We start from the raw sequence: 40,878 nt of genomic DNA on the forward strand, positions 1-40,878 counted from the left end.
GACGAACCAGCGGACGAACCAGCGATAGACCGTGCGCCAGGGCAGGAAGCTGTCGGGCAGCAGGCGCCAGGTGCAGCCCGCCCGCAGCACGTAGAAGATGGCGTTGGCGATCTCTCGCAGCGGCCAGGCACGCCGCCGTCCTCGTCCAGGTGCGGCAGGCAGCAGCGGCTCCAGGATCCGCAATTCGTCGTCCGTCAGGTCACTCGCATAGCGCAGGCCCGTGCGGCTATGCTGCCGCCGGGTGGCCGGGGTCCACATCTCGTCGTTCGTCCAAGGTGTCGCAACCCGGTCGAATCACGGCGCGGCCCGGCCATCCAGCCCCACAGGCTCATATCGAAGGCGTTTCGAGACAGACTCTCAGGCCAGGACGCGTGACTGAACTTCCATTCGCTGCTGCATCAAAGCGCGTCCATAAGCGTAAAGCTCGTAATCAGGGCGCAGGAGATCCATCAACTCGGACTTCTGCGTTGCCGTGAGGCCGGCTTCCTCGGGGTCATACCGTCGCGTGATATTCATCCGAGCGACGAAGGCCGGACCAGTAAGACCGTAATGACGGAACAGGTATCCGACAAAATCATCGAGGCAATCCACGATGCCAACGTGCATACGGTCCAGGCGTGCTTTCGCTTGGGCAAGAAGATGCGCAAAAGAAACTCGCGAAGGTTGGTCATCAGCATTGAGGCCTAGTAGCCAGAGGTGACTGTGCGGCTGTGCAAGACCGAACCGTGAGAAAGCCCAATCACCGAATGTGGTCTCCGCTGCCAGCCGCATCGCCGGGCCAACCTCCACACCGGCCGCGACCGCGTCGCGCCCGAAGCGATAAGCGCTGAACAATCGTTCAAACGGGTCCCGAAGAACTGTCACTCGATCGAAGGCAAGGAATCGTCGATCCTCAAGGCAATAAGCATGGAAGTGGCCTGCAATTAAATCTATATTCGCAATGTCGTCATCATTGACGGCATCAAACTGTGCCTGTGTGGCAACCACTTTGGCGCACGGCCAGCCAATCCTTAAAGCTTGTGTGAATGACGTGCCGGCGGTTTTTGGAATATGGACGAACGCAAGCTTTCGCCTGCCGCCTGCACCGGGCGGCCCGTCGGCCGTACCAGAGGCCTCCGGCATGGAGGCGCCCAGAGATGGAGCATCCCCTTTATCTCTATCTCCGTCCCACGCGCGCTGCACCCCCCGTGTGTGCGCGCTGGAGATGGGATCAGGCCGCAGATCGCGCATCTGCCTCAATCCGGCGCAGCATCAGATCGCGCGCGTAGCTGTAAAGCGCAAAGTCTGGCTGTAGCACTTCACGCAACGCCGCCTCTTGCGCCCGCGTTAGGCCGACCTCCTCCAGAGAGTAAGCCTTCGACACCATGTGTCGCCCTATTTGAGGCATGGCCTCGATCCCGTGACGTCGTAGAACATGCCAGAGATAGTCCTGGATATGGTCCACGGTGCCGACGAGCATATTCTCCAGGCACCTCTTGGCCCTATCGAAGAGTTCACGAAGCGGCATCCGTTCTGCAGCGTCGGTGTGATCCCGCCCGAGAATGTATATCTGCGCGTGCCGGTCGCTCCAGCCTAGCCTCGAAAATGCATATTCACCGAAGCTGACCTTTGCGATGTACTGCATCGCTGGGCTCCAGTCGTGGGTGTCGACCCCTTGTTCGCTCCAAGTCCGCGCAAAACGGTAAGAGCTAAAAAATCGTTCAAATGGGTCTCGTAGAAGAGTAGCTCTGGTGAAAGGCGCGAATATCTCAGCATCAAGCTGATAGGGAAAAAAATGACCGGCAATCAAATCAAGATCATGAACCTCCGATGGCGCGAGATGGTCGATCTCAGCCGCAGCGCCAATCACTCTGCTATTTGACCAAAATTCCTTTAGTGCTATCGTGAACGATGTCCCCGCGGTCTTCGGAATATGAACGAACGCGAGTTTTCGGTTGGCACCGACCCGTATCGACGCGTCTGGTTTTGTCACTTCTATCATTCTGGATCGGCCACTGCTGTCATTTTTCTCAATTTGGTTATATGGCTGCGTGATTGCTGGCGGTTTTGAGGCGGTAAGCCTGTACGCCAGCCTCGACGCACGTTACCGCCTGCTCGGGCAATTTATGTCGGCAGTCAACCAAAACGGCAACCCGTTCGCTATCCTCGCCCCCGGCCGCTCTACAGACTGCGGCTCCAAGCGCAGGCTGCGTGCCCTTGTCGTCCCCGAGTCGCCGTGGGACAAGACCGTCGACGCGGGGAATTCGCTCAGCGATTTCTCCGCGCACCCGGCAATTCCAACTTCGGACGGCCCTGGCTATGACCGCTAACGCCGACAACGAAACTGCCGATGTGCCCAGTCTTCGCCAACTCGAGGCGCGGTTAGCGCACATTGAGACACAGATTTCGCAACTGCAGCACGCCCACACCATCTACCTCGGCGATCATGAGGCGCTCACGCGGATCCATACCGGCCATCGGATCTACGTGGATACCCGCGACGTCGGCATCTGCTCGCACCTGATGCTGGAGGGGCGCTGGGAACCCTGGATCGAGGCCGGGCTCGCCTCCGTCGTGAAGCCGGGCATGCGCTTCTGCGACATCGGCGCGAACTTCGGCTACTACACGCTGCTCGGCGCGCACTGGGTCGGCCCGGAGGGCAGGGTCTATGCCTTCGAGGCGAATCCCGAGATCCTGCGCAAGCTGCGGAAATCGGTGGCGGTGAACGGCTTCGACGACCGCGTCACGCTGTTCGGGAACGCAGTCTATTCCGACCACCGCACCCTCGAGTTCCGCTACACCTTCGAATTCTCCGGCGGCGGATCGGTTTCCGGCGGCGGCGGCGGACCGTGGACGGTGCACCGGGTGAAGGTCGAGGCCGCGCCGCTCGACTCCCTGCTCGCCGACGTCTCCCATGTTGACGTCATGAAGATCGACGTCGAGGGGGCGGAACCGCACGTGTTCCGCGGTGCGCGAAAGCTCATGGCGCGCTCGCGCGCGCTTTCCCTCGTCGTCGAGTTCCATGCGGCGAGCGTCGCGGCGGTGATGGATCCGCGCGACTATCTCCAGGGGTTCGTCGCCGACGGCTTCTCCCTCGCGCTGATCGAGCCCGCGGGCGTCACCCGGGCGCTCGGCGTGGAGGAATGCCTGGCGACCCTGAACGGCCGGCTCGGCTACCTGCTCCTGACCCGGACCGGCTGAACGGGGCCGCCTTCCCGCGCGTGCGGCACGGGGGCGGCCCCGCGCCGCGAAGGGGCCTCCGCCGCCGCCCGCGGCGTCGGCCCCCTCAGCCGCCGCTCAGGCGTGCGCCTGGCGCGACGACCCGTGCTCGATCCAGAGCACGGCCACCGCCGCCAGCACCGTCAGGACGCCGAGGATGACATGGCTCCACATCGCTGCGGCCTGGCCGGCGAAGCCGAGAACCCAGGGCGCGATCACGGCCCAGGCGCCCAGCACCAGGTTCGCCCAGCCGCCGGCGCCGGCGTAGCCCGCCAGGGCGCCCGCACCGGCCAGGGCGACGAGCAGGCCGGTCACCCAGGCGCTCCAGGCCGGGGCCGGCGCGGCCGAGAAGCCGACGAGCCACGGCATCAGGAACAGCAGCACCCCGAGGACGAGCTGGCCGCCGGCAAGGATCTGCTTCCAGTCATCAGGATGGGTCATCGGACTGTCTCCTCTCGGGGCCCCGGGTCTCACGACCCGCATCCGGCGGGACCACGGCCCCGGGCGATCCCGCCGGGGCGCGCCCCCCCGGCGCGCCGCCACGCCGGACCTTCAGGCGGCGACCGCGACCGGGATGCGCCGCATCCGCTGCTCGGCCTGTGGCGACTTCGGCGCCGTCACGGTCAGGACGCCGTTGCGGAACTCGGCCCGGACCTGGTCCTCCTGGATCTCCCGGCCGAGGGGGATGCGGCGCTCGAAGCGGCCGTAGAACCGCTCGGTGAAGCGGCGATCCCTGTCCGCCGTCTCGCTCCGCTTCTCGCCGCGGACGATGAGGTCCCCGTCCTCGAGCAGGACCTCGACGTCCTTCTCGTCCACGCCGGGAAGCTCGAAGGTCGCGCGGATCTCCTTGTCGGTCTCCACCACCTCCGCCGTCGGCCAGCCGGCGCCGGAGCGGAAGCCGAGGAACGGAGACCCGAAGTCGCGGAAGGCCTCGTCGAACAACCGGTCCACCTCCTGCCGGAGCGAGGCGAACAGGCTGCCCGGATCGTCACGGAAGAGCGAGGGGACGCGCGAGCGCCCGCCGGCCCAGGGGGCGATGTCGCGCATGCTCATGGCGGTCATGCTGCATCTCCTCCTTCGGTCTGTCGCACTGTCCCGGGCGCCGGAGCTGGCCGCCCGGCGTGTCCCCGCCCGGGGCCGCGAGGAGATGCAGTGGCCCGCCCGTCAGGGGCCGGTGGCGCGGTCGCGACCGCGCCGCCTGGCAAGCCGGTCGCCCCTGCCGCCGACGGCACCGGCCGGGCGGCGGGGTCCCGGCATCGCCGCTCCCCTGGCCACTCCATGCTCCGCCGAGCGACATGGGGGCAAGGAACGCGGGGCGCCGCAGCCGGCGCCGGGCGCCGAGGCCCGAGCGGGCGCTCGGCGCCAGCGACGTGGTGGCGCGGCGCGTCGTTTCAAGAGGTCCCCGGCCCCGCACGGGCCGGAGCGCCGCCGGCGCCCCCGCGCCCTGGCCTCAGCGGAAGTCCTGCGGTCGCGTCAGCTCGTCGGCGCGCGGGGTGTGCGCGATGCCGCGCCGCATGGCCCAGACGTTGCGGAACAGCAGCAGCGGGACGATCGGATGGTCCTCCATCACGAAGCGCATCGCCTCCTGCAGCGTCTGCTCGCGCTTCTCGGCGTCCATCTCGCGCATCGCGGCGAGCAGCCGCGCGTCGAATTCCGGGTTCGAATACCGTCCGCGGTTGACGGCGCCGAGGCCGCGCGCCCGGTCGAAGGTGGCGAGGGTGGAGCGGAGCGGGCCCGAGGTCTCGCCGGTCGAGCTGCCCCAGGAGGCGTACCAGACCGAGAATTCCTGCCGGCCGGCGCGGCCGATGAAGCTGGTGAAGGGCATCGCCTCGACCTGCGTGCGCACGCCGATCCGGGTCCACATCTGCCCGACCGCCTGGCTGGTCTTGGCGTCGTTCGGGTAGCGGTCGTTCGGCGTGTGCAGGGCGAGGCGGAAGCCGTTGGGATAGCCGGCCTCGGCGAGCAGCCGCCGCGCCGCGTCCGGGTCGGGCCGCGGCGGCGCGAGGTCGGGCACGTGGCCGAACACGCCCCGGCCGACGAACTGCATGCTGGCGCTGGCGCTGCCCTCCATCACCCGCTCGACGATCGCCTGGCGGTCTATGGCGAGCGAGAGCGCTTCGCGCACCCGGCGGTCCTTGAACGGGTTGCGCGGGAGCGGCCGGCCCTCGTGGTCGGTGACGAAGGGGGTCGGGCCGTCGCGGCTGTGGTCGAAGACGAGGAAGGCGTTGCGCAGGCTCTCGACCTCGGAGAGCGCGACCCGCGGATCGCGCCGGAGGCGCGCGATGTCCGAGGTCGGCACCTGCTCGATCGCGTCGAGATCGCCGGCGAGCAGGGCCGCGGTGCGCGCCGCGTCGTTGGTCACCATGCGGTAGTCCACGCGCTGCCAGCGCGGCTTGTCGCCCCAGTAGGAGTCGTTGCGCGCCATCAGGATGCGGTCGCCGGGGCGGTGCTCCACGAGGCGGTAGGGCCCGGTGCCGACCGCCGCGCGGCCGGCGTTGAAGTCCTCGGTGGTCGCGCCTTCGTGGGTGCGGCGGTTGAGCACGACGATGCGCGCCAGGTCCACGAGCAGGTTGGGGTAGGGGCCGCTGGTGCGGATGCGCACGGTGAGCGGGTCCACCACCTCCACCGCCTGGATCGCGCGCGTGTAGGTGGTGAAGGAGCCAGGGCTGTTCACGATGGTCGGCAGCCGGGCGATGGTGAAGGCGATGTCCTCGGCGGTGAACTCGGCGCCGTTGTGGAAGCGCACGCCGGGGCGCAGGCGGAACTCCCACACCTCCGGGGCGGGGAGGCTCCAGCTCAGCAGCAGCCCGGGATGCACGCGCGCCTGCGCGTCGCTCTCCAGCATCCGGTCGAAGAGGGTGGCGGCGACCGCGTTGTTCGGGCCGACGTTGTAGAAGTGCGGATCGAGCGAGCCGATCACCGAGGCCGAGCCGACCGCGAGATCCTGCGCCCGCGCCGGTGCCGCCGGCGCCGCCCACAGGGCGGCCACCAGCGCCATGGCCGCCGCCGCATGCCTCGTGTCGAGCATTCTCGGTCCTCCCCGTCTTCGCGCCGGCACCGCGCCGCGGCGCCGTGCCGCCGCGGGGCGGACCTCCGGCCGTCGCGCACTCGGACGGCGCGTTGGATCGGCCGTGGCCGACACCCTACTCTGCACGGCCGGCGGCGTCCGGTCCATCGGCGCGAGGGAGACAAACGCTTTGCCGCTCCGATCGCCGCTGTACCGCGAAAGATCGCCGCGGCCCGCCTGGGGGATGGCGCCGGGACCGGAGGGCCGGGCAGCCATCCGCAATCGCCGCGCCCGGCGCCATCATTCCCGCTTGTTGGGCGGCCGCCGGGCCCGCACCATGTCAGGCCCGTCGCAACCGGAGCGGAGAGGACGACCGATGCGCATCGGCGTGCCGAAGGAGATCAAGGTGCATGAGTACCGCGTGGGCCTGGTGCCCGCCTCGGTGCGCGAGCTGGTGGCACACGGGCATGAGGTGCTGGTCGAGACCGGCGCCGGCGCCGCGATCGGCTTCTCCGACGACGCCTACCGCGCGGCCGGCGCGACGCTCCTCGCCGACGCCGCGGAGGTGTTCGCGCAGGCCGAGCTGATCGTGAAGGTGAAGGAGCCGCAGCCGCAGGAGTGGGCGCGGCTGCGCCCGGGACAAGTGCTGTTCGCATACCTCCACCTCGCCCCCGATCCCGAACAGGCCAAGGGCCTGATGGCGAGCGGCTGCACCGCGATCGCCTACGAGACGGTGACCGACGCCCAGGGCGGCCTGCCGCTGCTCGCGCCGATGAGCGAGGTGGCGGGCCGGATGGCGGTGCAGGTCGGCGCCCGCTGCCTGGAGAAGGAGGCGGGCGGGGCTGGCATCCTGCTCTCCGGCGTGCCGGGCGTGCCGGGGGCGCGCGTCACCATCATCGGCGGCGGCGTGGTCGGCTCCAACGCCGCCCGCATCGCGCACGGGATGCGCGCGCACGTGACCGTGCTCGACAAGTCGGCGCGGGTCCTGAACGCGCTCGATGCGGAGTTCAACGGCGCCGTGGACACGCTGTTCGCCACCTACGATTCGATCGAGGCGACGGTCGTCGAGTCCGACCTCGTGATCGGCGCCGTTCTGGTGCCGGGCGCGGCGGCGCCGAAGCTGGTGCGGCGGGAGACGGTGCGGCGGATGCGGCCGGGCAGCGTGGTGGTGGACGTCGCCATCGACCAGGGCGGCTGCTTCGAGACCTCGCGCCCGACGACGCATGCCGACCCGACCTATGTCGTGGACGGCGTCGTGCACTACTGCGTGACCAACATGCCCGGGGCGGTGGCGCGCACCAGCGCGGTGGCGCTCAACAACGCGACGCTGCCCTTCACGCTGCAGCTCGCCGACAAGGGCTGGAAGCGGGCCTGCGCGGAGAACCCCCACCTCGCGGCGGGGGTGAACGTGCATGCCGGGCGGGTGACGCATCCGGCGGTGGCCGAGGCGCTGGGGCTGGAGCTGTGGCCGCTGTCGCAGGTGCTGGCGGCCGCATGATCGTATGCTGGCATACGGGTCTTGCGCGGCCGGGGCGATGCGCGGCATCATGGCTCGCGCCGCGGTTGCCCGCATCGGTCGGGCGGCCCGGATCACCCGGAGCGCGTGCGATGAGCCTGGCCCGCCTTCTTCCCGTTGCGGCCGGAGCCCTGGTCGCGGCGGCGGCGATGCTGCCGCCGCCGGCCGAGGCAACGCCCCCGTGCGGACGCGGCTGGCGCAAGGGGGAGTGGTGCGGCGGCCCGCCCGTCGTGGTCGCGCCGGCACCGGTGGTGGTGGCGCCCCGGCCGGTGCTCGTGGCCCCGCCGCCGCCGGTGGTCGTGGCCCCGCCGCCGGTCTACGCGGCGCCGCCGCCGCCGGTGGTCGTCGCCGCCCCGCCGCCGGTCTATGCGGTGCCTGCGCCGGCGGTGGCGCCGCGCCCGAGCATCGGGCTGCACGTGGACATTCCGCTGCGCTGACCCGGCGGGCCGCGGGGCGGGGTCCGCGGGAGGCGCCCGCCGAGAGGAACGGCGGGCGAGGCGATGCGATCGGTGGCCGACGGATGCGCGGCACGGCAGGGCCGGACCGCCGGGGCGGGTGCGGTTCCGTCCTTCCCTTCGCGTCCCGCTTGACCGAGAGTCGCCTCCGGGGCGGGATCGCCCAAGGGAGGGGGCCATGGCGGTGCGGGCGCTCGGCTATGTCGGGCTCAGGGCGCGCGACCTCGAGACGTGGGCGCAGTTCGGCACGCGCCTGCTCGGCCTGCAGCTCACGGAGCGCACGCGCGGCGGGCTCGCCTTCCGCATGGACGACCGGCGCCAGCGCCTGGTGGTGGCGGAGGCCGAGGCGGACGGGCTCGGCGTCCTCGGCTTCGAACTGGCCGACGCTGCCGCGCTGGAGGCGATGGCGGCGCGGCTTGAGGCGGCCGGCGTGCGCGTGCGCGCCGGCGAACGGGCGCTGGCGGACGAGCGGCGCGTCGCGGCGCTGATCCGCCTCGAGGATCCGCTCGGCAACCGCCTCGAACTGTTCCACGGCGCCGAGACCACCGACGCGCCCTTCGTGCCGGGCCGCGCCATCTCCGGCTTCCGCACCGGACCGCTCGGCATGGGGCATGCGGTGCTCGAGGTGCCCGCGCTCGCGCACGTGCTGCCCTTCTACCGCGACCTGCTCGGCTTCCGCGTCAGCGACTGGGTGGAGCATCCGTTCCGCGCCTACTTCCTGCACGTCAATGCGCGCCACCACAGCCTGGCGCTGATCGAGACCGGCCGGGCCGGCCTGCACCACCTCATGGTCGAGCTGTTCCACCTCGACGACGTGGGCCAGGGCTACGACCTGGCGCTCGCGGAGCCGGGGCGCGTCGCCACCACCCTCGGCCGGCACACCAACGACTTCATGACGAGCTTCTATGCCCGCGCGCCCGGCGGCTACCTGTTCGAATACGGCTGGGGCGGGCGGAGCATCGATCCCGCGACCTGGACGCCGGCGCGGATGGAGGACGGGCCGAGCCTCTGGGGGCACGAGCGGCACTGGGGCCCGGAGGCGATGCGCGCGCAGGCGCGGGAGCTGCGGCTGCGCGCCGGCGCGAAGGGACTGCGGGCGCCGGTGCAGGTGGTGGAGGGCAACTACGCGCCGGCGCGCGGCGAATGCCCCTGGTGGGACCGGCTGGCGCGCGGCGGCTGAGCTTCCCGCCGCCGCGCGCGGCGCCTCAGCCGCCCGCCGCCGGCCGCGGCAGGTAGATCTCCCCGCCCTGCGCCCGGAAGCCCTCCGCCATCTGCGCCATGCCCTGCTCGGCCGCGGCGCGGATCTCCTGCGTGATCTTCATCGAGCAGAATTTCGGCCCGCACATCGAGCAGAAATGGGCGAGCTTCGCGCCCTCCGCCGGCAGCGTTGCGTCGTGGAACCGCTCCGCCGTCTCGGGGTCGAGCGAGAGGTTGAACTGGTCGCGCCAGCGGAACTCGAAGCGGGCGCGCGAGAGCGCGTCGTCGCGCAGCCGCGCCGCCGGGTGGCCCTTGGCGAGGTCGGCGGCGTGCGCCGCGATCTTGTAGGCGATCACGCCCGCCTTCACGTCGTCGCGGTCGGGCAGGCCGAGATGCTCCTTCGGCGTGACGTAGCAGAGCATCGCCGTGCCGAACCAGCCGATCATCGCCGCGCCGATCGCCGAGGTGATGTGGTCGTAGCCCGGCGCGATGTCGGTGGTGAGCGGCCCCAGCGTGTAGAACGGCGCCTCGCCGCAGGCGGCGAGCTGCTTGTCCATGTTCTCCTTGATCTTGTGCATCGGCACGTGGCCGGGGCCCTCGATCATCACCTGCACGTCGTGCTCCCAGGCGATCCGCGTCAGCTCGCCCAGCGTCTCCAGCTCCGCGAACTGCGCCGCGTCGTTGGCGTCGGCGATGCTGCCCGGCCTGAGCCCGTCGCCGAGCGAGAAGGCGGCGTCGTAGGCCCGCATGATCTCGCAGATCTCGCGGAAGTGGGTGTAGAGGAAGTTCTCCTTGTGGTGCGCCAGGCACCACTTGGCCATGATCGAGCCGCCGCGCGAGACGATGCCGGTCACGCGCTTGGCGGTCAGGGGGATGTAGGCGAGGCGCACGCCGGCGTGGATGGTGAAGTAGTCCACCCCCTGCTCGGCCTGCTCGATCAGCGTGTCGCGGAACACCTCCCAGGTGAGCTCCTCGGCCTTGCCGCCCACCTTCTCCAGCGCCTGGTAGATCGGCACGGTGCCGATCGGGACCGGGGAGTTGCGGATGATCCACTCCCGCGTGGTGTGGATGTTGCGCCCCGTCGAGAGGTCCATCACCGTGTCGGCGCCCCAGCGGATGGCCCAGACCATCTTCTCCACTTCCTCGGCGACGGAGGAGGCGACGGCGGAGTTGCCGATGTTGGCGTTGACCTTCACCAGGAAATTGCGGCCGATGATCATCGGCTCGCTCTCCGGGTGGTTGATGTTGGCGGGGATGATGGCTCGCCCGCGCGCCACCTCGTCGCGCACGAACTCGGGCGTCACATGGTCGGGAATGGCGGCGCCGAAGCTCTCGCCGTCGCGGATCAGGCCGGCCTCGCGCGCCGCCTCGCGCCCGAGGTTCTCGCGGATGGCGACGTACTCCATCTCCGGCGTGACGATGCCGCGCCGCGCGTAGGCGAGCTGCGTCACCGCATTGCCGGGCCTGGCGCGGCGCACCGGGCGGCCGGCGCGGTCGAAGGCCGGCACGCGGCGCGCCTGCCCCGGCTTCAGCCCGTCGTCCTCGGGGCGCGGTGCGCGGCCCTCGTAGAGCTCGGTGTCGCCGCGCGCCTCGATCCAGGCGCGGCGCAGCTCCGGAAGGCCGCGGCGGATGTCCACCCGCGCCGCGGGATCGGTATAGGGGCCGGAGGTGTCGTAGACCCGGAGCGGCGGCTCGCCGGCGGCCGGGGAGAGCGCGATCTCCCGCATCGCCACGCGGATGTCGGGATGAAGCCGCCCCGGCACGTGGATCTTGCGCGAGGCCGGCAGCGGGCCGGTGGTGACCTGCGGCAGGTCGGCGGGCAGAGCGTCTGGCAAGACTGGACCTCCTTCCTCGGGAGATCCGGGCCTGCGAGCGGCAGGCGGACGGGCATCGGCGGCGCCCGCATGTTCCTGTCCCTACGCCGGTACGACCCGGATCAGGTTCGAAGGGTCACCGCGCCTCAGCGGTCTCTCAGCCCCTCGCTGGGGCTCCCCTTGGAACGATGCGACTGTGCGGCGGCCCGCCGGGGGCTGTCAACGCAGACGCGACTCGATCGCGTCCCAGATCGCCCGCTCCAGGTGCACCCCGTCGAAGCGGGCGATCTCCTGCAGCCCGGTCGGGCTGGTGACGTTGATCTCCGTCAGGTAGCCGCCGATCACGTCGATGCCGACGAAGATCAGCCCGCGCTTGCGGAGCTCGGGCCCGATCGCGGCGCAGATCTCGCGCTCGCGGTCGGTCAGCGTGGTCTTCTCCGGCCGGCCGCCGACATGCATGTTGGAGCGCGTCTCGTCCGGCGCCGGGACGCGGTTGATGGCGCCGAGCGGCTCGCCGTCCACCAGGATGATGCGCTTGTCGCCCTGACGCACCGCGGGGACGTAGCGCTGCACCACCAGCGGCTCGCGGTAGAGCTGGGTGAACAGCTCGAGCAGCGCGTTGAGGTTCATGTCGTCCGGCCTGACGTGGAACACGCCGGCGCCGCCGTTGCCGAACAGCGGCTTGAGGATGATGTCGCCGTGCTGCTCGCGGAAGCGCATGATCCGCCGGCGGTCGGCGGTGACCAGGGTCGGCGGCATCAGCTCCGGGAAGTGGGTGACGAACAGCTTCTCCGGCGCGTTGCGCACGGCGGCGGGGTCGTTCACCACCAGCGTCCTGGGGTGGATGTGCTCGAGAATGTGGGTGGTGGTGATGTAGGCCATGTCGAAGGGCGGGTCCTGGCGCAGCAGCACCACGTCCATGGTGCTGAGATCGAGCTCCTCCTCCGGCCCGAAGGTCCAGTGGCGGCCCTTCTCGCGCCGCACCTCCACCGGATGCGCGTGCGCCGTGACGCGGCCGCCGGCGAGGGCGAGGTCGCGCGGCAGGTAGTGCCACAGCGCGTGGCCGCGCGCCTGCGCCTCGAGCATCAGGACGAAGGTGCTGTCGGCGTCGATGTTGATGTTCTCGATCGGGTCCATCTGGACCGCGACGCGCAGCGCGCGTCCCTGCCGTGCGGCCATGCTGCTCGTTCCTCCCCTGTGCGCCGCCGCGCCAGGCGCGGGCGGCGGATGGGCTCCGCTCCGTCATGCCCGCAGCCGCGGTGGAACGCCAGGGGGCTTGCCGCCGGGACAGCGCACAACCGGGAGTTGTTTTTAGTTAACGCAACGCAAATACCGCTTGCGCAGAACGTCTCGCCAGCGGAGATTATTGAGGAAAGATGAACGCCGCGCCGGCCGGCAAGGCTCCCGCGGCATACCGGCGAACCGAAGCGAGACCCTGCCGCGATGCCTGTCCCGATTCCGCCCGAGCCTGGTCTCCGAGGCCCGGCATCCGTCCGCGACGGCGCAGGCGGGCCCGTGGTGGTGCGCGCGGCTTGCCCCCGCCGCATCGGCGGCTCCGGTGCGGGAACGGGCCACGGTCCTCGCAGCGTGCGGACGCCCGGCCTGCCGCGTGGCGCCTGTCCGCGGCCGGACCGGATCTCCCGGCGGCATGCAACGCCGCGATCGCGAAGGGCCAGGACCGGCCCCGGGAGCCGGCCGTCCTCCGCCTCCCGCCCTCGCGCGCTGCGCGCGTGAGGCCGCGAGGGCGGAGGGCACGACGGAAGCCGCGCCGAGGAGGCCGATTCGCCTCCCCGACGCGGCGGCGGGGCCCCCGCGGCATGCAATGCCGCCGCCACCGCGGCGCGGGCCAAAACGGCCCAGGGGCGTCCCCGCCGCGATCCGGCCGCAGGACCGGCGGCCTGTTCCGGCCGAGCCGCCGCGAAGCATGACCGCCCGTCGCGCCGCAGGCACGCCCGGCCGGGGCCGGAGCCGCTCGCCGGCCTGCCGCCTCGCACGAGGCCGGGCGGCAGGCGCCGATGCGGCCGGCACGACAACGGTTCCGCCCGTCGGATCCGGGGCGACGCCCACGCGCGCGGCCGGCCCGGCGCAGGGCGGGACCGGCCGTTCGGCGGGACGGCCCATCGCGACCGGTCGCCGCCTCGCACCCATGCGGCGCCGTCGGGGCATTGGCGCCAGGCTCCGGCTGCGGCATACCTCCTCCGTGCAGTCCAGGGCCAAGCGCCGCCGATCCGTCGCCTCTGCCCGCTGGCGCGCCGTGGTCGTCGCAGCCGCTCTCGCGGGGCTCGCGGCACCGTCCGGCGCGCCGCTCGGCACGGAGCCGCCCGCCTGCCCGCGCGTGCCGGTGCCACCGCTCGCCCTGCCGAAGCTGCGCGCCGCGCTCGCCGCGCCGGGCACGGGCAGGGGCCCCCTCTCCGTCGGCACCTCCGCCGCGCCGCTCACCATCGTCGCCCTTGGTTCCTCCTCCACGTCCGGGGCCGGCGCGAGCACGCCGGACGCCGCCTATCCGGCGCGGCTGGAGGCGATCCTGCGGGCCGCGCGCCCGGACCTGGCGATCCGCGTCGTCAACCGCGGCCGTGGCGGCGAGCAGGCCGAGCAGATGGTCGCGCGGCTCGAATCCGACGTCCTGTCCGAGCGCCCCGCCCTGGTGATCTGGCAGGTCGGCGCGAACAGCGCGCTGCGCCGCGCCGATCCGGACCGCTTCCGGGCGGTCGTCGCCGCCGGCATCGCCCGGCTGCGCGAGGCCGGGGTCGAAGTGGTGCTGATGGACAACCAGCGCGCCCCGCGGATCGCGGCGGCGCCGGATCATGCCCGCTTCGACGCGGCGCTCGCCGGCCTCGCCGGCGCGATCCCGGGCGTGGCGCTGTTCTCGCGAGGGCGGCTGATGGACGCCTGGGCGGCGGCCGGGACGCCAGCCGGCGCCATGCTGATCGCGGACGGCCTGCACCACAACGACCGCGGCTATGCCTGCCTCGCCGCCGCCCTGGCCGAGGCGCTTCTCGGCAGCGGGGAGACGCCGGCACCATCGTCGCTTCCCGCCGCGCTGCCCGGCGACGGCCGGCTCGCCGCCGCGCCGCGCTGAGCGGCCCGCGCGCCGCACGCCGGGGCGCCGGCCTCGGTCCCTGCCGGCGTGGTCGCTGGGCCGTCTGCGCCCGGCCGTGCCCGCCCTGGCGGCTCCCGCCTGTTGCGTGCGGAGCCGTCGCACGCTCGCGGCTGTTTCCAGCCGTCCGCGATCTGCTCTAAGGTCGCGCCGCGAATCGGAACCTAGCGCACGCGGACCGGCCGGCGGCGGGCACTGCACCGCCTCCCGGGCGAGGCGGCCGCCGGGACGAGGAAGGAGCGCCGCGATGCTGGACTGCCTCCCGGCCGCCGAGGTCGGGATGGAGACATCGGCCTTGCCCCTGCACACCGCGCGTCCCGCGACGCTGGAGGCGCTGTGCGCCACGCTCGGCCCGGCCCAGGCGGCGTGGCTCGACGCCACCGGCTTCGCCGCGCGGAGCGGCCAGCTCGCCCTGCTGCCGGGCGAGGCGGGGCGGCCGCTGGCCGGGGCGGTGCTGGGCCTCGGCACGGACGATCCGGCTTCGCCATGGCCCTTCGGCGCGCTGCCCTTCGCCTTGCCGGAGGGCAGCCTCTGGCGCCTCGCCGCCGGCGACCATGATGCGGCCAGCGCAGTGCTCGGCTGGGGCCTCGGCGCCTACCGCTACCGCCGGTTCCGGCGCGGCGGGCGGGAAGGGGCGGAGGACGCGCCTCCGGACCGTGCCCCGGCCCGGCTGCTCGCCCCGCCCGGAACCGAATCGGCGGTCGCCACCGCGGCGGCCGCCTGGCGCGTGCGCGACCTGATCAACGCTCCGCCCAACCATCACGGCCCCGCCGAGCTGGCCGAGGCCGTGCGCGCCCTGGCCGGGGAGCACCCGGGCGCCGCCTGCCGCATCGTCGAGGGGGCGGCCCTGGCCGAGGGCTTCCCGCTGGTCGCCGCCGTCGGCGCCGGCAGCGCGCGTCCGCCCCGCGTCGCGATCCTGGAGTGGCAGGGCAGCGCGGACGGGCCGCTGATCGCGCTCTGCGGCAAGGGCGTGTGTTTCGACAGCGGCGGGCTCGACCTCAAGCCGTCCGCCGCGATGCTGCGGATGAAGAAGGACATGGCGGGTGCCGCGGTGCTGATCGGCGTCGCCGACCTCGTCATGCGCGCGCGGCTGCCCGTGCGCCTGCTGCTGCTGGTCGGGGCCGTGGAGAACGCCGTCTCCGGCACCGCCATGCGGCCCCTCGACGTGGTGCGCAGCCGCAAGGGCCTGACGGTGGAGATCGGCAACACCGACGCCGAGGGCCGCCTGGTGCTGGCCGACCTGCTCGCCCTGGCCGGGGAGCGCGGGGCGGAGGTGGTGCTCGACTGCGCCACCCTGACCGGTGCGGCGCGCGTGGCGCTCGGCCCCGACCTGCCGGCCCTGTTCTGCAACGACGAGGTGCTGGCCGAGACGCTGCTCGCGGCCGGGCGGGCGACACACGATCCGCTCTGGCGCTTGCCATTGTATTCAGGATACAAATCCTGGCTGGACAGCAAGGTCGCCGACCTGTCCAATGTCAGCGCGAAACCGATGGCCGGAGCGATCACGGCTGCGCTGTTCCTGCAAAGGTTCGTTCCGCCGCGGGCGCGCTGGGCCCATATAGACCTGTACGGCTGGAACGATACGGCCCGGCCGGGGCGGCCCGAGGGAGGCGAAGCGCAGGCGATGCGGGCGCTGCATGCGGCGATCGCCGCCCTCGCGGAACGCCAGGGCTTACCGGATCGGTAACGAAGTTGGGATGGAGAGGGAACTTTTTCGCCGCGGCGGCTCTGAGGAGGCGCGAGGGCTCGAACCGGCCACGGACGCCGGGACCACGTCCGCTGCGGCGCCGCCGGCACCCGGGTCGCCGCGAGGCGGCACGAAAAGGGAGCGGGGCGGCGAATGGACCAGGAAGGATCGCAGGACATGGCCGCACAGACCAATCCCGACCAGCTCCTCGGCATTCTGAGGGACACGATCGTCGCGCTGGTCCGGCGCGACGGGCCGGACCTCTCGGCCCGCCAGCTCGGCGTGTTCCTGACCGTCTATCTGACGGACGGGCCCCATACGGTGCGCGGGCTGGCGGCCGAGCTCAACGTGTCGAAGCCGGCGATCACCCGGGCGCTGGACCGCCTGGGCGAGCTCGACCTCGCGCGCCGCAAGGTGGACCCGATGGACCGGCGCAGCGTGCTCGTCCAGCGCACGCTCAAGGGCAGCGCCTTCCTGCGCGACCTGCGGCAGATCATGGCGGATGCGGAGGCGGCGACGCGCGGCCTCACGATCTCCGAGCCGGCGAACGCGGAGACCGCGCCGGGCGCCGCCGGCGGGACGACGCGCCGCGCCGGCTGAGGCGGCCGCGCCGGGTCCCTGGACCGCCGGCGCCGATCCGGCTCAGTAGCCGGCGGCGAGGTCCACCAGGTTGAGCAGCGGGCGCCCCGCCCGCGCGCGGTGGATGTTCTCGACCACCTGCGGCGCGGCGCTGCGCGGGATCGTGATGCTCGCCGCATGGGGGGTGATGAACACCCGCGGGTGCGACCAGTAGGGATGGTCCGGCGGCAGCGGCTCGGGCTCGAACACGTCGAGCGCCGCTCCGGCGATGTGACCCTCGTCCAGCGCCCGCAGCAGGTCGGCGTCCACCACATGGCCGCCGCGCGCCCCGTTGATCACATAGGCTCCGCGCGGCAGGGCGCGCAGCAGATCGGCGTTGATAAGGCCGCGCGTCGCCGGCGTGAGCGGCAGCAGGCAGACCAGGATGGCGGTGCGCGGCAGCATCGCCGCGAGGCCGTCCGCGCCGTGCCGGCACTCGATTCCCGCGATCGCCTTCGGCCGCCGCGACCACCCCGTCACCGGGAAGCCGAGGCCGGAGAGCGCCCGCGCCGCCGCCGTCCCGAGCGCGCCGAGGCCGAGGATGCCGATCCGCCGCGCGGCGGCGTCGGGCGCCGGCAGCTCGCGCCAGATCCGCGCCGCCTGCTGCGCCCGGTACTCCGGGTCCTGGCGGTGGAAGCGCAGCACGTTGAGCAGCACCCACTCGGTCATGCCCTGGGTCAGCCGCGCGTCCACCAGCCGCGCCACCGGCACGCCGGGCGGCGGGCCGGGCGGGCGCAGCAGGTGGTCCACCCCGGCACCCATCGAGACGATCAGCTTCAGGTTCGGATAGCGCCGGAGCTCCGCCATGTCGTGCTCGGTCCAGACGACCGCAGCCTCGATCCCGGCCGGATCCCCGACATCGGGGAAGCAGCGGATCTCGAGCGAGGGATCGAGGGCGCGCAGCGCCTCGGCCCACTCGCTCATCGCCTCCGCCCGGGTCGCGAGCAGCACGGCGTTGCCCATGCGGTCAGTCTCCCTCGAATTCGGCCTCGACGCGGCGGAGGAAGGCGCGCCAGTCGTCGCGGCGCGTCGCCGCCAGCTCGCGCCCGTCCGGCAGCCTGGCGTAGAAGGACAGCACGCCCTTCGCCCACAGCAGGTCGAAGTTGCGCTCCGAGGCGAGGACGTAGGCGACGGTGCGCTCGAACACGCCGTCCACGATCCGCGGGTGCACGCGGGCGAGCCACCACCAGGCGCCGACCGCCAGCACCGCGGCGCCGAGGTAGAAGTGCACCAGCGCCGTCGCGCCGAAGGAGCCGGCCAGGATCGCCGCCGCCGGCCAGACGTTCTCGCCCTGGCGATAGACCGGCGAGCCCGGGCTGTTCATCTTGCGGATGTGCACGCCGATCTTCACCCGCTCGGCGTCGAGCAGGCGGCGCAGGCGCTCGAGGTCGGCGCTCGGTGCCGGGGCCGCGTGTTCGGCGGTCATGTCCGCACCGCCTCCGGCTCGGCGGCGGCGAGGTCGAAAGCCGCCGCCATCAGCGCCCGGGTGTAGGGCGCGCGCGGCGCGGCGAGGACCTGCTCGGCCTCGCCTTCCTCGACCACCCGCCCGTCCTTGAGCACGACGATGCGGTGCGCCATCGCCCGCACCACGCGCAGGTCGTGGCTGATGAAGAGGTAGGCGAGGCGGTGGCGCTGCTGCAGCGTGCGCAGGAGCTCCACCACCTGCGCCTGCACCGAGACGTCGAGCGCGCTGGTCGGCTCGTCCAGCACGACGAGGCGCGGCTTGAGGACGAGGGCGCGGGCGATGGCGATGCGCTGGCGCTGCCCGCCCGAGAACTCGTGCGGGTAGCGCTCGGCCATCGCCGGATCGAGCCCCACCTCCTCGATCGCCGCTGCGACCGCGCGGCCGCGCTCGGCGCGGGAGAGGCCGGGCTCGTGCACGGCGAGGCCCTCGCCGACGATCTCGCCCACCGTCATGCGCGGCGAGAGCGAGCCGTAGGGATCCTGGAAGACGATCTGCATGCGCCGCCGCAGCGGGCGCAGGCGCTTGCGGTCGAGGTCGTGGATCGGCCGGCCCTCGAAGCGGATCGTGCCCTCGCTCCGCTCGAGCCGCAGCAGGGCGAGGCCGAGCGTGGTCTTGCCGCTGCCCGATTCGCCGACCAGGCCGAGCGTCTCGCCCTCGCGGATCGCGAGCGAGACGCCGTCCACCGCCTTCACGTGGCCGACGGTGCGACGCAGCACGCCGCGGCGGATCGGGAAGTGCACCCTGACCTGCTCCGCCTCCATCACGACCGGGGCGTCCGGCGCCACCGGCGCCGGGCGGCCGCGCGGCTCGGTGGCGAGCAGCGCGCGCGTGTAGTCGTGGCGCGGGGCCGCGAACACCGTCGCCACCGGGCCCTGCTCCACGGCGCGGCCGTCCTTCATCACCACCATCCGGTCGGCGTGGCGGCGCACGATCGCGAGGTCGTGGGTGATCAGCAGGAGTGCCATGCCGAGGCGGCGCCGGAGATCGGCGAGCAGCTCCAGGATCTGCGCCTGGATCGTGACGTCGAGCGCGGTGGTCGGCTCGTCGGCGATCAGCAGCTTGGGGTCGTTGGCCAGCGCGGCGGCGATCATCACCCGCTGCCGCTGCCCGCCCGAGAGCTGGTGCGGATAGGCGGCAAGCCGCTCCTCGGCGTTGGCGAAGCCGGCGCGGCGCAGCAGGTGGACGACGCGCTCGCGCAGCGCCGCGCCGCGCATCCCGGGCTGGTGCAGGACCACCGCCTCGGCCACCTGGCGGCCGACCGTGTGCAGCGGGTTGAGCGAGGTCATCGGCTCCTGGAACACCATGCCGGCGACCCCGCCGCGCAGGCGCTGCAGCTCGTGCTCCGGCGCGCGCAGCACCTCGGTGCCGTCGAGGACGATGCGCCCCGCGGGATTGCTGCCGCCGGGCGGCAGCAGCCGCAGGCAGGAGAGCGCGGTGACGCTCTTGCCCGAGCCCGACTCGCCGACCAGGGCGACGGTCTCGCCGGGCTCGACCGTGAAGGAGACGCCCTCGACCACGGTGCGGCCGCGGAAGGCGACGGCGAGGTCCTCGACGGCGAGCAGCGGCATCGCTCAGCGGGTCCCGGCGCCGGTCGGCGTGGCGCCGCCGCCGTGGGCGTGGTTGGGCGTGGCGGTGTCCGGGTTCGGCACCCGCCCGGTGAGCGGCGCCGCCGTCTGCGCCCCGCCCGGCAGCTTGCGCGGGTCGAACGCGTCGCGCACCGCCTCGCCGATGAAGGTGAGCAGGCTCAGCATGGCGCCCAGCACGACGAAGGCGGTGAAGGCGAGCCAGGGCGCCTGCAGGTTGTTCTTGCCCTGGTTCACCAGCTCGCCGAGCGAGGGCGAGCCGGGGGGCAGGCCGAAGCCGAGGAAGTCGAGCGAGGTGAGGACGACGACCGAGCCCGAGAGGATGAAGGGCAGGAAGGTCAGCGTCGCCACCATCGCATTGGGCAGGATGTGGCGGAACATAACGCGGGCGTCGGAGACGCCGAGCGCGCGCGCGGCGCGCACGTAGTCGAAGTTGCGCCCGCGCAGGAACTCCGCGCGCACCACGCCGGTCAGCCCCATCCAGGAGAACAGCAGCAGGAAGCCGAGCAGCACCCAGAAGCCCGGCGTGATGACGCTGGCGAGGATGATGAGCAGGTAGAGCTCCGGCATGCCGCGCCAGATCTCGATGAAGCGCTGGAACAGGAGGTCGGTCAGGCCGCCGTAGTAGCCCTGCACCGCGCCGGCGGCGATGCCGATGAGCGAGGAGAAGATGGTGAGGGTGAAGCCGAACAGCACCGAGATGCGGAAGCCGTAGATCACGCGCGCCAGCACGTCGCGCGCCTGGTCGTCGGTGCCGAGCCAGTTGCGCGCCGAGGGCGGCGAGGGCGCGGGGCGGCCGAGGTCGCGCACGATGGTGTTGTAGGCGTAGGGGATCAGCGGCCAGACCGCCCAGCCGCCGGCGGCGCGGAACTCCTCGACGAAGCCGCGGTCGTGCCAGTCCGCCGCGGTCGGCAGGCCGTCCGGCAGGAGGTCGCTTTCGGCGTAGTCCACGAGGACCGGGACGTACCAGCGCCCCTCGAGCCGCGCGAGGAGGGGACGGTCGTTGGCGATGAACTCGGCGAACAGGGTCACGGCGAACAGCGTCGCGAAGATCCAGAGCGAGAGGTAGCCGCGCCGGTTGGCGCGGAAATTCTCGAGCCGCCGCCGGGTGAGGGGCGAGAGCGCCATCAGCGCCGCGCCTCGAAGTCGATGCGCGGGTCCACCAGCGTGTAGGTGAAGTCGCCGACGATCTGCATCAGGAGCCCGAGCAGGGTGAAGACGTAGAGCGTGCCGAACATCACCGGGTAGTCGCGCCGGATCGCCGATTCGAAGCCGAGCAGGCCGAGGCCGTCGAGCGAGAAGACGATCTCGATCAGCAGCGCCCCGGTGAACAGGATGCCGATGAAGGCCGAGGGGAAGCCGGCGATGATCAGCAGCATCGCGTTGCGGAACACGTGGCCGTAGAGCACGCGCCGCTCGCTCGCGCCCTTGGCGCGCGCCGTCACCACGTACTGCTTCGAGATCTCGTCGAGGAAGGAGTTCTTGGTCAGCATCGTCAGCCCGGCGAAGCCGCCGATCACCAGCGACAGGGTGGGCAGCGCCATGTGCCAGGCGTAGTCGAGCGCCCGCTGCCAGAACGGCCAGGCCTCGGAGCCCGGCGTCGTCAGGCCGCGCAGCGGGAACCACTGCAGGAAGGTGCCGCCCGCGAACAGCACCACGAGCAGGATGGCGAACAGGAACGCGGGGATCGCGTAGCCGATCAGCACGATGCCGGAGGTCGCGACGTCGAACCGGCTGCCGTCGCGCACCGCCTTGCGGATCCCCAGGGGGATCGAGACCAGGTAGATGATCAGCGTGGACCACAGGCCGAGGCTGACCGAGACCGGCATCTTCTCGAGGATCAGCTCGGTCACCGGGCGGTCGCGGAACAGCGAGCGGCCGAGGTCGAAGCGGAGATAGCCGCCGAGCATCTCGAGGAAGCGCACATGCGCCGGCTTGTCGAAGCCGAAGGCGCGCTCGATCTCGGCGACGATCGCGGGGTCGAGGCCGCGCGCGCCCCGGTAGGTGCCGACCGGGCCGCCGCCCGCCCCCGCGCCGCGCGCGCCCTCGCCGGGCGGCGGCGGCGCGGTGCGGATCTCGCCGCCCCCCTCGCCGGTGATGCGGCCGAGCGTCTGGCCCTGGCCGCGCAGCTCGGCCAGCATCTGCTCGACCGGCCCGCCGGGGGCGAACTGCACGACGGCGAAGTTGATCAGGATGATGCCGAACAGCGTCGGCACCACGAGCAGCAGCCGGCGGAGGAGGTAGGCGCCCAAGGCCGCGTCCGCGCTAGTTCCGGTCCGGGCCCGCGCGCCGGCCTTCCTCGATCGCGCGCTCGCGCCCGCGCTCGATCCACCAGGAATCGAGCGCGAGATCGTAGCGCGGGCCGCGCGCCGGGCGCCCGAACTTGTCCCAGTAGGCGATGCGGAAGCTCTGGATGTGCCATTGCGGCACCACGTAGTCGTGCCAGAGCAGCACGCGGTCGAGCGCGCGGGTGCGCGCGATCAGCTCGGCGCGGTCGGGGGCCGCGATCACCATCTCCACCAGCTCGTCGATCACCGGATCGCAGATGCCGGCGACGTTCTGGCTGCCCGGCTCCTGCGCCTTGGCGCAGGTGAAGTAGTCGCGCTGCTCGTTGCCGGGGGAGAGGCCCTGGGGGATCACGTCCACCGTCATGTCGTAGTCGAAGTTCTCGATCCGCTTCTGGTACTGCGCCGGATCCACGGTGCGCACCTGCACCGCCATGCCGAGCCGCTCCAGCGCGTCCTTGTAGGGCAGGGCGACGCGCTCGAAGGAGGGCGAGGAGAGCAGGATCTCGAACTCGAAGGGCTGCCCCTGGGCGTTGACCAGGCGCCGCTCACGCACCGTCCAGCCGGCCTCGCGCATCAGGCCGAGCGCACGCCGCAGCCCCGCCCGGTTGTTGCCGGAGCCGTCGGTGACCGGCAGGCGGTATTCCTCGGTGAACAGCCTGTCGGGGACGCGGCCGCGGAAGCGCTCCAGGATCTCGCGCTCGCGCCCCTCGGGCAGGCCGCGCGAGGCGAGCTCGGAGTTGGAGAAGTAGGAGGCGGTGCGGGTGTAGGCGCCGTAGAACAGGTTGGCGTTCATCCACTCGAAGTCGAACACCTCGATCAGCGCGCGGCGCACGCGGGCGTCCTGGAACAGCGGGCGGCGCAGGTTGACCACGAAGGCCTGCATCCCGGTCGGGATCTCGTGGCGGATCTCCTCCTTCTTCACCAGGCCGCGCCGCACCGCCGGGAAGTCGTAGGCGGTGGCCCAGTCCTTGGCGACGTTCTCGGTGCGGAAGTCGATCTGCCCGGCCTTGAAGGCCTCGAGCGCGACCGTGTTGTCGCGGAAGTACTCGTAGCGGATGCGGTCGAAGTTGGCGGTGCCGCGCATGGTGTTGAGGTCGCGCGCCCAGTAGTCCTCGACGCGGCGATAGACGACGGTGCGCCCGGGCTCGAAGCGCTCGATGCGGTAGGGGCCGGAGCCGAGCGGGACCTCGAGCGAGGGGCGGGCGAAGTCGCGCCCCTCCCACCAGTGCTTCGGCAGCACGTACATCTGGCCGATGATCTGCGGCAGCTCGCGGTTTTCCGCCGTGCGCAGGCGATAGACCACGCGGCGCTCCCCGTCCGCCCTCACCTCCGCCACGTCGGCCCAGTAGGCGCGGTAGAAGGGGCGGCCGTGCCGGCGCAGCGTCTCGAAGGTGAAGACCACGTCCGCGGCGGTGATGGGGCGGCCGTCGTGCCAGCGCGCGCCCTCGCGCAGCTCGTAGGCGATGGTCAGGCGGTCGGCGGAGAGCTCGATGGTCTCGGCGAGGTGGCCGTAGTCGGTGGCCGCCTCGTCGGCGCTCGTGCGGGTCAGGCGGTCGTAGAGGTTGGTCAGGCCGACCGCGGCGGTGCCGCGCAGGATGAAGGGGTTGAAGCTGTCGAAGCTGCCGAGCGCGGTGAGCGCGATCTCGCCCCCCTTGGGCGCGTCCGGGTTGACCCAGGGCCAGTGCGGGAAGTCGCGCGGCAGGGCGGGCTCGCCGAGCAGGGAGAGGGCGTGGGTGCGGATCGTCCCGCCGCTGCCGCCCGTGCCGGCGCCCGCCTGGGCCCGGGCGGCAGCGGCGGGAGCGAGGGCGGCGAGGGCGCCGAGGGCGAGCAGGTCGCGGCGGAACATGCCGCGAAGGTATGGTGTCCTTCCCCGCCTGCGGCAATGGCGGCCGCGCCGTCGCCCCGGCAGGCCACCCCGGCGGCCCTCGCCGCACCGGCGGCGCAACGGGCGCCCGCCCGCCGGGCGGAGGCGACGCTAGCCGGCGAGCAGGCCGATCGCCTCCGCGAGCAGCGCGGGATCGCCCACCGCGAGCACCCGCCCGTCCGAGTCGAGGGTCAGCGGCCGGCCGTCCCAGTCCGTCACCCGCCCGCCGGCGCCCTCGACCACCGGCACCAGCGCCGCCCAGTCCCAGGGCCGCATCGTGCTCTCCGCCACCACGTCCACGAGGCCGAGGGCGAGCAGGCCATAGGCGTAGCAGTCGCCGCCCCAGGTCACGCGCCGCGCCGCGGCGCGCAGGCGCTCGAAGCCCGGCCGGTCCTGGGGGCGGAACATGTCGGGCGAGGTGCAGGAGAGCTCGGCCTCGGCGAGCCGCGCGCAGGGCCGGCAGCCGACCGTGCCGCCGAGCGGCGAGCGGAACCGCGTCCGCGCGCCCGCCACGCCGAGCCAGCGCTCGCCGGCGGCCGGCTGGTCAATCAGCCCGAGCACCGGCCCCCCCCGATGCAGCAGCGCGACCAGGCAGCCGAACAGCGGCCGCCCGGTGACGAAGGCGCGGGTGCCGTCGATCGGGTCCACCACCCACACCCATTCGGCGTCGGCGCGCTCGGCGCCGTATTCCTCGCCGATCACGCCGTGCGCCGGGAAGCGTTCGGCGAGCAGGGCGCGGATCGCGCGCTCCGCGGCGCGGTCGGCTTCGGTGACGGGAGAGGCGTCGCCCTTCGCCTCGACCAGCAGGGCGGAGCGGAACAGGGGGCGGATCACCGCCCCCGCGAGATCGGCGGCGGCCTCCGCGGCGGCGACGAATTCGGGCGGCACGGCGGCGCTGGCCGGCATCGCGCCCCCTCCGCCCCTCGCCCGCCCGCAGCCCCGCGCCCGGCGCTCAGGGCGCCGGCGCGTTGGGCGAGATCGAGCGCAGATAGGCGATCAGGTCGGCCCGCTGCTGCGCGTTGGGGATGCCGGCGAAGGCCATGCGGTTGCCCGGCGCATAGGCGCGCGGATTGGCGAGCCAGGCGTTCAGGTCCTCGTAGGTCCAGGGGCCCTGCTTGCCCTTGAGCGCGGGGGAGTAGTTGAACCCCGCGGCGTGGCCGTGCGGCGCGCCGACGATGCCGTAGAGATTGGGCCCGACGCCGTTGCGGCCGCCCTCGTTGAAGGTGTGGCAGGAGGCGCAGAGGCGGCGCGCGATCTGCTCGCCGTTCTGCGCGTTCGCGCTGGCGAGCAGCGGCGTGATCGGCTCGACCTGCGGCGCGGCCGCGGCGGGGGCCTGGGCGGCCTGCGTGGCGGCGGGCTGCCCGATGCGGATCGCGCTCTCGTGCGGCACGGTCGGCTGCACCACCAGCCGGCCGACGAAGCCCGCCACGCCGAAGACGACCCCCGCCGTCAGGATGGCGGCGAGGACCTTGTTGACCTCCATGCTGTCCATGCGCGGACCGAACCCTCTCCCCTGCGCCGCCCGGCGGGCGCCGATGCCGTCGCGGCGGCCCGCCGGGCGCGACGTTTGCGCCGCGGGGCCGCCTCGCCTAAAAGCGGCGCGGACCATAGTGCCCCCGCCCCGCTCCATCAACCCGTCGCCGTTCCGGCCGCAGCAACACCCCGATCCTCCGCCGCATCGCCCGTGAACCCGATAGTCGTCATCCCCGCCCGCATGGCTGCGACCCGGCTGCCGGGCAAGCCGCTCGCCGACATCCACGGCCGGCCGATGATCGTGCACGTGCTTGAGCGCGCGCGCGCGGCGGCGATCGGCCCGGTCGCCGTCGCCTGCGCCGAGCCCGGGATCGCCGCGGCGGTGCGCGCCGCGGGCGGCACCGCGGTGGTGGTGGCGGAGGACCTGCCCTCGGGCACCGACCGGGTGCACCGGGCGCTGGCCGCGCTCGACCCCGCCGGCGCGCACGACGTGGTGGTGAACCTGCAGGGCGACTTCCCGACCCTCGCGCCGGAGGCGCTGCGCTCCGTCCTCGCCCCGCTCGCCGACCCGGCGGTGGACATCGCCACCCTGGTCTGTCCGATCGCCGACGCCGCCGAGGCGGCGACCGAGTCCTTCGTCAAGTGCGCCTGCGCCTTCGCGGGCGAGGCGCAGGTCGCGCCGGCGCTCTACTTCTCGCGCCTGCCGATCCCCTGGGGCGAGGGGCCGCGCTGGCACCACATCGGCATCTACGCCTTCCGCCGCGCCGCGCTGGACCGCTTCGTGGCGCTGCCGCCGAGCCCGCTCGAGCGGCGCGAGCGGCTCGAGCAGCTCCGCGCGCTGGAGGCCGGGATGCGCATCGCCGTCGCGCGCATCGCGCACGGGCCGTTCGGCGTGGACACGCCGGAGGACCTGGAACGCGCGCGCCGCCTCCTCCGTCCGCGGGAAGGAGCGCCATGAGCACGACCGAGGGCCGCCGCGTCATCGCCTTCCAGGGCCTGCCCGGCGCCTATTCCGACCTTGCCTGCCGCGCCGCCTATCCCGGCTGGACCACTCTGCCATGCCCGAGCTTCGAGGCGGCGATGGCGGCGGTGCGCGAGGGCCGCGCCGAGCTCGCCATGCTGCCCTGCGAGAACTCGCTCGCCGGCCGGGTGCCGGACATCCACCGCCTGCTGCCCGATTCGGGACTCTACGTGGTGGGCGAGCATTTCGAGCGGGTCGAGCACTGCCTGCTCGCCCCCCGGGGCGCGACGCTCGCCACCATCCGCCGCGTGCACAGCCATCCGGTGGCGCTCGGCCAGGTGCTGAAGCTGATCGAGGAGTTGCGGCTCGAACCGGTGATCGAGGCCGACACCGCCGGGGCGGCGGCGCTGGTCGCGCGGCGCGGCGGGGCGGAGGACGCGGCGATCGCCTCCGCCCTCGCCGCCGAGATCTACGGCCTTGCGATCCTGCGCCGCAACGTCGAGGACGCGCCGCACAACACCACCCGCTTCTACGTGATGGCGCGCGAGCGGCGCGACCCGCCGCCGGAAGCGCCGAACACGGTGACGACCTTCGTCTTCCGCGTGCGCAACGTGCCGGCCGCGCTCTACAAGGCGCTGGGGGGCTTCGCCACCAACGGCGTGAACCTGACCAAGCTCGAGAGCTACATGCTCAACGGGCACTTCACGGCGACGCAGTTCCTCTGCGACGTGGACGGCCACCCCGAGCAGCCGCCGCTCAAGCGGGCGCTCGAGGAGCTGGCCTTCTTCTCGCGCGAGCTGCGCGTGCTCGGCGCCTATCCGGCGCATCCGTACCGGCTGGACCAGGCGGCGGCGGGGGATTGAGCGGAGGGGCGCCCGCCCGCCGCCCTCAGAACGAGCGCCGCACCGGCTCGACCCCGCCCGGCATGGCGAGGCCGCGGCGGCGCATGCAGTCGCGGAAGGCGCGGATCTCGGCCAGGCGGCGCTCCTCGCCGACGCGCAGCACGTTCTGCTGGTTGTCCACGTTCAGCTCGCGCGCGAGGCGCCGCACCTCCGGGCTGTCGCGCGCCTCGGCGCGGCAGAGCGCGGCCTCGGGCGGCTCCGGCTCGGCCGCCGCGGCCGCGTCGGCGGGCCGGCGCGATCCGCAGCCCGCGGCGGCGAGCAGGGCGAGCAGCAGCGCCGCGGCGCGGGCGGGAAGGGCATGGCGGCGGGGGGTCATGCCAGGGCGAGCCAGTCCTCGATCAGCCGGCGGGCGATGGAATCCACGCGCGGCAGGGAGAAGCCGAGGGAGTCGGCCGCGCGCAGCTCGGCGCGCGAGAACCAGCGCGCGTCGCGCAGCTCCTGCGGGTCGATGCGGATCTCCTCGTCGAGCGCCTCGGCGTGGAAGCCGAGCATGATCGAGGAAGGGAACGGCCAGGGCTGCGAGGAGTGGTAGCGCACCGCGCCGACCCGCACCCCGGTCTCCTCCAGCACCTCCCGCCGCACCGCCTCCTCCAGGCTCTCGCCCGGCTCGACGAAGCCGGCCAGCGTCGAGTACATGCGCGTGCTGGGGAAGCGGTGCGAGTGGGCGAGCAGGCAGCGCTCGCCGCGCACTACCAGCATGATCACCGCCGGGTCGGTGCGCGGGAAATGCTCCGCCCCGCAGCCCGTGCAGCGCATCATGTGGCCGGCGCTCTGCGGCTCGCAGGGGTTGCCGCAGACGCCGCAGAAGCGGTGCTTCACGCGCCAGTGCATGAGGCCGCGCGCATGGGCGAGGACCGCGGCCTCGCCGGGCGGAAGCAGGCCCGCGACCTGGCGCAGGTCGGCGAAGGTGCCGACGCTCCCGGGCAGCAGCGGCAGCGGATCGTCGGCGGCCGAGCAGTCCACGGCGAAGACCGGGCGCTCCTCCCAGAGGCCGAGGAAGGCCCACGGGCCGCCGGCCATGCGGAGCCGCTCCGCCGCGCCGCCGCTGATGAGCAGCGCCTCCGGGCGGCCCTCGGCGACTCCCTTCATCAGGTTGCGGGAGCGCCAGACCGGGACGAAGAGACTGTCGGGGTCGCCGAGCGCGCGGGCGATGAACGCGGCGTCGTCGCGGCGGTGGGCGGCGCGGTCGAGCGGGCTGCCGGTGTAGGCGTTGGGCCGGCTGGGGGGGATCGGGAGCATGGAGGGACGAACGGTGCCATGCGGGCGCGCCCCCGGCAACCGCAGCGGGAACGAAGGCGCGCCCGACGGGGCGGCCGGGCGAGGGCGCGAGATCCGATCATCCGGCCGGGCCGTCCTTCCCGCGGGGGGCGCGGCCGTCGCCTCGGCGCGCCGCCCCCGGCGGGCCGCGCCATTCCGCACCCCCCGGGTTGCCGCGGCGGCCGGAAGGCATGATATCTCGCCTTGGAAGGTCGGTGACGGACGGGCGTCTCGCCAACCCGGTCAGGTCCGGAAGGAAGCAGCCGTAACGAGCTCCGCCCGGGTCGCTTCGCCGGCCTTCCACCCGTTCCACGCCGGCCCGCCCCCCTTGCGGCCGCCCTTCGGGACTCCGCCGCGCACGCGCATGGCCGCCGCCGACCAGACCCTCTTCGGCTCCGACGCTTCCGCGGCGGACGGCGTTGCGCCGGCCGCGGAGGAGGGGCTGCCCGAGCCGCCGCCGCCCGCGGGGCCGGGGCTGTTCGATGCGCCCGCCGCCGCCCCGCCGCCCCAGGCCGACGGTGCGCCGGTCCGGGCGGCCGCCGCGCCCCCGGCGCCGGCGCCGCGCGCCGAGCTTGGCGCGGCCGCCTATCGCGTGCTCGCGCGCAAGTACCGCCCCACCACCTTCGCCGAGCTGATCGGGCAGGAGGCGCTGGTGCGCACCCTGCGCAACGCCTTCGCGCAGAACCGCGTGCCGCACGCCTTCCTGCTCACCGGCGTGCGCGGGGTGGGCAAGACGACCACCGCACGCATCGTCGCCCGCGCGCTGAACTGCATCGGGCCGGACGGCGAGGGCGGGCCGACCGTGGACCCCTGCGGCGTCTGCCCGGAATGCCGGGCCATCCTCGCCGACCGGCACCCGGACGTGGTGGAGCTCGACGCCGCCTCCAACAACAGCGTGGACGACGTGCGCGAGCTGCGCGAGACGCTGCGCTACCGCCCGGTCCAGGGGCGCTTCAAGGTGCTGATCCTGGACGAGGTGCACATGCTCTCGGGCGCCGCCTTCAACGCCCTGCTCAAGACGCTCGAGGAGCCGCCGCCGCAGGTGAAGTTCATGCTGGCGACGACCGAGCTCCGCAAGGTGCCGCTCACCATCCGCTCGCGCTGCCAGACGCACTACCTGCGCCGCGTCCCCCAGGCGGAGCTGCGCGCGCACTTCGCCCGCGTGCTGGAGAAGGAGGGCGTCGCCGCGGAGCCCGAGGCCGTGGCGATGATCGCGCGCGCCGCGGACGGCAGCGTGCGCGACGGGCTGTCGCTGCTCGACCAGGCGATCGCGCTGGCCGGCGCCGGCGGCGCCGTGACCGCGGAGGCGGTGCGGGACATGCTCGGCCTCGCCGACCGCGGCCTCGTCCTCGACCTGTTCGAGGCGCTGATGGGCGGCGACGTGGCCGGCGCGCTCGGGCTGATGGACCGCGCGCACGAGCGCGGGGCCGATCCGCTGGTGGTGCTCTCCGACCTCGCGGAGCTGACGCACCTGCTCTCCCGGATGCGCGCGGTGCCGGCGCTGCGCGAGGACCCCTCGCTGCCGGAAGCCGAGCGCGCGCGCGGCGCGGCGCTGGCGGCGAAGCTCTCCGTGCCGGTGCTGGCGCGGGCGTGGCAGATGCTGCTCAAGGGCATCGCCGAGGTGCAGCAGGAGGGGGTGGACCGCCGCGCCGCCGCCGAGATGGTGCTGATCCGCCTCGCCCACGCCGCGGACCTGCCGACGCCGGGCGAGCTGGTGCGGCGGCTGACGGAAGGCGGGACGGCGCCCGCCGTCCCCGCGCCCCCGCGCCCCGGCGCACCCGGCGGCGGGCTGCGCGCGGTCGCGGGCGGCGCGGTGGCGCACCGCGCCGCGGAACCGGTGGCGTCCGCCGCGCCGCTGCCCGGCACCTTCCGCGAGGTGGTGGCGCTCGCCTCCGGCAAGCGGCCGATGCTGCACGCCTACCTGCTGCACAGCGTCCACCTGGTGCGCTTCGCCCCCGGGCGCATCGAGATCCGCGTCGAGCCCAGCGCGCCGCGCGATCTCGCCGCCCAGCTCGCGCAGATGCTGCAGGAGGAGACCGGCGCGCGCTGGACCGTCGCCCTCTCCAACGCCGAGGGCGAGCCGACGCTGGCCGAGCAGGGCCGCGCCGCGGAGGCCGAGCGGCGCGAACTCGCGCGCAGCCACCCGCTGGTGCAGGCCATCCTCGCCGCCTTCCCCGGCGCCACCATCGAGGCGGTGCGCGACGCCTCGACCGATGCCTACGGCCTGCCCGCGGCGCCCGCCCTCGCGGCGCGCACCGCGGATGCGGCGGATGCCCCGGCGGAGGACGACGCCGGCGACATCGTCCCGCCCGAGGCGGAGCCCGGCGACCTCGACGACGACCTTTCCCCAGACGAGGGATACCCCGCCCCATGAAGAACCTCGGCAACATGCTCAAGCAGGCGCAGCAGATGCAGCAGCGCATGCAGGAGATGCAGGCCCGGCTCGAGGCCCTCGAGGTCGAGGGCCAGTCGGGCGCCGGCATGGTGAGGGTGACGCTCTCCGGCAAGGGCGACCTTCGCCGCGTCGCGATTGACCCGAGCCTGATGAGCGCCGACGAGCGCGAGGTGCTCGAGGACCTGCTGGTCGCGGCGCACGCGGACGCGCGGCAGAAGGTCGAGGCGGCGATGGCCGAGGAGATGCAGAAGGCGACCGCGGGGCTGAACCTGCCGAACCTGCCGGGCGGGCTCAAGCTGCCGTTCTGACGTTCCGTTTCCGGGGAACCGCCCGGCCGCGGCGGCGACCGCGATGAGCGAGTCCGAACCGATCGAGCGCCTGGTCGGCCTGCTGGCGAAGCTGCCCGGCCTCGGCCGGCGCAGCGCGCGGCGCGCCGTGCTGCGCATGCTGATGCAGCCCGAGGCGCTGATGCTGCCGCTCGCCGCGGCGCTGCGCGAGGCGGCCGAGGCGGTGCGCCCCTGCGCCGTGTGCGGCAACCTGGACACGCGAAGCCCCTGCGCGATCTGCCGCGATCCGCGGCGCGAGCGCGGGGTGATCTGCGTCGTCGAGGGGGTGGCGGACCTCTGGGCGCTGGAGCGCGCGCAGGTGCATCGCGGCCTCTATCACGTGCTCGGCGGCACGCTCTCCGCGCTCGGCGGCGTCGGGCCGGAGGACCTGGCGATCCGGCCGCTGCTCGCGCGGGTGGCGGAGGACGGTGCCGAGGAGGTGATCCTTGCGCTTCCCGCGACGGTGGATGGCGCGACCACGGCGCACTACCTGACCGACCGGCTGCGGCCGACCGGCGTGCGCGTCACGCGGCTCGCGCAGGGCGTGCCGGTCGGCGGCGCGCTCGACGTGCTGGACGAGGGAACGCTGGCGGCGGCGGTGAAGGCGAGGCGTCCGGCCTAGGGCCCGGTGCGGGGACCGCTCCCCGGGGGGCGCCCGCGTCGTTCGGCCGAGCGCGCCAGTCGGGAGGACCGGGCATGACGGAGAAGGGCAAGTTCAATCTCTGGTACTGGGTCGCGGCGCTGTTCGGCCTGCTCGCGATCCAGTACCTCGTCACGCTCGGCCAGCAGGTCGCGCCGATCCCCTACAGCGAGTTCCAGCGGCTCCTGCGCGAGGGCAAGGTCGCCGAGGTCGGCGTCTCCGACCGCTTCATCCAGGGCGTGCTGAAGGAGCCGCTGCCCGGCGGCCAGACCCGCTTCGCCACCACCCGGGTCGAGCGCGAGATCGCCGAGGAGCTCGACCGCTACGGCGTGCGCTACACCGGCCAGATCGAGAGCACGCTGGTGCGCGACATCCTCTCCTGGGTCGTGCCGATGGCGCTGTTCGTCGGGGTCTGGTTCTGGCTCGGTCGCCGCCTGCTCGGCGCGCAGGGCGGGCTGATGCAGATCGGCAAGAGCAAGGCCAAGGTCTATGTCGAGGCCGACACCGGCGTCACCTTCGCCGACGTCGCCGGGGTGGACGAGGCGAAGGAGGAGCTGCGCGAGATCGTGGACTTCCTCAAGGACCCCGAGCGCTACAGCCGCCTCGGCGGGCGGATGCCGAAGGGCGTGCTGCTGGTGGGCCCGCCGGGCACCGGCAAGACGCTGCTCGCCAAGGCGGTGGCGGGCGAGGCGAAGGTGCCGTTCTTCTCGATCTCCGGCTCGGAGTTCGTCGAGATGTTCGTCGGCGTCGGCGCGGCGCGGGTGCGCGACCTGTTCGAGCAGGCGCGGGCCCGGGCCCCCGCCATCATCTTCATCGACGAGCTCGACGCGCTCGGGCGCGCGCGCGGCATCCCTGGACCCTACGGGGGCGGGCACCAGGAGGCGGAGCAGACGCTGAACCAGCTCCTGACCGAGATGGACGGGTTCGACTCGCGCTCCGGCCTCATCATCCTCGCCGCCACCAACCGGCCGGAGATCCTCGATCCGGCGCTCCTGCGCGCCGGCCGCTTCGACCGCCAGGTGCTGGTGGACCGGCCGGACAAGAAGGGGCGCGTGCAGATCCTCAAGGTCCACATGCGCAAGGTGAAGCTCGCCCCGGACGTGGACGCGGAGCAGGTGGCGGCGCTGACGCCGGGCTTCACCGGCGCCGATCTCGCCAACCTCGTCAACGAGGCGGCGCTGCTCGCCACCCGCCGCGGCGCCGATGCGGTGACGATGCAGGACTTCACCAACGCGATCGAGCGCATCGTGGCCGGGCTCGAGAAGCGCAACCGCCTGCTCAACCCGCGCGAGCGCGAGATCGTCGCCCATCACGAGATGGGCCATGCGCTGGTCGCGCTCTCCCTGCCGGGCGTGGACCCGGTGCACAAGGTCTCGATCATCCCGCGCGGCATCGGCGCGCTCGGCTACACCATCCAGCGCCCGACCGAGGACCGCTTCCTGATGACGCGCGAGGAGCTCGAGCACAAGATGATGGTGCTGCTCGGAGGGCGCGCCGCGGAGCTGCTGGTGTTCAACCATCTCTCGACCGGCGCCGCCGACGACCTGCAGCGCGTCACCGACATCGCCCGCGCCATGGTGACGCGCTACGGCATGTCGGAGCGGCTCGGCAGCGTCGCCTACGAGCGCGACCCGCGCACCTTCCTCGCCGGCCCGAACGCGCTGCCGTTCGGCCCGCGCGAGCGCGACTTCGGCGAGGAGACGGGCAACGCGATCGACGCCGAGGTGCGCGCCATCGTGGACCGCATGCTGGAGCGCACGCTCTCCATCCTGCGCGAGCGGCGCGAGGCGCTCGAGCGGGGCGCGCGCCTGCTGCTCGAGAAGGAGACGCTGGACGAGGCGGATCTGGCGCAGCTCGTGGACCGCGGCCCCGGCCCGGCGGCGGAGCGCCGCGCCGCCGAGTAGCGCCTGCGGGCGGCCTCCGGCCGGGCGATCCCGTTCCCCGGCGCCCCCGGGGCGCGGCGCCGGCAGCGCGGCTGGCGCGCGGGTTGCCGCAGCATCGTGTTCCGGCGCCGTCGTTGCGCGTACGCGCCGCGGTCCGCCGCCCGGGCGGATGGCAACACCTTGCAGTGGAACGGAGTCCGCATGACCCGGCACAAGAACCCCGGCAACTTCGCCAGCGACCGCGAGAAGGCGCGCGAGGCCGGCCATAAGGGCGGGCAGCGCTCGCACGGCGGACGGTGATCCTCGCCCGGCGAGGCAGCCCGGGGCGGACACGGCCGAAGGCGGCGGGCAGAAGCGCCCGCCGCCGCCCGTTCAGCGGCGCGTCTGCGCGTAGTCCCAGGTGGCGAAGGTGAAGTCCTGCTGCGCACGCTGCTGCAGGTGACAGGTGAAGCACGCCTCGACGGGGGCGTTGTTGCGCGAGCCGTCGCCGTTGAAGCGGGCATACTCCCACTCGCCGTTGCGCTTCTGCGGCCCGTAGCCCTCGCCCCAGCCGCGCTCCCTCTGCTGGGCGTTGATCGCGAGTCATGGCCCCGGCTCCGGGATGAAGCGCCCCTGCTGGTCGAGCAGCGGGTTGCCGTCCGGGCCGGGCCGTGCCCGCAGGTCGGCAAGGATCACGATCGTGCCGTAGGGCAGGGGCTGGACGGGGCGGAGCTCCGCGAAGGCCTCGGAGTTGATGAAGGATGTGGCGGATGATCTTGCGTTCGCGGTGGTCAACGACGCTGTAGCGGATGAAGCGGCGTTCCCAGTCCGGCGGGAGCGTGATGTTGTGCGGCCCCGGCGTGTAGGCGCCGGCGGGCTGCTGCCGTTGCGGTTGCGCGAGGGCGGCCGCGCCGGCGAAGGCAAGCAGCCCGCCGGCGCCGAGGGTCGCGGCAAGCATGGTCGGACGGCGCATGGTGACGTTCCTCCCGGGGCACGCGCGAAGCGCCCCGGTCCATCCGACCTCATCGGGCCGCCGCGGGGCAACCGCTTTCGCCGGCCGCGGGGTGCTGGCCTGCCGGCCGCGGCTCCGCCCGGCCGCTCAGGCCGACAGGTCCTCCGCCGGCGCCCGGCGCGCCAGGCCGTCGAACAGGTCGAGCATCCGCTCCCGCCAGGCATGGAGCGGGTCGTCGGGCGTCAGCAGGGGGAAGGCGCTGACGCAGCGCGCCCACTGGAAGCCGCCGAAGACGATGTGGTCGGCGTAGGCCGGTCCGTCCGCGCCACCGAGCCAGGGCCGCTCGCGCAGCACCATCCGCACGGGGTGCATCGCCTGGCGGAACTGCACGACCCGCGCCTCGCGGTCCGCGGTCACCTCGGCGAGCGGCCTGCCGTAGCGCCGCTCGCGCGAGGCGACGAAATAGGCCCGGTCCTCCGGCCCGAGATGCGCCGGAATGTCGGCCACCACCAGGGAGGCGATGCCGGGGATCTGCACCGCGTCTGCCCAGGCGTTGACGAAGCGCGCCAGGGCCCGCCCGCCGGGGCCGCCGAACAGGGAAGGGCGGTCGGGATAGGCGTCCTCCAGGTACTCGGCGATGCGCCAGGAGTCGCTGACCACCCGCTCGCCGTCGCGCAGCACCGGCACCTTGTCCTGGCCCGAGTCGGCGATCGCGGCCTTGTCGGTGAAGCGCCAGGGAAGGGTTTCGAACGCCAGCCCCTTGTGCGCGAGGGCGAGCTTCGCCCGCCAGCAGAAGGGGCTGAAGCGGCGCGCGGGGTCCGCTCCGCAGAGATCGTGCAGTATCCGTGCCGGCATGCCGTTCTCCTTCCCTCGCCCGGCGCTTCCACCGTAGTCTTCCGGCAGGGATTTCGGAACCGCAGGACATTCCACGATCCGGCATGGCGGAGCTGCTGCTCGCCCTCGACCAGGGCACCACCTCGACGCGCGCGATCCTGTTCGGGCCGGACCTGCTGCCGCGCGCGGCGGCGCAGCGCGCGCTGCCGCAGCACTACCCCGCCCCGGCCTGGGTGGAGCACGAGCCGGAGGACATCTGGTCGGCCAGCCTCGCCGTGCTGCGCGAGGCGCTGGCGCGCGGCGGGGCCGGAGGGCGCGAGGTGGCGGGCCTCGGCATCACCAACCAGCGCGAGACCGCGCTGGTCTGGGACCGCGCCACCGGCCGGGCGATCCACCGCGCCATCGTCTGGCAGGACCGCCGCACCGCCGGGGCCTGCGCCCGGCTGCGCGGGGACGCGGCGGCCTCGGCGCTGGTCGCGGAGCGCACCGGCCTCCTGCCCGATCCCTACTTCTCCGCCACCAAGCTCGCCTGGATCCTCGACAACGTGGCCGGCGCGCGCGCCGCGGCCGAGCGCGGCGACCTCTGCTTCGGCACGGTGGACAGCTTCCTGCTGTTCCGCCTGACGGGCGGGCGCGTGCACGCGACCGACGCCACCAACGCCGCGCGCACCATGCTGTTCGACATCCGCCGCGGCGCCTGGGACGAGGACCTGCTGCGCCTGTTCCGCATCCCCGCCGCGCTGCTGCCCGAGGTGCGCGACTGTGCCGCGGAGTTCGGCACCACCGAGCCCGGCCTGCTCGGCGGCGCGGCCGTGCCGGTCCGGGGCATGGCCGGCGACCAGCAGGCGGCGACCCTCGGCCAGGCCTGCTTCGCGCCGGGCATGGTCAAGGCGACCTACGGCACGGGCTGCTTCGCGCTGCTCAACACCGGGAGCGTCGCGGTGGCCTCGCGCCACCGGCTGCTCACCACCATCGCCTGGCAGCTCGGCGGCCGGCGCACCTATGCGCTGGAGGGCGCGATCTTCGCCGCCGGCGCGACGGTGCAGTGGCTGCGCGACGGGCTCGGCCTGATCGCCGAGGCGCGGGAGGCGGGGGAGCTGGCGGCGCGGGCCGATCCCCGGCAGGCGGTCTATCTGGTCCCCGCCTTCACCGGGCTCGGCGCGCCGTGGTGGGACGCCGAGGCGCGCGGGGCCCTGTTCGGCCTGACGCGCGGCACCACCCGCGCCGAGATCGCCCGCGCCGCGCTGGAGAGCGTCGCCTACCAGACCGCCGACCTGCTTGCGGCGATGGAGGCCGATCTCGCCGCCGGCCTGCCCGACGCCGCCGCCTCCGCGCCGGAGCGGCGGGTGCTGCGGGTGGACGGCGGCATGGTGGCCTCGGACTGGACCATGCAGTTCCTCGCCGACCTGCTCGGCGCCCCGGTGGATCGGCCGACGGTGCTGGAGACGACGGCGCTCGGCGCCGCCTATCTCGCCGGCGTCCAGGCCGGGCTGCGCGCCGGGCCGGAGGCGGCGGGAACCCATTGGCGGCGCGACCGCCGCTTCCTCCCCGCCATGGCGCGGGAGGAGGCGGAGCGCCGCCTGGCGGGCTGGCGCGATGCGGTGCGCCGGACCCTGACGGCCGGCCGGGCCGGCGACCCGACGGAGGCATGCTGAGCGATGGTGCGCATCGCCATGGACACCCGCGGCGTGGCGCCGCAGCACCAGGCGGACCCCGCCGAGCGGCGGGCCGGCCTGCTCGGCGCCTTCGGCGCCGTCTGCGTCGTCGCCCTCGCGCTCTACGTCATGCTGTTCGACCGCGCCGAGCTCGACGCCCTGCTGCAGGACGCGCTCGACCGGGCTGCGGCCTGGGCAGACCCGTTCCGGACCTACTGGGTCGAGCAGGCGGCCCGCGACCTGGCGCCGGCGGGCGGGCCGACCATGATCGGGCTGGTGGTCGCGGTGGCCACGGCGCATGTCCTCCTCAGCCGAGGCGGGCGGGTCGCGGCGCTGGTGCTGACGGCGCTCGCGACCGGCATCGTGGCGGCGCTGATCCTCAAGCTGACCCTCGGCCGGTCCGGCGCGTCCTTCTCGGTGCACGCGTTCGGCCTGTTCAGCGCCGGCTTCCCGAGCATCGGCGCGCTGCTGGCGCCGATCCTCTATCTCACCCTCGGGGCGGCGCTTGCCGTGGTGTATGGCGGCCGCCTGGTCGGCGCCTTCCTGATCGCCTGCGCGGCGCTGGGGACGCTGCTGGTCGGGCTCAGTCGTGTCCTCCTGCACATGCACCTGCCCACCGACGTGCTCGCCGGCTGGTCGGCCGGCCTCGCCTGGGCCTCGCTGTGCTGGGTCGTGGTGCGGCGCAGCCGGTTCTGGGGGCGGGAGGACGCGGGCTGATCGCGGCCCGCCGGAAACGGCCGCAACCGTGGACCGGGCCAGCGGGCAAGGAAGCCAGGCCGCTGGCCCGCGCACGGCCGGGGATGCCGCCCTCAGGCCGTCCTGCCGCCTGCGGCCGGATCGGGTCCGCTGCCGAGGGACGGCGTGATGGCGTCGGCCAGGGGGCGGCGGACGCAGTGGAGGGGGCGAGCCTCACGCTCGTCCCTACTGCGATCACGATCCGCGGGGCGCCAACGGGCTGACCGGCCAGGGCGCGCACCAGCCGGCCGCCGAACGCGCACCGGTCCGCGGCGAGGGCGAGACCGCTGCCTCCGGCGTCGCGCGCCGACCGCCGCACCCGCGCGGCCAGCGCGCTCCGCCGCGCCGCGATGAGCCTCTCCGGCCGCCGGGAGGCCGGCGGTGCGGCGAACAGGCGCCCGTGATGCGGCGGCCGCCGAGACCGGGGAACCGACAAGGACGAAATGGACCGCCGGGCTCAGCCACTGCGGCGCCGTGCGCGATCTTCCTCGATAAGGCGCAGCCACTCCATCGGAACGGCTTCGTCCTTGTAGCGGTCGAACATGGTATGGAGGCTGCGACTGAGCCAGACGGCGAAGAAGGTCGCCTCGGCTGTCGTTCGTCCGTGCCCCGACCGAACCGGGCGGTGCAACCGAAGGGCGGCAACGGCGGTGGCCTTGCCGTTGGTGCGCTTCGCGCCGCTGGGGGCGCTGCGATCGGTCAGAGGCCACCGGCCGGCACGACGGTCGCCTTTTGCCTCGGCCCGCCGAACGGCATCCTCCGTGTCGTTCAGGTCCCCCATCACCACTTCCGGTCGCAACGGCGACAGCAGACCCGCAGTGCCCGCCATCCGTTCCGGATCGCGAACTCCTAAACCAGCGCGCGCAGATCGCTGACCCTGCTCGCCCATCGCTTGCGGCCAGGACAGCTGGGGGCCACGACCGCGTGGGCCATCGTGGCGGCGGGCCGATCCTCTTCTCCGAGCAGCCAGACCTGCAGTTGCCGACGCGCGCGGAAGACCCGGCTCTTCGCCGTGCCGACGGCGCAAGCGGTCGCGCTCGCCACCTCCTCGTAGCTCAGCCCCTGCAGCACCACCATGAACAGCGCCTCGCGCTGATCGGCGGGGAGGCGGGCCAGGGCGCGGCCGAGCTCCTTGAGCACCAATCGGTCCTCGTGCGCGCCGCTGACGGCGAAGGCGGACATCGGCACGTCGTCGATGTCGGTCGTCTCGCGCTGCTTGCGCAGGGTGGAGATGAACCGGTTGCGCAGGATGCGGTGCATCCAGGCGGCGAAATTGGTTCCCGGCATGAAGCTTTCCTGCGCCGCCAGCGCGTTCGCCACCGCGTCCTGCACCAGATCCTCGGCCGCCGCGCGGTTGCGCGTCAGGGCGAGTGCCTGGATGCGCAGCTTCGGCAGGAGCGCGATGAGCTGGTCGTGGAAATCGTCGTGCATGGGTTGTCCCTGTGCCTCGCGACCGGGAAATGCCGCGCGGCGTGGGCTTGTTGCCTCGCGCGGCGTCACAGCGCCGCGAGCGGTTCGCGCTCCCCGGCCGCCGCGGCGCGCGGCGGCGCGCCGTCGAGGGCGGCGGCGAGCAGCCTGCGCCCGCGGCTGAGGCGCGCCCGCATGGTGCCGGCCGGAACGTTGCAGAGCGCGGCCGCCTCCTCGCAGGAGAGGCCCTGCGCGCCGACCAGGACCAGCGCCTCACGCAGGATGAGGGGCAGCGAGGCGAGGGTGCGCTCCAGGTCGTGCAGTCCGGCTTCGTGCTCCTGCGGCGGCGGGCGCCCCTCCTCCGGCGGGCCGGCGGCAGCGATGCGGACGACCTCGCGCCGGCGCCGGCGGTGGCTCTCGCGGAAGGCGTTGCGCAGCACGGCGAAGGCCCAGGAGCGCAGCCTCGCGCACGGATCCTCGGCGGCGCCGACGCGGAAGCGGGGCAGGGCGCGCAGCATGCGCAGCAGCGCCTCCTGCACAAGATCGTCGCCCTCGGCGCGCGATCCCGCGAGCAGGCGGGCGAAGGCGCGCAACTCCGGCAACAATCGCGCGAGAGTGGTCCTGGGATCGAAAGCTTTGTCTTGTTGTGCCACGGCCAACTGCATATCAACGCGTGCCGGTCCGTGGCACGGCATTGTTCCGCGGCGGAGGATGACAAGACGATGAGCGCGACCGGCGGGCACCGCCGGCTGGGCACCGATCCGTTCCCCGCGCGCGCCGCCTGGCGGCCGCGCCGGCGATGCGCTGGCGGCGCGGTCGCTGCCGGAGGTGCCGGAACGGCCGGCGCCGGTGGCGAAGCGGCGGGCGAGCGGGCCGCGGGGGAGCCTTCCACCTACCCCAGAATGCTCTTTCCTCCGCTCGCGCGGCCGGGCACCCGCTGACTGCGCACGGGTCGGGAGGGACCCCGGGGACGGCCGTCCTCGACCCCGCTGAGCCGATGCGCGCCGGAGCCGGCGCGCAAGATGCCCCGCGCCAGCGCCACCGAGCGGGTGCGGACATCGGGAGGGGACGATCATCGCCAGGGACATCCCGATCAGGGTCGAGAGCCGCGGCGATGCCGCAGCCGACATCGGAGGCGGGCGGAGCATGCCTGTGCCGTGGCGAAGGCGGGCAATGCCCGGCATGCGTTGAGCGACGCCAAGCTCGGTGGCGCGTTTCCGCAAGCGGGATCGCGCGCCGCTGATCTTCCTCGCTTCCCCCCCCCGAGCCTCTGGCGACCGCCTGGGCGGTGGAGCGCCCCTCCGCCCTCACCCAGCGCTTCGACCCCATGACACCCGTTATCGGCACCGGCCCGGCGGTCGCGCGCCAGGTACGGGCGCGCCGAAGGCGCCCGGCGGTGCTCCCCGGTCCGCTTGGCCCTTGCCGGGCGAACGAACGGCGGGCGATGCTCGCCCCGGCCAAGGGAGGAATGGCCCATGCCGGATCACGGCGGCGTCACTGCATCTCTATGGGGAACCGCCCGCTAGGCTCTGGACTCAATCGCGCCCGGTAGGTGATGGCGGCGGCGAGGAAGTTGCGGGCGGTCCTGTCGTATCGGGTGGCGATGCCGCGGGAATCCTCGATGCGGCAGAAGGTTCGCGCGATGGCGCTGCGGGGCCTGTAGCGTTCGGCGTCGCGCGGGAAGGCAACC

General features: G+C 73.6%; 40 protein-coding genes, 1 other RNA gene, 1 pseudogene and 1 riboswitch. Of the genes and pseudogenes, 17 read left to right on the plus strand and 25 right to left on the minus strand.

The window, feature by feature from the left end; all coding sequences use genetic code 11:
* The 3 genes from K1J50_RS11895 to K1J50_RS11905 all read right to left on the minus strand — a co-directional run.
* A partial coding sequence (locus K1J50_RS11895; RefSeq protein WP_220117934.1) for a transposase occupies nt 1-258 on the minus strand: 258 nt, incomplete at its 3' end.
* Nucleotides 259-357: 99 nt separating this feature from the next.
* Nucleotides 358-1,230, minus strand: coding sequence for a sulfotransferase family 2 domain-containing protein (locus K1J50_RS11900; protein WP_220117935.1), 873 nt, complete (start codon nt 1,228-1,230; stop codon nt 358-360).
* Nucleotides 1,211-1,981: a sulfotransferase family 2 domain-containing protein gene (locus K1J50_RS11905; RefSeq protein WP_220117936.1), complete on the minus strand. Its 771-nt coding sequence runs from the start codon at nt 1,979-1,981 to the stop codon at nt 1,211-1,213. The genes K1J50_RS11900 and K1J50_RS11905 overlap by 20 nt, the downstream gene beginning before the upstream one ends.
* Nucleotides 1,982-2,331: 350 nt before the next feature.
* Here K1J50_RS11905 and K1J50_RS11910 point away from each other — a divergent pair, with 350 nt between their 5' ends.
* On the plus strand, nt 2,332-3,180 hold the full coding sequence (locus K1J50_RS11910; RefSeq protein WP_220117937.1) for an FkbM family methyltransferase: 849 nt from the start codon (nt 2,332-2,334) through the stop codon (nt 3,178-3,180).
* A 96-nt stretch (nt 3,181-3,276) separates the two neighbouring features.
* On the opposite strand, the gene K1J50_RS11915 is transcribed toward K1J50_RS11910, so the two are convergent.
* From K1J50_RS11915 to K1J50_RS11925, 3 genes are all read right to left on the minus strand, one after another.
* Nucleotides 3,277-3,639 (minus strand): SPW repeat protein, encoded by a 363-nt coding sequence (locus K1J50_RS11915; protein ID WP_220117938.1) that lies wholly within the window; start codon nt 3,637-3,639, stop codon nt 3,277-3,279.
* Between the two features lie 111 nt (nt 3,640-3,750).
* Nucleotides 3,751-4,260: an Hsp20/alpha crystallin family protein gene (locus tag K1J50_RS11920; RefSeq protein ID WP_220117939.1), complete on the minus strand. Its 510-nt coding sequence runs from the start codon at nt 4,258-4,260 to the stop codon at nt 3,751-3,753.
* Between the two features lie 388 nt (nt 4,261-4,648).
* Nucleotides 4,649-6,226 carry an ABC transporter substrate-binding protein gene (locus K1J50_RS11925; protein WP_220117940.1) on the minus strand — a complete coding sequence of 526 codons (1,578 nt, stop codon included), beginning with the start codon at nt 6,224-6,226 and terminating at the stop codon, nt 4,649-4,651.
* 355 nt (nt 6,227-6,581) lie between these two features.
* Here K1J50_RS11925 and ald point away from each other — a divergent pair, with 355 nt between their 5' ends.
* The 3 genes from ald (at nt 6,582) to K1J50_RS11940 (ending at nt 9,356) form a co-directional block, all read left to right on the plus strand.
* A complete protein-coding gene (ald, locus tag K1J50_RS11930) occupies nt 6,582-7,703 on the plus strand; it encodes an alanine dehydrogenase (protein WP_220117941.1) in 1,122 nt (373 codons plus the stop codon).
* A 110-nt stretch (nt 7,704-7,813) separates the two neighbouring features.
* Nucleotides 7,814-8,158 carry a hypothetical protein gene (locus K1J50_RS11935; RefSeq protein ID WP_220117942.1) on the plus strand — a complete coding sequence of 115 codons (345 nt, stop codon included), beginning with the start codon at nt 7,814-7,816 and terminating at the stop codon, nt 8,156-8,158.
* Nucleotides 8,159-8,354: 196 nt separating this feature from the next.
* Nucleotides 8,355-9,356 (plus strand): VOC family protein, encoded by a 1,002-nt coding sequence (locus K1J50_RS11940; RefSeq protein ID WP_220117943.1) that lies wholly within the window; start codon nt 8,355-8,357, stop codon nt 9,354-9,356.
* 25 nt (nt 9,357-9,381) lie between these two features.
* Here the strand turns inward: K1J50_RS11940 and thiC are convergent, their stop codons facing one another.
* Together thiC and gshB are read right to left on the minus strand one after the other, a co-directional pair.
* Entirely contained in the window at nt 9,382-11,208 is a 1,827-nt protein-coding gene (gene thiC / locus K1J50_RS11945; RefSeq protein ID WP_220117944.1) for a phosphomethylpyrimidine synthase ThiC, read from the minus strand.
* Nucleotides 11,209-11,268: 60 nt separating this feature from the next.
* Nucleotides 11,269-11,378: riboswitch (TPP riboswitch) on the minus strand.
* 28 nt (nt 11,379-11,406) lie between these two features.
* A complete protein-coding gene (gene gshB / locus K1J50_RS11950; protein WP_220117945.1) occupies nt 11,407-12,366 on the minus strand; it encodes a glutathione synthase in 960 nt (319 codons plus the stop codon).
* Between the two features lie 1,156 nt (nt 12,367-13,522).
* On the opposite strand from gshB, the gene K1J50_RS11955 reads away from it, so the two are divergent.
* The 3 genes from K1J50_RS11955 to K1J50_RS11965 all read left to right on the plus strand — a co-directional run bounded on the left by K1J50_RS11955 (nt 13,523) and on the right by K1J50_RS11965 (nt 16,571).
* Nucleotides 13,523-14,266: an SGNH/GDSL hydrolase family protein gene (locus tag K1J50_RS11955; protein ID WP_369413583.1), complete on the plus strand. Its 744-nt coding sequence runs from the start codon at nt 13,523-13,525 to the stop codon at nt 14,264-14,266.
* Between the two features lie 265 nt (nt 14,267-14,531).
* On the plus strand, nt 14,532-15,971 hold the full coding sequence (locus tag K1J50_RS11960; protein ID WP_220117947.1) for a leucyl aminopeptidase family protein: 1,440 nt from the start codon (nt 14,532-14,534) through the stop codon (nt 15,969-15,971).
* Nucleotides 15,972-16,148: 177 nt separating this feature from the next.
* Nucleotides 16,149-16,571 carry a MarR family transcriptional regulator gene (locus K1J50_RS11965; RefSeq protein WP_220117948.1) on the plus strand — a complete coding sequence of 141 codons (423 nt, stop codon included), beginning with the start codon at nt 16,149-16,151 and terminating at the stop codon, nt 16,569-16,571.
* A 42-nt stretch (nt 16,572-16,613) separates the two neighbouring features.
* Here K1J50_RS11965 and K1J50_RS11970 read toward each other — a convergent pair whose 3' ends face one another.
* From K1J50_RS11970 to K1J50_RS12005, 8 genes are all read right to left on the minus strand, one after another.
* Nucleotides 16,614-17,552, minus strand: a complete 939-nt coding sequence (locus tag K1J50_RS11970) for a 2-hydroxyacid dehydrogenase (RefSeq protein WP_220117949.1) — start codon at nt 17,550-17,552, stop codon at nt 16,614-16,616.
* A 4-nt stretch (nt 17,553-17,556) separates the two neighbouring features.
* Nucleotides 17,557-18,015, minus strand: coding sequence for a hypothetical protein (locus K1J50_RS11975; RefSeq protein WP_220117950.1), 459 nt, complete (start codon nt 18,013-18,015; stop codon nt 17,557-17,559).
* Nucleotides 18,012-19,622 carry an ABC transporter ATP-binding protein gene (locus K1J50_RS11980; RefSeq protein WP_220117951.1) on the minus strand — a complete coding sequence of 537 codons (1,611 nt, stop codon included), beginning with the start codon at nt 19,620-19,622 and terminating at the stop codon, nt 18,012-18,014. Before K1J50_RS11980 ends, K1J50_RS11975 begins: the two co-directional genes overlap by 4 nt.
* A gap of 3 nt (nt 19,623-19,625) precedes the next feature.
* Nucleotides 19,626-20,765, minus strand: a complete 1,140-nt coding sequence (locus K1J50_RS11985) for an ABC transporter permease (protein WP_220117952.1) — start codon at nt 20,763-20,765, stop codon at nt 19,626-19,628.
* The gene (locus K1J50_RS11990) at nt 20,765-21,889 is read right to left on the minus strand and encodes a microcin C ABC transporter permease YejB (protein WP_220117953.1); all 1,125 of its coding nucleotides are present in this window, start codon (nt 21,887-21,889) and stop codon (nt 20,765-20,767) included. The genes K1J50_RS11985 and K1J50_RS11990 overlap by 1 nt, the downstream gene beginning before the upstream one ends.
* 13 nt (nt 21,890-21,902) lie before the next feature.
* Nucleotides 21,903-23,771, minus strand: a complete 1,869-nt coding sequence (locus K1J50_RS11995; protein ID WP_220117954.1) for an extracellular solute-binding protein — start codon at nt 23,769-23,771, stop codon at nt 21,903-21,905.
* 129 nt (nt 23,772-23,900) lie between these two features.
* A complete protein-coding gene (gene hisN / locus K1J50_RS12000) occupies nt 23,901-24,695 on the minus strand; it encodes a histidinol-phosphatase (protein WP_220117955.1) in 795 nt (264 codons plus the stop codon).
* A 46-nt stretch (nt 24,696-24,741) separates the two neighbouring features.
* Entirely contained in the window at nt 24,742-25,281 is a 540-nt protein-coding gene (locus K1J50_RS12005; protein WP_220117956.1) for a c-type cytochrome, read from the minus strand.
* Nucleotides 25,282-25,473: 192 nt separating this feature from the next.
* Here K1J50_RS12005 and K1J50_RS12010 point away from each other — a divergent pair, with 192 nt between their 5' ends.
* Both K1J50_RS12010 and K1J50_RS12015 read left to right on the plus strand, forming a co-directional pair.
* Complete coding sequence (locus K1J50_RS12010; RefSeq protein ID WP_220117957.1) at nt 25,474-26,220, plus strand: 3-deoxy-manno-octulosonate cytidylyltransferase; 747 nt, start codon at nt 25,474-25,476, stop codon at nt 26,218-26,220.
* On the plus strand, nt 26,217-27,086 hold the full coding sequence (locus K1J50_RS12015) for a prephenate dehydratase (RefSeq protein ID WP_220117958.1): 870 nt from the start codon (nt 26,217-26,219) through the stop codon (nt 27,084-27,086). Before K1J50_RS12010 ends, K1J50_RS12015 begins: the two co-directional genes overlap by 4 nt.
* 25 nt (nt 27,087-27,111) lie before the next feature.
* Here K1J50_RS12015 and K1J50_RS12020 read toward each other — a convergent pair whose 3' ends face one another.
* Nucleotides 27,112-27,441, minus strand: coding sequence for a phosphoribosylamine--glycine ligase (locus K1J50_RS12020; protein ID WP_220117959.1), 330 nt, complete (start codon nt 27,439-27,441; stop codon nt 27,112-27,114).
* Nucleotides 27,438-28,364 (minus strand): NAD(+) diphosphatase, encoded by a 927-nt coding sequence (gene nudC / locus K1J50_RS12025; protein WP_220117960.1) that lies wholly within the window; start codon nt 28,362-28,364, stop codon nt 27,438-27,440. Before nudC ends, K1J50_RS12020 begins: the two co-directional genes overlap by 4 nt.
* Nucleotides 28,365-28,589: 225 nt before the next feature.
* On the opposite strand from nudC, the gene ffs reads away from it, so the two are divergent.
* The 6 genes from ffs (at nt 28,590) to K1J50_RS12055 (ending at nt 33,926) form a co-directional block, all read left to right on the plus strand.
* Nucleotides 28,590-28,686: signal recognition particle sRNA small type (ffs, locus tag K1J50_RS12030), an RNA gene on the plus strand.
* A 60-nt stretch (nt 28,687-28,746) separates the two neighbouring features.
* Entirely contained in the window at nt 28,747-30,756 is a 2,010-nt protein-coding gene (locus tag K1J50_RS12035) for a DNA polymerase III subunit gamma/tau (RefSeq protein WP_220117961.1), read from the plus strand.
* A complete protein-coding gene (locus K1J50_RS12040; protein WP_220117962.1) occupies nt 30,753-31,085 on the plus strand; it encodes a YbaB/EbfC family nucleoid-associated protein in 333 nt (110 codons plus the stop codon). Before K1J50_RS12035 ends, K1J50_RS12040 begins: the two co-directional genes overlap by 4 nt.
* 43 nt (nt 31,086-31,128) lie before the next feature.
* A complete protein-coding gene (gene recR / locus K1J50_RS12045; RefSeq protein WP_220117963.1) occupies nt 31,129-31,725 on the plus strand; it encodes a recombination mediator RecR in 597 nt (198 codons plus the stop codon).
* 74 nt (nt 31,726-31,799) lie between these two features.
* Nucleotides 31,800-33,647 (plus strand): ATP-dependent zinc metalloprotease FtsH, encoded by a 1,848-nt coding sequence (gene ftsH, locus K1J50_RS12050; RefSeq protein WP_220117964.1) that lies wholly within the window; start codon nt 31,800-31,802, stop codon nt 33,645-33,647.
* Between the two features lie 180 nt (nt 33,648-33,827).
* On the plus strand, nt 33,828-33,926 hold the full coding sequence (locus tag K1J50_RS12055; RefSeq protein ID WP_220117965.1) for a KGG domain-containing protein: 99 nt from the start codon (nt 33,828-33,830) through the stop codon (nt 33,924-33,926).
* A gap of 72 nt (nt 33,927-33,998) precedes the next feature.
* Here the strand turns inward: K1J50_RS12055 and K1J50_RS19595 are convergent, their stop codons facing one another.
* The 3 genes from K1J50_RS19595 to K1J50_RS12070 form a co-directional block, all read right to left on the minus strand.
* Entirely contained in the window at nt 33,999-34,202 is a 204-nt protein-coding gene (locus K1J50_RS19595; protein WP_220117972.1) for a cytochrome P460 family protein, read from the minus strand.
* A 6-nt stretch (nt 34,203-34,208) separates the two neighbouring features.
* A complete protein-coding gene (locus tag K1J50_RS12065; protein ID WP_220117966.1) occupies nt 34,209-34,400 on the minus strand; it encodes a hypothetical protein in 192 nt (63 codons plus the stop codon).
* Between the two features lie 304 nt (nt 34,401-34,704).
* Nucleotides 34,705-35,412 carry a glutathione S-transferase family protein gene (locus K1J50_RS12070; RefSeq protein WP_220117967.1) on the minus strand — a complete coding sequence of 236 codons (708 nt, stop codon included), beginning with the start codon at nt 35,410-35,412 and terminating at the stop codon, nt 34,705-34,707.
* Nucleotides 35,413-35,495: 83 nt separating this feature from the next.
* Between K1J50_RS12070 and glpK the strand changes: the two genes are divergently transcribed.
* Nucleotides 35,496-37,046: a glycerol kinase GlpK gene (glpK, locus tag K1J50_RS12075; RefSeq protein WP_220117968.1), complete on the plus strand. Its 1,551-nt coding sequence runs from the start codon at nt 35,496-35,498 to the stop codon at nt 37,044-37,046.
* 3 nt (nt 37,047-37,049) lie between these two features.
* Complete coding sequence (locus K1J50_RS12080; protein ID WP_220117969.1) at nt 37,050-37,763, plus strand: phosphatase PAP2 family protein; 714 nt, start codon at nt 37,050-37,052, stop codon at nt 37,761-37,763.
* Between the two features lie 475 nt (nt 37,764-38,238).
* Here K1J50_RS12080 and K1J50_RS12085 read toward each other — a convergent pair whose 3' ends face one another.
* The 4 genes and pseudogenes from K1J50_RS12085 to K1J50_RS12100 all read right to left on the minus strand — a co-directional run.
* Nucleotides 38,239-38,610 (minus strand): hypothetical protein, encoded by a 372-nt coding sequence (locus K1J50_RS12085; RefSeq protein ID WP_220117973.1) that lies wholly within the window; start codon nt 38,608-38,610, stop codon nt 38,239-38,241.
* Nucleotides 38,611-38,630: 20 nt separating this feature from the next.
* Complete coding sequence (locus K1J50_RS12090) at nt 38,631-39,212, minus strand: sigma-70 family RNA polymerase sigma factor (RefSeq protein WP_220117970.1); 582 nt, start codon at nt 39,210-39,212, stop codon at nt 38,631-38,633.
* Between the two features lie 65 nt (nt 39,213-39,277).
* A complete protein-coding gene (locus K1J50_RS12095; protein ID WP_369413584.1) occupies nt 39,278-39,883 on the minus strand; it encodes a sigma-70 family RNA polymerase sigma factor in 606 nt (201 codons plus the stop codon).
* 799 nt (nt 39,884-40,682) lie between these two features.
* Nucleotides 40,683-40,878: pseudogene (locus tag K1J50_RS12100) on the minus strand (hypothetical protein); the annotation flags it as partial.

Origin of the sequence: Caldovatus aquaticus, assembly GCF_019458025.1 — a bacterium.
GTDB classification, from domain to species: Bacteria; Pseudomonadota; Alphaproteobacteria; order Acetobacterales; family Acetobacteraceae; genus Caldovatus; species Caldovatus aquaticus.

Coding starts and splice junctions, on each gene's coding strand:
- K1J50_RS11900 (WP_220117935.1), bottom strand. CDS start 1,230: ATGCGCGATCTGCGGCCTGATCCCATCTCCAGCGCGCACACACGGGGG.
- K1J50_RS11905 (WP_220117936.1), bottom strand. CDS start 1,981: ATGATAGAAGTGACAAAACCAGACGCGTCGATACGGGTCGGTGCCAAC.
- K1J50_RS11915 (WP_220117938.1), bottom strand. CDS start 3,639: ATGACCCATCCTGATGACTGGAAGCAGATCCTTGCCGGCGGCCAGCTC.
- K1J50_RS11920 (WP_220117939.1), bottom strand. CDS start 4,260: ATGACCGCCATGAGCATGCGCGACATCGCCCCCTGGGCCGGCGGGCGC.
- K1J50_RS11925 (WP_220117940.1), bottom strand. CDS start 6,226: ATGCTCGACACGAGGCATGCGGCGGCGGCCATGGCGCTGGTGGCCGCC.
- ald (WP_220117941.1), top strand. CDS start 6,582: ATGCGCATCGGCGTGCCGAAGGAGATCAAGGTGCATGAGTACCGCGTG.
- K1J50_RS11935 (WP_220117942.1), top strand. CDS start 7,814: ATGAGCCTGGCCCGCCTTCTTCCCGTTGCGGCCGGAGCCCTGGTCGCG.
- K1J50_RS11940 (WP_220117943.1), top strand. CDS start 8,355: ATGGCGGTGCGGGCGCTCGGCTATGTCGGGCTCAGGGCGCGCGACCTC.
- gshB (WP_220117945.1), bottom strand. CDS start 12,366: ATGGCCGCACGGCAGGGACGCGCGCTGCGCGTCGCGGTCCAGATGGAC.
- K1J50_RS11960 (WP_220117947.1), top strand. CDS start 14,532: ATGCTGGACTGCCTCCCGGCCGCCGAGGTCGGGATGGAGACATCGGCC.
- K1J50_RS11965 (WP_220117948.1), top strand. CDS start 16,149: ATGGCCGCACAGACCAATCCCGACCAGCTCCTCGGCATTCTGAGGGAC.
- K1J50_RS11970 (WP_220117949.1), bottom strand. CDS start 17,552: ATGGGCAACGCCGTGCTGCTCGCGACCCGGGCGGAGGCGATGAGCGAG.
- K1J50_RS11975 (WP_220117950.1), bottom strand. CDS start 18,015: ATGACCGCCGAACACGCGGCCCCGGCACCGAGCGCCGACCTCGAGCGC.
- K1J50_RS11980 (WP_220117951.1), bottom strand. CDS start 19,622: ATGCCGCTGCTCGCCGTCGAGGACCTCGCCGTCGCCTTCCGCGGCCGC.
- K1J50_RS11985 (WP_220117952.1), bottom strand. CDS start 20,765: ATGGCGCTCTCGCCCCTCACCCGGCGGCGGCTCGAGAATTTCCGCGCC.
- K1J50_RS11995 (WP_220117954.1), bottom strand. CDS start 23,771: ATGTTCCGCCGCGACCTGCTCGCCCTCGGCGCCCTCGCCGCCCTCGCT.
- hisN (WP_220117955.1), bottom strand. CDS start 24,695: ATGCCGGCCAGCGCCGCCGTGCCGCCCGAATTCGTCGCCGCCGCGGAG.
- K1J50_RS12005 (WP_220117956.1), bottom strand. CDS start 25,281: ATGGACAGCATGGAGGTCAACAAGGTCCTCGCCGCCATCCTGACGGCG.
- K1J50_RS12015 (WP_220117958.1), top strand. CDS start 26,217: ATGAGCACGACCGAGGGCCGCCGCGTCATCGCCTTCCAGGGCCTGCCC.
- K1J50_RS12020 (WP_220117959.1), bottom strand. CDS start 27,441: ATGACCCCCCGCCGCCATGCCCTTCCCGCCCGCGCCGCGGCGCTGCTG.
- nudC (WP_220117960.1), bottom strand. CDS start 28,364: ATGCTCCCGATCCCCCCCAGCCGGCCCAACGCCTACACCGGCAGCCCG.
- K1J50_RS12035 (WP_220117961.1), top strand. CDS start 28,747: ATGGCCGCCGCCGACCAGACCCTCTTCGGCTCCGACGCTTCCGCGGCG.
- K1J50_RS12040 (WP_220117962.1), top strand. CDS start 30,753: ATGAAGAACCTCGGCAACATGCTCAAGCAGGCGCAGCAGATGCAGCAG.
- recR (WP_220117963.1), top strand. CDS start 31,129: ATGAGCGAGTCCGAACCGATCGAGCGCCTGGTCGGCCTGCTGGCGAAG.
- ftsH (WP_220117964.1), top strand. CDS start 31,800: ATGACGGAGAAGGGCAAGTTCAATCTCTGGTACTGGGTCGCGGCGCTG.
- K1J50_RS12055 (WP_220117965.1), top strand. CDS start 33,828: ATGACCCGGCACAAGAACCCCGGCAACTTCGCCAGCGACCGCGAGAAG.
- K1J50_RS12070 (WP_220117967.1), bottom strand. CDS start 35,412: ATGCCGGCACGGATACTGCACGATCTCTGCGGAGCGGACCCCGCGCGC.
- glpK (WP_220117968.1), top strand. CDS start 35,496: ATGGCGGAGCTGCTGCTCGCCCTCGACCAGGGCACCACCTCGACGCGC.
- K1J50_RS12080 (WP_220117969.1), top strand. CDS start 37,050: ATGGTGCGCATCGCCATGGACACCCGCGGCGTGGCGCCGCAGCACCAG.
- K1J50_RS12085 (WP_220117973.1), bottom strand. CDS start 38,610: ATGGCGGGCACTGCGGGTCTGCTGTCGCCGTTGCGACCGGAAGTGGTG.
- K1J50_RS12090 (WP_220117970.1), bottom strand. CDS start 39,212: ATGCACGACGATTTCCACGACCAGCTCATCGCGCTCCTGCCGAAGCTG.
- K1J50_RS12095 (WP_369413584.1), bottom strand. CDS start 39,883: ATGCCGTGCCACGGACCGGCACGCGTTGATATGCAGTTGGCCGTGGCA.